Origin of the sequence: Alteribacter keqinensis (assembly GCF_003710255.1) — a bacterium.
GTDB lineage: Bacteria > Bacillota > Bacilli > Bacillales > Salisediminibacteriaceae > Alteribacter > Alteribacter keqinensis.
This window is the reverse complement of sequence record NZ_RHIB01000003.1, coordinates 1-57,671: the sequence shown is the minus strand read 5'-3', so window position 1 is coordinate 57,671 and position 57,671 is coordinate 1. Positions and strand designations below refer to the sequence as shown.

Genomic DNA, 57,671 nt, shown 5'->3' with positions numbered 1-57,671 from the left:
TGTGCTGTTTGTCAGGACACTGACCCCGTAGTCATCACCCGACAGCCCCGCGAAACTGAGCATCGGGTAAATGGCATCAGGACGTTCACTCCATCCTTCCTCTTCCCAGACATCCATGGCTTCATCATAGACATCCCGTTTAATGAGGCCAAACTGGTTGTCAGAGACAGAAAATGATGAGGCGATCTCTGTTGGAATAAGTGCTCTTAACCGATGATCACAGGCATGGTTATCGAGATGAACCTTCACGTCAATGACAGGTTTGTGATTGGCGAGTGTGAGTTCAAAATGCACATCCACAGTGCTTGTCCGCTTTCCTTCTTTGCGGTCAGCCAGATGGGCCGGCACCTCCAGCTTATACGAAATGTCAATATTGGCTTCATAATTGTTCTGTTTTACGGAAACCTCTGCTTCCACTTCGTTACTGTAAATCAGCGTTTCACCAGGCAGTGGGGAATAATCATATTCATCCCCGTCGTCTCCCCCGTTTTCAAGGAGAAGAACCTGATCAAACGATTTGTCCAGCTCCTTGCTGTGGACATGTAAGGTACCGTTCTGATTAACAGCTATCTCGTAAAAGTCCGTTTCCACCTTATCAGCTGCCGCTTCTGTCTGAGCAAATTCCCGGTCATCCTCCACGACGAAGTACGTTTTATATCCCATAGCCGGAATCCGGTCTTTTACCTGAACCGTATACTGAATAAACGGTTCGTAATTTCCATAATGCACAATCTGGCGGTCAATTAAGCCAGGGTCGATCACTTCACTGTCCACGACTTCAAAGTCCACTTCATTTTCGTCCTTATCTACGAGCTTAAATGACGTCAGCTTCGATGTGACGGTCGTTGTGACCACCTCTTCCCGTTCATAAGGAAGGAGATTAAATGCGGTAAGGCGGTCCGCTTCCTTCTCTGTGTTCATGGCATCGACGATCTTTCGTTTATAAAACCTGATCAGTTCATCCACCTTCTCCTCGGCAAGAAAGAAACGGTTAAAAATCTCCTGATGCACTTTGTCTGAGCAGCAGCACCCGATGCTGTCATGAGCGTGATTTTTCATCATTTCCTTCCAAATCAGCTCAATCAATCCATGAGGATATTCAAAACCAAGGCGGTACGCAATCGAAGCAAGGGGCTCCAGGATGTTCGTGATCTTATTTTCAATCCGTGTATTGGCAGCCTTAATGTCCATTCTTGTTGAAAAAATACTTCTGTGGACACGCATGTACTTGCCATCCAGAAACTCTCCCTGAAGCGTCGGGAGCTCCTGCTTTTCCAGCTGCTCAAAGACATTCTCATACTTGCTTAAGAAGAATTCCCGGTCAGGATACAGCTGATGAAGTTTATCAATAACCGTAAAGATATTCTTCTGAATCGGCATCTGGTCATGACCATTCGGCAGAATAATATTCTCCGTGGTCGCTCCTCTGTCCAAAACCGTAAAGTATTTGTCGATCCGCTCCGTCAGCTTTTCCTCGTCTTCCGGAAGATACTTTCCAATGGCGTATCCGAGGGGGAACAGCTGGACAAGGACGCGGGAGCCATCGTCAGACTCCCAGTAAAATTCTGTTTTGTCCGTGCCGTGCCGTTCAGACGTGCCCCGCCAGAAAATCGAGTACGTAATGTCAAACCCGTTAAGAATCTGGGGCATCTGCGAGGACTGGCCGAAGGAATCCGGAAGGTAGCCGATTTTCATATGGCTGCCAAAAGCCTCACAGTCTTTAATGCCGTATAGAAGATTCCGCACAACCGACTCCCCGCCGACAACCATCTCATCGGTCTGGGTATACCACGGTCCGATGATGAGCCTGCCATCCTGAACAAGCTTTTTCACCCGCTCTTTGTTTTCCGGCTTTACAGCGAAGTAGTCTTCGAGAATGGACGTCTGTCCATCCAGTACGTAATAGGGATAGTCCGGGTTGGTTTCCAGCATATCCATGATTTCTTCCATATTGTTCACAAGGAGAATACGAGATTCCTCCGTTGAAAAATACCATTCACGATCCCAATGCATATGTGGTACGATATGAACCTTTTTCATAATGACCTCCAGTAACATTCAAGAAAATAATTGTTCTTATACAGCATCAGGCAAATTGTTCTTTCCATCCTTTGCAAGCTTGGATTTCCGCGTCACGATAAGCAGCATCATAGAGATCGCTGCACCGAGAAGAGCGGCTCCGAGCCAGATGGAGGCGGCCAGAATCAGTGTCTGTCCTTCTACGAGTGCAAGGGAGAAGATGCCGGCACCAGGTACGGCCAGGCCGATATTAAAGTACGCCACGATCGCTCCTGTTACGGCTGAACCGGCCACAAGGGACGGAATCACCCGGAGCGGATCATTCATCATAAACGGAATGGCGCCTTCCTTAATCCCTGCAAGTCCCAGGAGCCAGGTCTGCTTGCCAACTTCCCGCTCCTGTTTCGTAAAGTAATGCTTGGCAAGAAGCGTAGCCCCAGTTACGGCAAAGGCTGACACCATTTTTACGGAAGCAAAGGCGGCGTAAGGGACAAAATTCCCCATGGCCATCGCTCCGATACAGAACGTGTAGGCCGCCTTGTTTACCGGTCCCCCTAAATCAAAGGACACCATGGCACCCAGCACGATCCCGAGAAGAATGGCATTCGTTCCCGACAGTCCTTCCAGCCAGTTTACGAGCCCTTCGTTTAAGAAGGCGAGCGGCTGTCCGATTACAAACAGCATCACAGAACCGACAACGAGCGTCCCGATTACCGGATACACCCAGAAGCTGACAAAGCCGGCAAACGTCCCTTTCGGCTTTACTTTATGCTTCAGGTATCTGAGGAAGTAACCGGCGAGAATACCGCCGAGCATCCCGCCCAGAAAACCGCTTCCGATCAGGTTTGCGGCTACCCCTGCAGCAAACCCCGGGCCCAGTGCCGGCTTATCTGCAATCGAGTAGGCCATGTAGGCAGCAAGGATCGGTACCATGAGTGTGCCGAGAAGGGTGCCTCCAAGTTCTCTTAAATACCAGAGCCACGATCCTTCCTGTTCGTACAGATGCTGAAGGTTAAACGCCTCGGACACCAGGACGGCAAAGGCCAGTGTCATCCCTCCGGCAACGATAATCGGTATGATGTAGGAGATTCCCGTTAAAACAGAATCTTTGATCTCTGTCTTGAAAGACTTTTTATCCTCTTCCTCTTCGGAACCATCCTCATCCACATACTCTTTCTTCGGTTTCGTACCGGCTTTATCAATGGCTTCCTGTACAATACCCCGGGCATTTTTCAGGGGCTGGGCCACTGTTGTTTTCAATTTTGGAAGGTGGCGGTAGCGTTCTCCGTCCTTTACAGCCACGTCGACGGCAAAAATGACGGCATCCGCTTCTCTCAGTTGCTTTTTCGTATGGCGGTCTTCCACACCATTGGCTCCCTGCTTTTCAACAAACACGTTCACACCGAGTTCCTTCCCGGCTTTCACAAGGGCTTCCGCTGCCATATACGTGTGGGCAATGCCTGCAGGACAGGCGGTGACAGCTAAAATCGTCTGACCTTTCGCGACTGGCGCCTTTTCAGCCGGTTCTTCCTCCCCTGTCCGGTCAAGGTTGTCAAACATCTCCCCGCTTGACCCCGACTTTTGAAGACGGGCTTTATACGTTTCATCCGAGAGTCTGGTCACGAATTCCGCCAGCAGGTTCAGGTGCGTGGATCCCCCTTCATTTTCCGGAATCGCCAGGAGAATGACCAATTCAACCTGATTGGAAGGATCGATACTCTCCCAGTCGGATAACGGCTTCTCAATGGTAGCAACAGCAAAGGCGGCTTCCTTTACAGCCGTTGACTTTCCGTGGGGAATGGCCAGCCCCCCTTCAAATCCCGTAGGAGAAAGCCCCTCCCTCTCCAGCACAGCATCGTAAAACTCATCTTTGGAATGAAGCTTCCCCGCCCGGTCGAGCTTGTCTATCAAAAACCGAATAGCTTCCTCTTTTGATTGAAATGGCTGATTTGTAAAAAGCAGTTCAGGTGAAGTCAGATTTTGTAACCTCATGCGCGTTTACCCCCTCGTTGGTTGTGCCATCAGCTTGTTGAAACGAGAGTATCACAAAAAAAATAAGAAGAGCGTGTCTTCTTATTAATCCACCGGAACGTATTAAGATAGCGCTTACACGTGTATTTATACACACTTATTTTTCATACATTTCCCAGAAGGCTTCGGATAAAATACGGAGCACCGCCATCATCGGGGTTTTGTCTGTCACATTAAAACCGTTGATCCTCATTTCAGGGGAATAGCAGTACAGGTTCACATCGGTCAGCGTCTTAAGGGAATTGTGGGTAAAATGGGTCAGGGAGACCAGTTTCACACCTTTTTCCTTCCCGATCTCAGCCATATCCAGAACATCCTTTGTTTCCCCTGACATACTGAGAAAAAACGCCATATCCTGCTTTGTAAGCTGCTCCATGGCAAAAAGTGTTTCATGCCGGTGGATGGAAAACTCCGTCTGCTTGCTGACGATCTTCAGGTTTTTTACCATCAGCTCGCAGTAGGGCGCAGTATCCCCCACCCCGAAGAACAGCACCTTCCTCGCATTGACCATCATCTTCGCCACCTGGGAAACCTTGTCGTGATCAATCAGGGACAGGGTTTTATCGAGGTTAAAGGAAAAGCTGTCCTTCGGCGCAACCGCTTCCTCCTCGATTTCCTCCATAAGGCTGTTCTTGAGCTGGGAATACCCCGTATAGCCAAGCTTTTTGCACAGCCTGGTAATCGTGTTCGGGACCGTGTACAACCGGGACGCCAGCGCCTGGATGGAACAGTCTGTCACCTCTTCCTTGTTCGCCAGGATGTACTCAATAATCTGGTCATCCGTATCGTTGAGCTTGTATTCATATTTATGGGCACGTTCATGAAACAGCATGACATCACCTTTTTCCTATGTATCCTTTAAGGTATTACTTTGCTTTATCATACCAAAAGTTTTCACAAACAAAAAAAGAGGAATGCAATCATCCCTCTCGCTCAGACCCGATCAGCCCGTCCTTATCTTGTCTCTCAAGAATAATCCTGTTTATCTCTTCGATTTCCCATAGAAGTATGCTTTTCTGCATGTCGGTCACCCGACTGTATTCCCTGCGCAGCTTCTTAACTTCTCTTCTGAATAGATCAATCTCTTCTAAAGACAGCATCTCTCCTGCATCCTCTTATAATCTTGATATCTATTATTATAGGTAAATCAGAGAGCGCTTAATCAGAGAATGACACTAACGGACTTCTCATACCATTTATCTCTGTGTGAGGATAACAATGATTGATACTTAAAGGACATGGGACTGTTCTTGTCCTTTCCCGGTAAGCAGTCACTCCCAATGACACAACAGAATCTCACACTACTTTCTCATCCAACTCATTCAATAGTTTCTCAAACGCCAGATCTCCCGGTAATCCCTCCGGTTGACGGTTTTCGTTCACATAGTTCTCGAAGTGTTCACTGAACAAAGTCTTAGGTCGGAGATATGTGTCCATCCTCTCATCTCCTAACCACTCTTTTGTTTTCTGGTCAATCACAAACACAAAAGCATCCATCCGGTATCCTTCATCCCATCTCTCTTTGATGAGTTTTCTCGTTAACCGATTGGTTTCCCTGAAGGTTTTCATCGTCTTCTCGTTCAGATACTGGATGATGGCTCTGTAGGGAACCCTCTCTGACGTAGTCTTTTGTATAGTCTTTGAAGTAATCTTTGGTATTGTAAGGGATCGTGGTTCCTTTGAACGAGGAGACGGTGTATGGGGAAGGGAATTTTCCCCTTCCGGCTTTTCCACGCTACTTTCCGGCTCAACATCCTGAAGAACCTGCTCCCCGCACTGCCAGAAAGCCTCTCTATAGTCTTTGAGATAGTAACCAAGAACCTCGAGATCTGCCTGGATTTTTACGAGACTGACCCGGTACTGCTTCGTATGGTCCCACCGGATCTTCTGATTGTTCCGCTCCTCGAGCCATCCGTGATGCACAAACTCCTTTAAGTACGCCCTCATGGCTTTCGGTGACACGTTAACCATGAACTCCTCCACGAGCTCTTCTGCTTTTTTAAAAATCCAGCCTGCCTCTCCCTCACACGCTTCACCCTCACTCCGGGCCCGCTCTTCGTTCATGTACGCCTTAAAATCACTCACCCGCTGCGACCAGTAAATCATCTGATCCAGGACCAGTGCCAGCTTAAAATCGCCCGTGAGCTTAAGCATCTCCTCTCGCAGTACCGTACAATTCCAATGCTTCATTCCCATCCTTTATCCCCTCCTACCTAATAAGTAACACCAGGAGGCGAAAAACGGGGGTCAGGGAACGAATTTTTTCGAACGGCATTGTCAGAGATTTTGATATACTTACGGGAAAAGACCAGGGAGGCGTTACCGTGGGGTATGGAGGAACGGTTGCATGCACGGATGTTGATTGCGTTTATCGTAAAAAGTATTTTCTTGGTCACGGAATGACGCCTGTTTATCCCCTTTCGTCCCTCATCATGGAACTGCACCCTACAGCACGCCCATCCGTAATGGAAGCCGTGAAAGACCGCCATGTATGTCACTATGAGCACAATCATTCCCTGTTTCACTGCACCAATTGTGATCATGTGTTTAAAAAAGTAACGGTCAAAATCGAGTTCTATGACGGTGGTTCATTTGAAACCCACAGACGCTGCAGCCGGTGCAAAAAAGACCGGACTAAAGAAATCGACGTGGGAGAACTCGAGAACCGAATCTGCCCCAAGTGTAAGGAAAGCCTCCTGAAAATGGATAGTTTCATTTTGTGGGATTAGAAGACCTCACAAAAAGCCGCCCAGGGCATTCCCGGCCGGCTTCTACTATGAAGCTTTCGAATCTTCCACTCTCTCTTTCCTTACATTGTGAATCCACGCCCGGTCCTGATCCATCATTTTTTTCGCCGCATAAATGGTCAAAAACTGAATTATGATGATCGGCAGTCCCATAAGGCCCGATACGACTTCAAGAGGGGCAAGGCCGCCGACTCTCATGAGAATAAGCGCAAGAACGGTAATAATTCCGGCTGTCGCAATCCGGAGAAACCTGGACGGCTCGTACTTACTCATATCCTTTGTGCTAGTATAAGCCGCAATGGTGTACGTTGTGGAATCAAGGGTTGTAGTCAAAAAGATCATGGCCACAATGGCGAATACAACGAGAGCCACTGTAGACCACGGCAGTGACGCGAGAATCTCCGGAATGAGGGCCATGTCATCCTGATTCTGCACAATATCAAACACCGGAACCGCGTCCGTCAGATGCCTGTGCACGCCAAGCCCGCCAAGAACCCCGGTCGCCACCCAGCTGAGCAGCGTCGGAGCGAGCAGGTAAGTTAAAATCATTTCCTTAATCGTTCTTCCTTGGGAGATCTTCGCTGCAAAAATACTGTGAAGCATCGCCCAGGTTGCGCTGTAGGCAAACCAGAACACGGTGTTACTCTGGACGTGGGACGCCCCTTCCAGCTCAAGTGACTCGGTATAAAAGGAGATGTTCACGTAGTTTGTAATCAGGCTGCTGACACTTTCGGTAAAATAATTAAGAATAAAGACACCCGGTCCTGCAATCATGATAAACAACGCGAACCCTCCGGCCAGATACATATTAAACGTACTGAGCCGCTTGATCCCTTTTTCGATTCCTACATACGCGCTTAAGGAAAATAATATCACCCAGACGATCGTAACAATCATCGTCAGTCCAAACGTGACCTCAATCGCAAACAGCTTGGACAGATTATAAGTAATAATCGGTGTACCAAGGCCAAGTGTGACCGCGGCGCCGGATAAAATACTCACAAGAAAAATGATGTCCAGAAACTTCCCGCCGGCGCCCTCTGTAAACCGGTCACCGAAAATACAGCGGCACGCTTCCGAAATTCTCATCAATGGCCGCTTGCGGACATGAAGGATATATCCCATGGCAGGCGCTGCCATCACAAAGATCGCGAACACCTGAAAGCTCCACATAAACATGCTGTAGGCATTCCCCATCAGAAGCGCTTCAGAAGACTGAGGTTCAAGTCCGAATGGCGGATCGTTCGCCACCGCCGTCCACTCCACCATCCCGGTTCGCATGATCGTCGACCCGACGCCCATGGCGATCAGGATCGATGCATATTCAAACAAGGTAAAGCGGGGCTTCTCGTTCGGGTCGCCCAACACAACCTTTCCGTATTTTGAAAAAGACAGATACAAACCTGCCCCCAGAAGCAATATCGCGTACCATATGTATCCCCAGCTGAATACCTCCACAATCGTGTCGAAGGTCTGATTCAATGCCGCCGTTGCCTGCTCCTCATAAATGGAAAACGGAATACTGATTCCGATAATGACAAGCAGTGACGGGACAAAAATCCGATAATCTATCAGCCGGCCCTTATCGGGACCTTCACTATCTCTTCTCAAAACAAAAAAACCTCCCAGTCTGCAAAATCGTCCCTCCTTCCTACTCGTTTCCATTTGCAGAAGGTGTAAAACGTCGGATTTCCACCTCGATGCAGCCCCTTCATAAGAAAGCCGGACACAAAGAATGAAACGGGCTTGCTCCAGAGGTGCAAACAAGCCAATCACTAGCAAAAAATACATGTGATTTGTAATGGATTTACCGTGCGATTTAATTTATGAATCATAGGGATTTGGATATTTATGTTAAAATAAAGAAAGGAAGATTCTTCATTATTAGAGTTGTACATATAAAAAGCCAAGGAAAAGGAGAAGTTCGATGATTACACTAAATCCAATTGGCGTTGCTTATAATGAAAGACACGAAACCGAAGACGATTACTGGGGGGAAGTTGTGACCAAGATCATTTTGGATCGCTCTCTTCCAGAAGAGGCTCTAAGTGAGATTGAGTCTTTTTCCCATTTAGAGATCATCTTTTATTTCCATTTGGTAGAAAAAAACAAAATAGTTACAGGTGCAAGACATCCAAGAAATGATAAAAAGCTCCCTAAAGTTGGTATCTTCAGTCAACGTGGAAAAAACAGACCTAATCAATTAGGCCTTACAACAGTAAAGATATTCAAACGAGAAGGAAGAGAATTAATTGTGGCAGGCCTTGACTGCATTAACGAAACACCAATCTTAGACATAAAACCAGTGATGAAAGAATTTCTTCCAAAAGAGTCCATTGTTCAACCTCAATGGACAAGTACCATTATGAAAAATTACTGGGGTTAAAACGTATTATTCTTTCCTATCACTATTAATTAACGGTAAAGCGGCAGTTGAATAAGAAACCAGAAAATGAAAGCATGGACCAATCTCCCTGCCAGAGTACCTCAAAATTAGCTGAAAGAAATGAAGTTATTATGCCAAAGGCAGGAAAAACTCTACAAGTATAAATTATGGATAAAAAAAGTCTGACAGGAGAAGTTCTCCTGTCAGACTTTTACCTCTTCTACTCGTTCCCGAGAGTGATCCCATAGGCTTCTGCAATCGCCTTGGGTACGTCTGTGTTATCGACCATGCCTGTGAGAAGCTCTGATCCCGCTCCATAGGCAAAGATCGGTACTTCAATGCCTGTGTGCCCTGTGGTTGACCATCCGACACCCGCATAGTCACTGACGATCTGGTTTATGGTGATACGCGGAGTACGTGCTTCCCTGACCCTCTCCACCTCGCTGTCCGTAAGCTTGATAGACGTATACGCCTCTACCACTTCCCGCACGTTGGAGCGATCAGCATTCAGCTGACCGGCCATGTAGGCACCAGTGGCTGTGACATCACGAAGAAGGCCGACATCAGTCCCCTTGCTGTTGTATCCCCCAAGTGTCATGCCTCCGGTGTCGTGATCCCCTGCCACGATGACGAGAGTATTTTCATCCTCCTTGGCAAAGTCAATTGCTGCGCTAACAGCATCTTCAAATGCTTCGGTGTCACTCATTGCCCAGGCAGCATCGTTATCATGGCCGGCCCAGTCAATCTGGCTTCCTTCCACCATCAGGAAAAATCCATCCTCTTCCTGGCTCAGGAGGTCAATGGCTGTACTCGTCATCTCGCCAAGGCTCGGCTCTTCCGTTTCCCCGCGGTGCAGCTCCGGTGCCATGGCATTGTCCGCAAAAAGACCAAGCACTCTGCCTTCCTCCAGCTCAAGAAGGCCGTGGCGGTCCTGTACAACCTGGTACCCTTCCAGCAGAGCTTCTTCAATCAGATTGCGCTCAGGCTGTCTGCCGCCCTCTGTTTCAGGAAGAAAGAAATCCATACCTCCTCCAAAAAGCACATCCACTGTTCCTTCTTCAATATACTGACGTGCAATTTCCTCCTGATTGTTTCTTGAGCTGACGTGGGAAGCGAATGCTGCAGGAGTGGCATGGGTAATCGTGGACGTGGCCACAAGACCTGTTGACTTTCCTTCTTTATGTGCCGCCTCCAGAATCGTTTCAAGCTCATTTCCATCCGGATCGAGACCCAGCATACCGTTGTTCGTTTTGATGCCCGTGGACATAGCCGTTCCCGCTGCAGCTGAATCGGTAATTGGATTGTCGTTGGAGTGCGTCATCATCATCCCTGTTAGGAAGCTGTCCCATACAGGCACATCGTCTTCCTTGTAATGACGGTAATTCACGTTGTATCCTGCAGAGAAACCATCCGGAATCATATAAATCACATTATCCACCTGCTCCTTGCCCGGCTTCGGACCTGCATGCGGCGGCGGCCCCGGCTGATCCGGCTTCCCACCATGCCCCGGCGGAGAAGCTTCTGCCCACACATTTCCCAAACCTAAACCACTGACAACAACTGCTGCACTCAAAACCCCAAGAACCGTCTTTTTAAACATTTTCCTGCCTCCCGATAACTATGTATTTTGCAGGGGAAGGGCTCGCCCTCCACCTGTCATCTGCAGTTTAACAGGGCAATATATTGGCTTCGTGACAGTAGCTTTGAGAGAATGTAAACGACATGCCCGTATGGTTCCCCGGTCCCCCTGTTCGACAAAAAGGTACATAAGCTGTTCCTGACTTCCTTACCTTCCACCCGGTACATTTTGCATAAAAAGGTAATAACTCTTCTTACAGGCCGGTTTTTTTATAGGATTGACCCATTTTTTCGTGAGTCTTAGGGGACGTATTGTAAAAGAATTGCAGTGGATGTTAAAGAACAGTCATTTCCTTTACATAAACAAAGGAATACAGGAAGGTGTTGACCCACAAAAAAAAGCCTCTCATAAGGCATATGAAACCTCACTCATAGATAGACGGATAGCAGCCAAGAACGACGAGGTACTCATGGATGTTCACTATTGTCCCCCCGATATAGTAAGGAAGGCCGCAATTGGCAAAAGAAACATATTCCCCACGCTCAAAGACAATAATGTCTGCTTTTTCATCCAATCTTCTCAGCCTGGCTGCTGCTGTAGCCCCACCCGCTACACCTCCAACAATAAGTATCTTTCTTGACATCCTGAATCTCCCCTTTCTCCACACCGAACATACCCTATTGGGTATGTTTTTGTTGTACGTGAATAAAAAAGGAAATGACCGAAAAAAGATGAACATTTTGTGTCCGGGATAAGGGAAGAATCGATCGTTTCTTGGGTAATATTCTTTTATTCGACAGCGGAAAGCGTGGGGACTCTCATGCTTCCTTCTAGTTTATTGAAGTAAGTCACCCTTAAAGAAAGCAATAGAACCGTCCCCTTGCTTCCCTTTTTTTATCTTTACATAAGAATATATCGTAATGTAAGATATAAAAAGAGAGGAGGTTTTCTTTTGTGACTCTAAAAAACACAGTTAGTAATATAAATCAAAATTGGACAGATATTTATCATTTCTTACATTACATTCATCAAGACAATATTTCGCACCAAGCTGTACGATTGTTGCAACACATAGAAAAGAAGCAAGAAACGACGATAGGTGATTTAGCTGCATTCTTAGGTGTGACTCATAATACTGCTTCAGAACACATCAAAAGACTAATAAAAAAGGGCTTTGTATCCAAACAAAGAAGCATTGAAGATGAAAGGAAAGTATTTGTGATTTTGACTGAAGAAGGTAGTGAAGTATTGTATAGACATACACGATTAGATAATGAAAAACTAAAAAATGTATTAGAAAATCTTGATGAATCTGAAATTGAAATGATAGAAAAGGCATTTGCTCTCCTTAGTGAGGAGGCAAGGAAATGTTTTTAATTGCAAAAATTCTGGTCTCAGCAGTCATTATTGGCCTGGTAACAGAATTGGCAAGAGTTTTTCCAAAGTACGGGGGGATCATTGCCGCTTTACCCTTAGTGAGTTTACTGAGTTTGTTATGGCTTTCTATTCAAGGAGAACAAACAACCAATCTGAGTAAATTTGCTTTGGGTGTCCTATGGGGGTTTCCTGCTACTGCTGTGCTATTAATCATCGTTGTCATTTCATTAAAAGCATCCTTATCATTATTTATATCGATAGGTTTGGGAGTGGGTGGTTGGATAATTTTCTTGACCGTGCAAGATTTCCTTGTAAAGAAGGTAACCCCTTACTTCTAATTTGACTAATACAAATGGAGCTTGAACGAAAGATTAAAAAAGGGAGGGAATTTGGTGAATAAATATAAAGTTGAAATTAGTAAGCACCAATTAGATTCTATAACTTTTGTAAAATCCTTGGAAGAATTGAGTGAAAAAGAATGGAGAACGGAGATTGAAGAGGGTAAATGGACGATTGCAGAAATAATTGGTCATTTTAAACCTTGGGATGAATTTATTATACACAAGCGCTTACCATATCTATTTTCAAAAGATGAACTTCCAAAAGGTCCGGACAGCAAAAAAATGAATTTAGATTCAGCAGCTATTAGTAGACGTGAAAATCAACTAACAACGATAGAGAACTTTATTTCTACTCGAAATGAACTTTATAAAAAAATCAATGAAATCCCTGATGAATATTGGGTGAAAAACTTTACCATCGGAGAAACAACTCTTTCTTTGTATGAATATCTTAAAGGATTAGCGCAACACGATTGTCACCATTTCAGGCAAATTAAAAATACCCACCTCTTCTTAAAGGAACGGGAGCGGTAGTTGAAGAATCTGACACTCATAAAGAGTACCCAAATGTACTTAAACTATTGGGTAAGCGTTAGTCCAACAAGCAAGTAGAAAGGGCAGGGAGACCAAACTCCATGCCCTTGTTTAATGTTTCGATTTTGCACCTTTGAAGTAAACTACAAAGAATGGGACCTGTTTTAAAAGAACTACGTATCCGGCAACGTTCCTGCAGTGCCAGGCACCGAATGCAGCTGGATCTTTTCACTCGTCAGAATCGCATTTATCCCTTTCCTTCCTTTTTCAATCACCTGCTCTTGCCACTCTTTTTTGCGAGGGTAAAAAAGTCTGGCGAAATCTCTTTGAATTTCTTCTCTGTCTTCTTTTTTAGCCGCACCTTTAAAATAAAGCTGATTTTCATTGATCATCGTCCGGGTGCAAAAGATGAGATCATCCAGCGATTCTCCGATCGTGCCAAACTCAAATAAACATACAAGGGCCTTTTTATCAGGGTATTCTACCTGCACAGCTTTCTGAAGAAAGAGGTTTGAATCACCGTCCACCTCAGGCGCTTTCATGACATGGTCATAGGAGAGTTCTTCCCGGAGTGTGTTTTCACTCCGGCTGTCCGCTTCCGTAAAGATTAATGACAACTCATCCTTGGGCCCGCCCCCGGAATGGATATCCATATGCACGGGATGGTCGTAGCCTTTGACCCAGTTTAAGTATCTGTTTTTCAACTTTTCCGCCGGTTCGTCGTAATCATTTCCCCCATAAAAAATGCCGGTCTCAAATCTATACTGGCCTGAAGGGGTGTCTTTTAACTTTGCCAGTTCTTCAGTGGTGTAGGATTCCTTTAAACGAAAGGACAATTTCTCCTTTTGTGTATGTAAGTCCCCGACCGGTTCAGAAGGAACAAATGCGTCCTTTTGCCGGGCGAACTCCTCATTCACAGTCCCAGTTACCTTATCCCAGTCTTTAATATAATTCCGGTTTAAGTCTACGTTGTTTTCTGTCACCCTCCTGAAATGCCTCATCCCCCAAGGGTTAACGGCGTGAACGAGCCGCATTCCTGTGGTTTCAGGGTTAATGACCGGCAAATACTCTTCAATAAAGAGCTGCAACACAGCGCTGCCCGTAAACCCTTCAACCCCGTGTTCCCCGGTTGTGATAATAAGTAAATCCCTTTTTTCCTCCAATGCATCAGCCGCGAGAATATCGGTCGTATTATCCTCTTCCTCACTCCCGATATGATAGGTCTCAAGCCTGGCATTCGGCCAGTATTTCTCAATTTCTTTCAACTGATCCCGAAACCCCGCCCGTGACTCTTCATACGTATTGCTGAAAAAACGGTCACTTGCCATAAAAAAACCTCCCTGGTTCAATCCATGTAAGGGAGCTATTTCACGTTCTTTGCCCCAGTAAACATTAAGGACACAGTTGAGGCAAGCATATGAAAAAGAGTAGAAATGTCTTGTTCAACGGCTGGTGTCCATACTCTGTTGAACAAAGACCCTTATTAACTTTATAAGGATAAACACCTCTCTTAAAACGTTGACTTGATTTTGACACTACCTCTCCCCTGTCCGGGGAGCGACGAAGGTATTTCTATTGTCACTTATGGAAAGATAAATAATCATTCTTTAATTATTATTTTCTCCGTTGCTTCCACTGCTGAATGCTTTCATAAAGTAAGCTGCTGGCAGGAGCAGACCAAGGGCTGCCTGTATCAAAGAGAATAATCTGGTACTCCCAACAGGGACAAAATCCCCGTAGCCTACTGAGAGGATCGTGACTCCGCTAAAGTACAGCATGTTCAAAAACGTATGCTCTGCCGCTTCTCCGGTCGGATCATTCACTCTTAAGACGACTTCATTGAAGGACAAAATATAATAAAGCACTGCGAAGCCGAAGGTCACGCCAAGCAGCACAAAAAATAATTTATAAAACATTGCAGGATCAAAGTAGCTTTTTTTATAAGATTTACTGGTAAAAAAATAATAGAGATTAGCCAAGATAAAAAGGATTGTCATTCCGATTAAAATTATGGATACCATGCAGCGGAACATCCTCCTCTCTGTTCTCTCTACCCTCTTTCCTTTACCTGGAGAAGGAAAACATGTTTCCCTCTGGTTCCGCTATAGAAAAAAGCGACTTTTATATGTAATTTCAACAAAGATGGAATTACAGTACCGGTGCAGGTTTACAGCGTGAAAGCGTTTTTATAACATGTTATGAATAAGCAGGGGCTGAGTCTATTTTACTCGCAATAAAAAAAGAGGATAAGATGTGAAAAAACATACTTTTAGTTTTTTAAGTTTACTTCTCGTTATGTTATTGTCCATACCGAATCTGTCAAACGCCGAAAGTGACACGGATTTTTTGCTGGAACAAGGGGCACCGCCGCTTGGTGCGAATGATCCGGCATGCGAGCTTACCGAAGACAAGCCGAAACCGGTTATCCTTGTACCGGGCACGTTTGAACGGAGTGCACAAAACTGGCTGAAGCTTTCCCCGGTGCTTGCAAATGAAGGGCACTGTGTATATGCATTGAACTACGGCTTCACACATGCAGGAGCGTCTACTGGACCAATCGAGGATTCTGCCGAGGAATTAAGTAGTTTTATAGATAATGTACTGGAGCTTACCGGCGCTGAACAGGTGGATATTGTCGGACACAGCCAGGGAGGGATGATGCCCCGATACTATATTAAAAATCTTGGAGGAGCGGAGTATGTGGACAACCTTATCGCTTTTGTTCCCTCCAATCATGGAACCGATGGTCTTGTAGGTTTTAAACGATTGACTTCAGATGTCTCTGATGTCGCATCGTCTACTGCCTGCCAGCAGCAATTAACCGGTTCAGAGTTTCTTGAAAACTTGAACAGGGTAATGAAACCCCTGGCAATGTCTCTTACACGGTGATAACGACAACAACCGATCAGGTCGTTGTCCCTTATGATTCTGCATTCCTGGAGGGTCCTGCCACCCAGGTATCCAACATTACAATACAAGACTACTATCCTTTAAGCCCGGTAGGTCATCAAGAGATCGTATATGACCCGTTGTCCTACAAGTTTGTGTTTGATGCCCTTGATCATGATGGACCGGCCGATCCGGATCGGGCGGTAAGCAACTTCTAATAAAGTAATAGTTTTCATTCCCGCCAAATAAACATAGAAGCTAAACATAGTGACGGTTCTTTTAATTAATCGAGAGAACCATACCAACACAAAACCCCCTCTTTAATCTCTGCAAAAGAGACCATTGAGGGGGTTTTACCTATTCTACAGCTTGGTACCGGAGCCCTTTCATTTTGCAGTCCAGACTGAATGAGGTTTAGGCACGAATACTTAAAGGAATTAGCGTAAATACCTTTTAAAAAACCTATGGTTGATTAGGAGTGTTAAGAGAATTTTCTCCCCCTTAATAAGTTCACGCTAGGTTTTTTATAACGCAATCAAAAATACGTATTATTTCTTATATTCAGGAGGCACACGATGAGGTATGCAGGTGTAGGATTAGTTATGCTGGCCGCTATATGCTGGGGCATTAGTGGTGGCATTGGCGATATTTTAATGAACAAGGGCTGGGATCCGATTGTGATCTCCTTTTACCGGGGGGCTGTTGCTTTTATTTTCTTTTTTGCTTGGTTTCTCTTTCGCTATAAACAAAATTGGACCTTCTCCACTCGTTTTTATATATGGTCTCTGTTGGCAGGTATTGGGGTTGCCGGGAATTTTTCGTTTTATTTTCTCAGTATCGAAGCCGCAAGTATTGCGGTTGCCGCTACTTTAATGTACACCGCACCTGTCTTCGTCCTTTTAATCTCTTTTTTATTCGGAATCGAGCGTTCAACTTTGTTTAAATGGGGCTGCATCGCCGGTGTCATTATGGGGATTATCCTCCTTACAGGGGCCTACAATCCCGAAGAGGTTTCAGTGAGTTTTCTAGGGGCGGCAATGGGCCTTGGTGCCGGTCTTTTCTATGCACTGTTTATATTCGGGTTTAAAAATGCCTCTGCGATCGGAAAACCGCAGACCATCTTAACCATCGCCTTTTTTTCATTTTGTGTCATCCTCTTTCTTATTGCAGATACTGAAGAAACAGTTCGTGTGGTGACATCAAGCGACATAGGATGGTTTCTTCTGTTAGGGATCGTGGGGGCTGGAATTTCATTTATCTTTTATGTAATCGGCATTCGGCGGACGACCCCGGCAAATGCTTCCATGGTCGCAATGGTAGAGCCGGTGACAGCCTCATTATTTGGCGTTCTGCTTCTCGGAGATCATTTGACCCTTATTCAAGTTCTTGGAATGGTCATCATCCTGCTTACAATCACCGTACTCAGTGTGAAGCAGGCCGACTCAGGAAGTACAGAAAACCGGGAATGAATCTCCTGATTTGCCCGGTCATCCTTATACTTTTGAAACCACCAAATCAACAAAACGGTGCCAACGATCGAAAGGCGATCATTGGCACCGTTTTTTACTTCATGAGAGACTGTTTCCTCCAAGCCTCTATTCCGATATCTCCATCGTCTCCTGGATTGCCGGGTTAATTTCAGTGTGAGGGTAGTTGATTCGTTCCTCGAACTCTACCCAATCGAGATTAGCCATCATAAGCAGGTAACGTTTCCCGCTGGCCGGATCGCTGATGATAATATGATCACGGCCTGCCGTTTCCACGCGCCCTTGGTAAACCATCGCATTCCATCTGCTGTTCCCTTGGTAAGTAAAATAGAAGGTACCAATCTTACCTTTATTGTAGCGAAGGATATTTTCAATAAATGATTCTTCCATCACACCGAATTGTAATTGCTGTCCTGTCCCTAATGGAACTACCGGGGTGAGAAAAGACGGTCCGGAAGGCGGGAAGCCACCTTGTTGTTGTGCGGTCTGCCCCTGCATTCTGGAAGCGGGATAATAACTTTGAGAACAATTCGTCGGATAATAATTTGCGTTTCCAAATGTCATGTGAAGCTCAGCTCCTATCTTTATTTAACCGTAAAACTCTGTGCAATAGCCCGGTACACCGACATAGTAGCAATGATTTCTATATGCAAACTCGAACTGTGTCATGGGTGATCTTGGCATTGTGGGAGTACAAGGGTCCCGGTAGGATTGCCCGGGACTTGGGTTAAAAAACCACAAGCTCATTCTGGCCTGGGGGTCCCGGTATCCTTGCAGCAGATCCCTCGCCCTCTGGAGATCACCTTCATCGGGACGCTGTGTATACAAAGACCCGTTTAAGACGGGCTCGAAATGAGGAATTCCGGTACCAGGGATTACCTGATAAATCGCATGCCTGATATTGCGTAGATTTTTAAAGTCAGGTTCACAGTCGGCCTCCACCCGATTGGCCACAACCGTCCCTACCATGCTCATTCCTGTAGATCCTTCCCCGCGCGCTTCCGACAGCATGATCCTCGCCAACGACTCTACGTCACGGTCTGTATGCTTTATTCGCCTGCCCATCTTCACACCACCTTCAACCTATACAACTAACGTATTGCCCGAAGATCCTTTTCGAAACTTGCCCATGAGCCCAAACTGGGTGGATTCATCAAAGAAAAAATTCTTTTCCTTGGCATTTTTCACCTGAAATTGAAGTATGGGGACGTTTCTGGCGCTTCCTATTATTTTGCCTCGTCGTTTCACTCTGCTTTATTTTTCAGATAATGGTGCCAGGGAAGGAAGAATGCTGAACTGGACGACAACACCAACTTGTGGCTGACTGTCCCACGGGCAATCCGCTTTAGTGCCCGGTTTGTAATAAGAAAATTAACGGTTGACAGACGATTCACTATACGAGTAGAATAATCGTTAAATTCATAAAATTCTTATCGAGAGCGGTGGAGGAACCTGGTCCTTTGATCCCGCGGCAACCTGTTTAAAAACAAGGTGCTCATTCCAGCAGACACTTTCTGTCTGAAAGATAAGAGTCGGGACGTTTAAATCAACCCTTCTATTTTTCTTACAGAAAAGTAGAAGGGTTTTTTATGTTTTAAAAGGGAGGGAAAATTAAATGGCAGATCAGCAGACACAGAATAACACGGAATTACGTTCCATCGACACACAAAGCAAGCGTACCAACCCGTATCAGAATGAGCACGCGATTCGGGATTTCACGTTTACGATTGATGAACCAGAGAAGCTTGGCGGATTAAATGAAGCATTAACACCTATGGAGTATATCATTGGCTCGCTAAACGGCTGTTTCATGATCGTTGTTGAAATGGTGGCGAAGGAAAAAGGGTTAACGATTGTAAAGCTCGATGCTTCTTCGAGCGGAGGCATCGATCGCAGAGGATTGTTTGGGACAGCTGATGTGAACCAGCACTTTCAAACGGTGACGCTTCAGCTAGACGTTACATTTGCAGAGGAAGATGTAGACGAAGAAGAATTTATTCAACGCGTTCAAAAACGCTGTCCCTCATACAACCTGTTTAAGGATGCAGGTGTAGAAATTGAAGTGATCTGGAACATCATCAAGGAGGAACAAACATGAGTTCATATGGATTCTGGGTCATTTCACTTGCCGTATTATACACCCTCGCCCTCATCATCGTCGGTAACGTGGCGAAACGGAAAGCCAACCGTGGTGAGCAGTATTTTGTGGGAGGCCGGACATTCAGATGGTGGACGGTTGCCTTTTGTATTACCGGACTCTTCTCCGGATCAACGTACATATCGATAGTCGAGCTTTCCTACCTGACAGGAATTTCAGCGATTTGGTACGGGGTCGCAGAAACAGTACAAGTCTTACTGATTGCCTTATTATTAATTAAATCATTCCGGGAAAAGTTAATCGTCACGATCACAGGATTAATCGGTGATCAATTCGGCAGACGTGCTAAAGCTTTATCAGGCACTATCACGGCGTTTGCCTTTCCGATGTGGTCCGTAGCTACAGCGATTGCTTTTGCTTCTGCCTTCCATGTGTTTACTGGCGTTTCGTTATCCTTATCCGTGGCTTTTACAGCTCTCTTACTATTTGTTTATTTACAGGCAGGCGGTATGTGGGCTGTAGCATTTACACAAACGATGAACACGTTTGTTTTTGCCATCATGTTTATCATTGGGACCGTGGCATTCTTTATCAACCCAGGCATTTCCGGCTTGCAGCAGCTTGCAGCCGATCAGCCGAACATGTTTGATTGGGGAGGCGCTGGCCTTCAAGTGATCCTTGTATGGTTTGCCACTTTCCTGGTAAACGTGATTTTAGCGCAAGCTGCATTTCAGATGGCCTTATCTTGTAAAACACCTGAAGAAGGACGCAAAGGCTTAATCGTTGCAGAAGTGATGAGTGTTCCTTTCATTCTATTAGGTATTCTATTTGGCTTGTCTGCAGCTGCGGTCGTTCCAGACGCCAGCCTGGGTCTCGTTGCTCTTCCACAATATTTAATGGAAGTACTGCCCGCTCCATTCGTCGGCCTGTTCTTCTTAGGTATCTGGGCTTGTGCTCTCGGATGGGGAGCGCCTTGTCAGTTCTCAGGGGCCACCAGTCTTGGTAAAGACGTCGGAAGCGCCATTTTCCCTGGCGCTTCTCCAGAACAGCTTGTTAAATATACAAAATGGTCGCTGCTGTTACTGACAGGACTCATGATCATCTTCGGCTTCCTGCGCACAGAACAAGCCGCCTGGTGGAATGTACTCGCCTGGACAATGAGAAACTCTGCCACCTTCGCACCAGTAGTCGCTGCTTTATTCTGGCCGCTTGTCACAAAACGAGCCGTCCTCGGCGCATTATTTGGCGGATTCTCAGCAGGCTTAATCTGGTACCACTTAAGCAATTGGCACCCATCTGATTTCTTCCTGAACATCCACCCGGTTTGGGTAGGGATGAGCGTCAACATTCTCATCATGGTGCTATTTACCGTTGCTTTCAACTATGGAAATTGGAAGATTACCAACAAGCGCTCTGTAAAAGGAGCAGTAGTGTTGACTACCCTTGCAGCGCTGCTTGTCGTTAACGGATTGTTCTATGAATCTCTCCACGCCGCTGGTGTGGTAGGAATGACAATCTTCCTTTCTATACTAGCCTTATTTATCGGAAGTATTATTTATATCAAACCGAAAGTGACCAAAGCATCTGCTGGGGAGCAGATGGTTTCTTGAAAGAGGAAGGAACTCCTTTAAATGTGAAATGGTTCAGATTTGGGAAAGAAAGTCTTAAAAAACGCAACTAAATAGAACGCAAAAAAGCTTAGGGATTATATTGCCCTAAGTTTTATTGCATTGCGAATCACGCCTATATGATCTGGCTATTACTCTCTCCTCTATGGACATTAAGAAAAAAACTCACTTCTCATTATTGGGTTGAGAATGAACTGGTTTCAACTCTTCTTGAATTCAGTATCAAATTAATACTTTGATATAATTAAGGTATAAAGCCAAATGAGGTGAATTAAATGAAAGCAACGGAAACTAATCTCTTACAATTTCTTAAAGGGCCAAAGCAATTTGTTATTCCTATTTATCAACGTACACCCCATTGGCTACAACCGTCCCTCCCATGCTCATCCCCAAAGGCCCTTCACCACGAGCTTCCGCCAGCACATGATCCTCGCTAACGACTCAAGAAGTGTGGGGACGGTTCTGGCGCTTCCTGTTAGGAAGGGGGAGTGGGGAAAATATTGTATAAATAATTTACATAAAAAAGTGTTGACCCCTTTTAGAATCAAAAGAAGTCAACACTTTAGAATTGTGAGGAGCGTTGGAACCGTCCACATCACATGATAAAGAGCGTAGCTTATAGCTACCCCCTTAACTTATTGTATCTATTACAAACCAACTTGATTGACAGCGTATGTTGCGTGTTCCGTGCTGAACCCTTCAAAGATCAATTGGTCAATTAGACTCTGTTTTGAAAAAGAAGTGTAATTCAAATAGTCTTCAGCCATCTGAACGGCTTGCTCTTGCCAATCAACCGTGATGCTTTCTACACCATGCGTCGCATCTTCTGTGCTAAAACCCTCAAACTTTAACTGATCGATCAATCCTAATTTAGAGAATGCCGTGTAATTCAGATAGTCTTGAGCCATCTGAACGGCTTGTTCTTGCCAATCAACCGCGATGTTTTCTACACCATATGTTGCATCTTCTGTGTTAAAACCCTCAAACTCTAGTTGATTGATCAATCCTGATTTAGAAAATGCTGTGTAATTCAAATAGTCTTGAGCCATCCAAGTCGCCTGCTCTTGGGAAACAGTTAAGCTGCCTTCTTCAGCTTCTTTAGCTTCTTGTTCTTCTTTAGCTTTACGTTCTGCCTCCTCTTTAGCTTTTTGTTCTTCTTTAGCCTTACGTTCCTCTTCTTCTTTCTTGGCTTCCTCTTCTTTCTTCGCCTGTGCCTTCGCTTCTTGCTCTTCTTTCTCTATCTGTGCTTTTTCTTCAGCCTCTTTAGCTTCTTGTTCTTCTTGTTCTTCTTGCTCTTTTTGTGCCTGCTCCTCAGCTTCCTTAGCTTCTTCCTGTTTAATCTTCTCTTCAGCTTCAATACCTTCTGCGGAAGCTTCAGCTGTAACCTCTTGAGTAACAGGGGTTTTTTCCCCTATCGATGAACCAATCAGTGCGAGGATGATAAGTGTGACCAGGCAAACACCTGATTTTGCAAAGTTCCTAAGTCTAGTACTCTTTCCTTTCACAAAGGCAAGGACAAAAAAGACTACCATACCTCCTAAAGCCATTAACGTTAACAACCCTAAAAACGTTTCCACTGTTCAATCACCCCTTATTTAGTTTTAATTAACTAAAACTATTATACCATGCCGAAAGTTATACTTTTCCATTCTTATTTAACATTCGATAGAAGGACTTTTTACTTCTATGATTCTATTCAAAGGACCTAAAGAAAATAGCCTATATTTTACCCTTAAACCTCCTAATTTCAGGAGCCATTACAGTGGTTGCAACGCTATTTTTGGCGAACAAAGCCTGAAAGCTAATTATTTGGAAAGTCAGGTCAGTACATCGCACGTAACCCCTTCAGATAAATCTTTATATACAAAAAACCTCATTAACCTGTATTTTAAACAGATCAATGAGGTCTTTTTATTCAACGGCTTCAGCCAGAGGGTGGTTTTAAGCGGATCTCGGACTATGACCGCAACGTCCTGTTGCAACGCCTAAGTCACCACATCCTGTGGAAGCTTACATCATGCCGCCCATGCCACCCATTCCGCCCATGTCAGGCATTGGGTTGCCGCCGTCTTCTTCTGGAAGGTCAGCGACTACAGCTTCTGTTGTTAGGAACATGGCTGCTACGGATGCTGCGTTTTGAAGCGCGGAACGTGTTACCTTAGTTGGGTCAACGATTCCTGCTTCAACCATGTTTACGTATTGGCCGTTGGCTGCGTTGAAGCCGATGCCCACTTCTTCGTTTTTCAGGCGCTCAACGATGATGGAGCCTTCAAGGCCTGCGTTGTGAGCGATCTGGCGTACCGGCTCTTCAAGTGCGCGAAGAACGATGTTTACACCAGTTGCTTCGTCGCCGTCAGTTTCAACAGCTTTAACAGCGTTGATGACGTTCACAAGGGCAGTACCACCACCGGAAACGATACCTTCTTCTACTGCTGCGCGAGTAGAGTTGAGGGCGTCTTCGATGCGGAGTTTACGCTCTTTAAGCTCAGTTTCAGTAGCTGCACCGACTTTAACGACTGCAACACCGCCGGCAAGCTTAGCAAGGCGCTCTTGAAGTTTTTCTTTGTCAAACTCGGACGTTGTTTCTTCGAGCTGACCTTTGATTTGGTTTACGCGGTTTGCGATTTCAGCTGCGTCACCAGCACCGTCAACGATTGTTGTGTTGTCTTTGGATACAACGACTTTCGCTGCGCGCCCAAGCTGCGTAATGTTCGCAGATTTAAGATCAAGACCGAGGTCTTCTGTGATAACTTCCCCGCCGGAAAGTGTTGCGATATCTTCAAGCATCGCTTTACGACGGTCACCGAATCCTGGTGCTTTAACAGCAACAGCATTGAATGTTCCGCGAAGTTTGTTTACAACAAGTGTTGCAAGAGCTTCCCCTTCAACATCTTCAGCGATGATAAGGATTGGCTTGCCCTGCTGAACAACCTGCTCAAGAACAGGAAGAACTTCCTGGATGTTTCCGATCTTTTTATCAGTAATAAGGATATACGGATCTTCAAGAACCGCTTCCATTTTGTCAGAGTCAGTCACCATGTAAGGAGACGCGTATCCGCGGTCGAACTGCATACCTTCAACCACTTCAAGCTCAGTCGTGAAGCCTTTTGATTCTTCCACTGTGATAACGCCGTCGTTTCCAACGCGCTCCATAGCTTCAGCGATCAATTGGCCGACTTCATCGTCAGCAGCAGAGATGGAAGCTACCTGGGCGATGGAGTCCTTGCCTTCGATTGGCTTGGAGATGGACTTAAGCTCTTCAACAGCAACCTTCGTCGCTTTTTCAATACCCTTACGGATAACCATTGGGTTAGCTCCGGATGTTACGTTCTTAAGACCTTCCGCGATCATCGCCTGGGCAAGAACAGTTGCCGTAGTCGTACCGTCACCTGCGATGTCGTTTGTTTTGCTTGCTACTTCGGATACAAGCTTCGCACCCATGTTTTCGAAGTTGTCTTCAAGCTCGATTTCCTTCGCGATTGTAACACCGTCGTTAGTAATTAATGGAGAACCGAATTTTTTCTCAAGAACAACGTTACGTCCTTTCGGTCCAAGCGTTACTTTTACCGCATCTGCAAGTGCATCAACCCCGCGCTTCATCGCGCGGCGAGCGTCTTCGCTGAATTTAATCTCTTTAGCCATGGTAAAAAACCTCCTGTAATTTTTGTTTTATATGTAGGCGCCAAATCCGCCTGTGGTGGTTATCGTTTCATGCGCCTACGAAGCTGCGTTTTTTATGAAACGCAAATCCTTAGCCGATGACAGCCAGAACGTCGCTTTCACGCAGGACTAAATATTCTTTACCTTCATACTTTACTTCAGTACCGGAATACTTAGAGAAGATGATGTTGTCGCCTTCTTTCACTTCAAGTGCCACGCGCTCACCGTTATCCGTTACGCGTCCGCTTCCTGCAGCTACAACCTTACCTTCTTGTGGCTTTTCCTTTGCAGAATCCGGAAGTACGATCCCGCTAGCCGTTTTTTCTTCTTGCTCTACCAATTCAATAACAAGACGATCTCCTAATGGTTTTAACAAGGAAAACACCCTCCTTAATGTATTTGCGACAGTTCAAGCCTTTTCGGCCGATCTGCGCTGATTTAATTTAGTCTGGTTATTAGCACTCGGTTTGAATGAGTGCTAACACAATTCCTATAATAATCGTCTCACAATTTTTTTGCAAGTGTTTTCGTTTATTTTTTTGGTAAAAATATCTGCGGAAACGTCACGTTTCCCCGGCACCTGCTTCATCCTCTGACAGCGCATACAAAATCAGGCCAAACCGTTCTTTTTCAGCTCGAAGCACGTACTATGTTACAATATGAAGCGATACATATACGCAAAGGAAGAGCGCGTCCGGCTCCTTCCCCTTGCCGAATTTCAAAATACACAGCTAAAACATAAAGGAGACATCACTTTGACAAAAAGATACTGGATTATTCTCGTTGCCTTCATTCTCGTGCAGTTATCACCACTCGTGACGATTCCGCTGCTCAGCGGCACCGGGATTGCCGACTCTCCTGAAGCTCTTCAGGGATACGCGATTCTCATCGGCTTCTCCATCGGTACGGTCATTATCGCTCTCTTAAGCTATTCGAGTCTGAAGCATGACGGGGACTTTGATCTCCGCAGCAAATCCGCCATCGGAACTACCATCACCTGGTCCGTCATCGGGATCGCGCTCGCGTTCGTGGCCCAGATGGTCGCCAACCTGATACAGATCAACCTGTTTGGCACCGAGCCGGGCTCCGAAAACACCGAGCACATCGTGAACATCGCCACCGCCGTGCCCCTGATGGCCATTGCCGTTGCGATCTTCGCTCCTATAATGGAAGAAATCGTCTTCCGTCAGGTCATATTCGGCTCCCTTTACCGCCGCTTCGGCTTCTGGATCGGTGCACTCGGAAGCGGACTCCTGTTCGCCGTCGTCCACGTCGACTTCGAGAACCTCCTCGTCTACCTGATTATGGGGATCGTGTTCTCGTACCTGTATGTCAAAACAAAACGTATCATCGTACCAATTATTGCACACGCTGGTATCAACGGCTTCGTCATGCTTGTACAGGTTGTCTACCGCGAGGAAATCGAGCGGATCATCGAACTTCAGGAGCAGCAGGCCCTTAACCTGCAGGCAGTCATCATGTTTATTGGAGGATTAATCTAATGCGCAAGTCACCCATGTTCTGGGCCGTACTGTATTTTTCCATTGCCACCATGTTCGTCTTCCTGGCAACACAGCAAAACGCCCGCACCGACGGATGGGATTTTCTCACCATCATTCTCATCGTCGTCGCCACCATCGACTACGTCATCGCCTTCCGCTTCTTCGGAATGGCCCGGCGGGTAAAGAAAAACGAAAAAAAATAAAAAAGAGCGCAGCTCCGGACTAGGAGCAGCGCTCTTTTTATGTTGATTCTTCCCAAGCCGGGATTAATACTTTCGAAAATGAAATTAATACTATCAAAAACACAATTAATTCTTCCTGCAACAACTTTTATTTTACCCCGGCAGCCTCAAGCTGCTTCAAATGATGCTGATCGTGCTTCACAAACATCTTCACAAAGCTCTCCGGCGAAAACTGCCGCTTCCCGGTCCCAATGGTAAAGCGCATATCCGGATTCAACACCTCAAACTCCGCAACAAGCGCTTTTCGCATCTCTACAAAAAGATCAATCACTTCTTCCGGTTTTTTACACGACTTCAAATACTCAAGCCCCTCCGCATTATGTGCATCGTGATCCGGAAACGCCGGCAGCCTCGCCCCGTCCGCCATGTGCGGCACCATCTGCTCTTTATTAAACTTATCCCAGTAATACATATGGCAAATCACTTCCCGCGGCGACCACTTCCCTACATCAAGAGGCTCCGTCAAAGCCTCCTCCGGCACCTCTTTTAACCCCGCAAACTCGTCTGCCGCTTTCTCAAACTGAACCAGTGTTTTGTTTTTCATCCTACATTCTCCTTCCTATGTAAAGTAAGTGAGAGGAAGCACCGAGCAGATACGGATCTGCAGCCAGACCGATAAGAATCTCCACCAGCTCTTCTTTCCCCAGCCAACTTCCCCAAGTGTCATCTTTCAAAAGTGCACCGGGATTTGACCCGATAAGTTCCAGCGTTTCAAAACCCTGCGCCTCCATAAACGGCTTGATGTCTTTCACCTCAGAATAGTAGGCACCTGTAAACCGGCCTTTGTCCTGGTGATCAAAGCACCCTGTTTCAGAAAAATTCTTTATGCCCTCAAGTGTATGGTTCGGTTTCAATTGCTCAGGATTCTCCAATGACGTGAGGACATGCTTCGATCTCGGCATAAACGCCACAAACACAATGCCGTCTTTTTTGGTTACCCTCTTTAACTCACTGATTGCCTTAGAACGATCCTCTTCTTCCTGCAAGTGGTACATCGGCCCCATCATTAGCGCAGCGTTAAATCTGCCCGGTTCAAAAACATTCAAGTCCCTTGCGTCAGCAACATGAAACCCGTTAAACGCTTCTGTTAAGCCCAGCTCCTCCGCTTTCTTTTCCGCAACCTCCACAAGCCTCGGGGTAAAATCTGTCAGTGTCATTTGAAACCCGGCCTCCGCAAGCGCCATCGCATACTTCCCAGGCCCGGCACCGTTATCCAGAACCATACCGGACTTAGGGAGGTACTTCCTTATGTAATGCATATTCACCTGAAACTCAATCGGCTCCCGTTCAAGGCGCCCCCACTCATCAAACTGCGTATAATAATCAATGACGTTGTCCACCAGACTTCACCTCCCCAAGGTATTCTGTTGTGAGGGGCGTTTCTCCTCCGCCGACTGACAATGAATATGCTCTGGCGTTACGCCTTGAGCTAACCACTCTGTGCAGATCTTTTCCTATAAAATGAAGGGCAACACCATCGTCCGTGGCGTACCCACCTTTTATTTGTTCCGAATCAACGAAGTGCCGGTAAGCAGGTTGCCGTTCAGCCTCCCCGTCGTAATGAGGGCAATTGCTTCCCTTTAAAAAGCCGAGGCACTTTAATGGTGCAAGCTTACTCCCGAACGAATCGGTTACGCCTTCTTCAAACCAGCATATCGAACCGGCACTGAGACCCACCAGAATAACACCTTTCTCCCATGCCTCATGTAATATCTGTTCCAAACCCCACTCTTTCCAGAGAGCAAGCAGGTTCTTCGTGTTTCCCCCACCCACATAAACAATATCTTTATCCAAAATAAAAGCCTTTAAATCTTCAGCAGGCGGTTTAAATAACGACAAATGTGAAGGCTCGCAATTAAGTTTCATGAAGCTTTTATAGAACCGCTCAATATAGCCCTCCGCGTCTCCACTTGCAGTAGGAACAAAGCAGACCTTTGGTTTATCTGATAAAGCCTGCTTTAAAATATAATTATCGAGGAGAGGGTTATTGGGCTCCATGGAAAATCCTCCCCCTCCCATAGCGATGATTTGCTTCATGTCTCGTCCCCCTGGATCAGTTTCGCAGCCTCCCGCGGAATCCACCCTTCTTCCCCGGTCCTCACATTCTTTACCCACAACCAGCCATTCAGCTCTTTCACCACTTCCACCTGTTCGCCGGCATCGATATTCAGCTCTTTCGCACAATAATCTTCCGTTATGACATGATCATTAATAATCTGCGCCGGCACCCATCCTTCAGATTCGCCGTTCACGGTTGTGCAGTAAATCCAGTTCTCCCAGCCCTCGGGACCTTCATAGATTCTGCCTGTCCGAACCTTTTCTCCCTTACTGAGGGTAATAGGATCCGGGTAGTTGCTCTTATGCGGTTTCATTATTATGTACTTCAACTACTGCACCTCCAGCGCAAGCCGCACCATATCCCGGCACTGGATCCCGTTTTCATAGATTTCCTCATCATAATGCTTCACAAAGAAATCCTGCTCCACACCGACAATCCGAAACCCGCACTTCTGGTAAAGAGCGAGCTGCCCGATACTAGAGTTCCCCGTTCCGACTTCAATCGTATGAAGACCAGCTTCCCTCGCCCGATCAATCGCATCCAGGATCAGCTTTTTCCCAATACCCTTGCCGTGCTCCGACTCCTTCACCGCAACGTTCATCAGTTCCACACGCCCCGCACCTGTTTTGACGAGCACATAAACCCCAATGACTTCACCTGACACCTCAGCGACCCGGCATTCCCCTTCTCGCAGGTACCTCTCTACTTTTTCTCGTGAAGGATCCGCCAGTAGAAGCAAGTCCATCGGGGGATGTTCGTTTTCCATCAGCTCTCGTATCTTCATGTCGATTCCCCTCGTTTAGTAAAGTTTCCGGTGCCAGTACTCAATTCGCTCTTCAATCTGTTTTCGAACTTGTAGCAACGTAATCCTGAAATAAACCGTTTTGAAAAAGTTCATCACATTCGTCTTTGTCCGGTAAAAATGCAGCGAATGCCCTTCCTCACGAAGATACTCTTCCAGCTTTTCAGAGGTTTTTCCAATCCACTGCTCTAACTGAGCAGCAGCGATCCCTTTATCCAAAAGAGCCTCAATCACGAACGTCAGCCGCTCATCTTCGTCATCGACATACGTGACTTTTTTAAATAAACAGTCCTGCACGGCCTGCAGAATGTCTTCGTGACACTCCATGCTGACAGAAGGATGCAGGGTCACAGATGTGAGCAAATCAGCCCCGTGAGCAATGCTGTGAGCCCACCCCTTTCCTTTCACAAAGCCCCTGACATCCTTTTCCCGCGCCAAATAGAGCAGCGTTTTCTCCAAGGTTTCTTTCACCACTTCCGCCGGCAATGCCCTCCGCTCGCGATCCTTCTGCATAATCGCCGCAATGACAAGAGCAGAGAACGAGCGCGTAAACACCGAATCGTCCCCGCACTTCCCAATATGGTAAAAGAGATGCGACTCCCCGACACAAGTGGTCAGCAAAAATTGAAGCTGCTCGTCCGTCAGGCAATCGTCTTTTGCCCACTTCGCAAACGTGCTGTAAATAAGCCCGTCTCTAAGCTTCGGATCAGGAGAGCCAATGTGCTGCAGCATAGGCTCAAGCAATCGGGAGATTCGTTCATCGCTTCTATGTATCTTGTATTCCCGCAAACTCTTTAATTCTTCCTTTAATGTCATCAGCTAACTCCATTCTTCGCAAAGTTGGAGGAATTTTCTGTAATTATTATATCATCCATAGATGCCATCCGGGTCACTTCCTCCTAAGAAAGCGTAATTTCCCCCTAAAACCAAATAATTAAGGCATTTTTTTCTCCCTGAATACTGATAATTTCCCCTTAAGATCGAATTCACCCCTAAGGGAGAAAAATTCTCCCCTAAGACGAATTAATTCACCCCTAAGCTCTGTTTATTCCCCCCTAACTCCAATTAATTCACCCCTAAGAGCTGAGCACAACAAAAAAACAGCCTCCCTCTCCAAAAGGGAAACCGCTCTCCAATAATCATCACCATTTTTCCCATCACCACATCCATCCCGCGTGACAGTTCTTCCAAAAACAACAATAATTCTTCCGAATACGTCTTTTATTCTGCCGATAATCCTCTTTTTTCTGCCGCAAATCTCTTTAATTCTGCCACTCACACAAAAAACGCCCCCCCTCTATAAAAAGGGAAACCGCTCTCCAATTACCATCACCTTTTTTATCATCATCGCATCCATCCCCCCGTGACAATTCTTCCAAAAACAACGATAATTCTTCCGAAAACGTCTTTTATTCTGCCGATAACCCTCTTTTTTCTGCCGCAAATCTCTTTAATTCTGCCACTCACACAAAAAAAGACCTCCTCTATAAAAAGGAAGCCGCTCAACAAATCATCACGCAGACTTCTCCCGCGCGTCATGCTTCTTCACTTCGCGCCCCAGCACCCAGCCCGCCGGTATCGAGACGAGCAGGAGCACGGAAATGACGATAAATCCTTCTGTGATGGCTTTAAGACTCGCTTCCTCCAGCGACATGCCGTTCGCGCCCATCACCTGGGCCCGCCGCACTTCGAAATACACACTCATAAACACGATTCCGAGTGCCGAGCTCATCTGCCTCAATACATTATTCATGGCTGATCCCCGCGAAATCATCTGCTCGGGAATCGCGTTCATTCCCGTCGTCGTGGACGGCATCATGCTGAAGCCCATGCCGATCCCCCGCAGCGCGTTCAGCGCAAACAATACCCAGAGGGCCGTCTCCATGGAGATGAACCCGAACATGATCGTCCCCGTAAATGAAAGGGCAAGCCCAGCCGTCACCACGCCCGACGGTCCCCGCTTGTCCAGAATCCGTCCGCCGATCGTCATGCAGAGCCCCATCAACAGCGCCGACGGCAAAAACACCAGTCCCGTCATAATCGCCCCGTAGCCATAAACGTTTTGTACGAGCAGCGGGATCAGGAAGATTCCTCCGAACAAACTGATGGAACTCACAATTCCGATCCAAATGCTGATCGTATACGGCTTAATTTTAAAGATCGACAAATCAAGCAGCGGCTGTTCTTTGCCGTTCTCAATTTTCACGAACAGCGCCAAGGCCGCAAAACCGATCACGATGAGTGAGATGTTGACCGGATTGGTCAGGTGGGCGAGCTCACTGATCCGCCCGAGGGCAAAGAGCACCGAGCCCACCCCGATCGTCACCGTCACAAAGCCGCTGCCGTCAAAGGTGATGTTTTTGTTCGGCTTGCTTTTCTTCAAATAAATCGACGAAAAAATCAGTCCGAGAACACCGGTAGGCACGTTACAGAGAAACAACCACTGCCAGGTGCCGAGCTCGATGATCACGCCCCCCAGCGTCGGTCCGATCGTAGGCGCCATCATGGCGGCGATGCCCCAGATGCCCATGGCCATGCCCCGCTCACGTTTCTCGAACACTTCAAAAAGAAACACGAGAGACAACGGCATAATAAATCCGCCGCCGATTCCCTGAAGTCCCCTGAACAAAATCAGCGACGACAGGTTCCAGCTCATTGACCCGAGGATCGAGCCGAGGACAAAGAGCAGAAGCCCGAAGAGATACAGATTCTTTTTCCCGAACTTGTCGCCGAGGTAGCCGGTGAGAGGCATGGTGATTCCCATCGTGACCATGAAGATGGTGATCACCCAGCCCGTTGCGACCGCATCGGCATCAAACACGTCCATCAGGTGGGGGACGCCGGGGTTTAACATGCTGTTGTTTAAAATAATCGTAAACGTTCCGAGCAATACCGCGAATAACACAATCCATTTATGTGGAATTTTAGCCACGTGAGAGTCACCTGCTTTTGTTTTGCTTCATTTCGCTACACGAAATACCTCTTTCTATCATACCATGAATCTGTTAATCCTGCTCGCGGCCCCGAAGCTCTTTGACCATCGTAACCGTATCCATCTGAAACCCGAGGCGCTTATAAAATGCGATGGCCCGCTCATTTGCGGCAAAGGCACCGAGGACAAGCTCCCCGTAGCCTTCCGCCCGGGCCCAGCTCTCCGCCTTCTTGATCAGGCGCTTTCCGACTCCGGTCCCTTCCCCGTCACGGGATACAGCAATGGCCGCGATATACCCCTGCTTTTTTTGGGTAAAAAAATCAGTATGTACGTCTACTTCAAGATAGCCGAGCAGACGCCCGTCGTCCTTCTCCGCCACAAAAAGGTGATCTTTATTTGTATCGATTGACTCGACCGAAAGTCGGAGCTGGGCTTCCGACATCTCCCGGGGGTCGCGCCAGCCCACGTGCTCAAACTCGCCGAAGCGGGCGGCGAGTTTGAGAATAAATGTTTTGTCTTTTTCTTCAAAAGTTCTGATGGTAATCATGTCTTTCTCCTCTCCCATTCTCAAAGATTAGCTGTGGATAAAAACTTGTTTCCGGAGCCGGAAACAGTGCCCCATGTGAAAAACCGTCATCTGCTTTGGCTTTCAAAGCAGACGACGGTTCTTTTTACAATGGATAGTGTTTGAGGAAGTAAATAAGTGACTGGAGCTCCACGGACAGGTCGATGTGGTGGACGCGGACATCGTCCGGTACGCTCAGCCGTGCCGGGGTAAAGTTCAGAATGCCTTTGATTCCGGCTTCTACGATATCGTCGGCAATACCCTGGGCGGCATGGGCGGGAACGGTGAGGATCGCCACTTCCACCTGAGAGTCGATTTTTTCCTTAAAGTCATTCAAATGATAGATGGGAACGTTTCCAATATTCTGGCCTACTTTACTTTCGTCAACGTCAAACGCCATTTCAATAATGGTGTTGTTTGATTTCGTAAAGTTGTAGTTTAGGAATGCGGTTCCGAGATTCCCCACCCCTACCAGTGTCACACGGGTGACTTCGTCCTGGTCGAGGGTCTTTCTGAAAAAGGTAAGCAGGTAGTTTACATTGTAGCCGTAGCCCTTTTTGCCGAGTGCGCCGAAATAGGAAAAATCCCGGCGGATCGTGGCGCTGTCCACTTTCACCGCTTCGCTCAGTTCGGATGAGGAAACCCGGTGCTTGCCTGATGCCTGCAGGCTTTCTAAAAATCGGTAGTACAACGGCAAACGTTTGGCCGTTGCCTGTGGTATTTTGGTTTGATCAAAGTTATCCATATGTTCGCCTCCAACCTCGCAACTTCTCTCCCTTTCCCTCAAAGGCAGGCCTGCCTTTTATACGAAATAGCTGCGGTATTATTTATATAGGGCTCGTGACCCGGGTAATGCCAGAGCCTGCCGAGCAAAAGAACGTTATTCTTCTCTCTTGAAGTCGCCGTTTTTACCGCCTGTTTTTTCAAGAAGGTATGTAGGCATAATGACCATGTCTTTTCCGAGGGCTTTGCACATGTCATAAACGGTGAGGGCGGTGGCGGACGCGGATGTTAACGCTTCCATTTCTACTCCTGTACTCCCCTTCGTTTTTACGTGCACCTCGATCAGAAGCTTGTACGCTTCTTCTGTGTCCCAGTCAAAACGAATGTCTACGCCTGAAAGCGACAGCGGATGGCACATCGGGATCCACTGGGATGTGTTTTTGGCAGCCATGACGCCTGCGACCTGGGCAACGGCAAGAACGTCCCCTTTTTTCATCGTGCCTTCCCGGATTCCCTCGTAAATCTCCTTGTTTACGATGACACCCGAGCGGGCGGCCGCCGTGCGGACCGTTTCCTTCTTTTCGGAGATGTCGACCATTTTCGCTCTGCCCTGTTCATTAAAGTGTGTAAATGACCCCATAAAAAGTCTCCTTTCAATCTCTCCCTGTCCATTGTACACCATCATTTCACAATCTGCACCCGAAGACCGCAAAAGATAGTCTCAAAGACCGGGGACCCGGGTCGGAACCGGGGGGTCTCTTTCAGGGGTCTGTCCCCCGAACAATTGTGTTAATCCGTGTAAAACCCGCTCCTTCACACTTTCCTGTGGTAATACTCCACCTCCCCTTCACATGTCAACAGGTTCAGCGCAATGTTCGGGGGACAGACCCCCGAACTTTTCCTGAACACAAAAATGCGGCAGCCGGGGAGGTCGCACCTCTCCGGCTGTGGCATTTCATTGATCATCTATTCCTCCAAAAGCTGCAGAAACTCTCTTGTTCTTTCTTCTTTTGGTGTGGTGAGCACCTCTTCAGGCGTGCCGCTTTCCACGATGTAGCCCCCGTCCATAAAGAGCACTTTGTCCGACACGCGACGGGCGAAGTTCATTTCGTGGGTCACGACCACCATCGTCTGCCCTTCCCGGGCCAGATCTTCCATGACCCTGAGCACTTCTCCCACCGTCTGGGGATCCAATGCTGACGTTGGTTCATCAAAGAGCATCACCTCCGGTTTCATCATGAGCGCACGGGCAATCGCTGCCCGCTGCTGCTGTCCTCCGGATAAGGCATCAGGATATTTGTCCTTGTGCTCAAACATCCCCACCTTTTTTAGAAGCTCCTCTCCTTCTCTCACAAGCTCATTCTTATCCCGGCCCTGTACAATCAGCGGCGCTTCGATAATGTTTTCAATCACGGTTTTATGAGGAAACAGGTGAAACCCTTGAAACACCATGCCTGAATAAGCCCGAAGCTCGTTTGTATCTTTGCGTGACAGCTTTTTCCCGCCAAAATCAACGGTCTTTTTCCCGATCGCAACCGTCCCTTCCTCCGGGACTTCAAGGAGATTCAGACAGCGTAACAACGTGGTCTTCCCCGATCCGGACGGGCCTACGAGACACACTACTTCCCCTTTTTCCACCGAAAAATCGATGGACTTGAGCACCGTCGTACCGTCAAACACCTTTTTCAGCTTTGCTACAGAAATCATCACGCATTCCCTCCTTTACCTTTTCGTTAAATAGCGGTTGTACCGCTTCTCCAGCCGTTCCTGGAAGTAGCCGATTACAATACAGACCGCCCAGTAGATAAGGGCTGCCGTAATGTACATCGTCATGGAATCAAACGTCTGTCCTGCCACCAGACGGGCGCTGTAAAGCAACTCATGCACAGTAATAACAGAGGCAAGAGATGTTCCTTTCACAATATCCAAAAAGATGTTCGTCGTTGGAGGCAGGGCAATCCGTGTTGCCTGTGGAATGACAACGCGGCGCATCGTCTGCCAGTAGGTCATTTGAAGAGAAGCCGCAGATTCCCACTGGCCCCTTGGTACACTCATGATGGCCGATCGGATTACCTCGGCGTTATATGCCGCAAAGTTCAGGCTGATCCCTACGATGGCAGCCACAATCGCACTGCTGAACTGCACCCCGAGCACTGGAATGCCGTAATAAAGAATAAATAGGAACACCAACAGCGGCGTGCCCCGCATAAAAGAGATATACATTCTCGCCGGCCAGCGGATAAACCAGCGTTTTGACATGCGGGCAACGGCTAAAAATAAGCCCAGCACAAGAGAAATCACCATACTCGACAAGGCAATGATCAGCGTAATCTGCAAACCCTTCAGAAGCAGTGGAAGCGAATTCCAAGCCAGTTCAGGGTCGTAAAGATATTCCCATTGAATCTGATTAAACCAGTCAATCATCAAATCCCTTCTTTCTTCACTAAAAAGATACAAGAGCGTTTAACCCTTGTATCTTGTTTTATCCTTTTATTATTCCCCGTCCAAACCGACGATCTCGTCTGTATCTGCAGGCTCCGATACGTCCGCTCCGAGGAACTCTTCAGACAGAGCCGCAATCGTTCCATCTTCATGCAATTCAGCGATCGCTTCGTCAATCGCTTCTTTTAAATCTGTGTTTCCTTTCCTCATCATCATGACACTTTCCGTCGCATGGTACTTCACCTGATCCGCCACTACAAGACGATCATCGCCAAACTCTTCAACCGTACGCTGAAGAACAAGGACGTCATTCAAGTACGCATCGCGGTTTCCGTTGATCACGTCACGAAGAATCGCTTCTGTTCCCCCGTCATAGGCAGAGCCGTCAGCTCCGATGTTCTCGGCAAACTGTGCATAGTTACTCGTAAGGGACCCAAGAGCGACCGGAACCCCTTCCAGGTCACGGGCAGTTTCAAAACGATCCGCATCCTCCGCTCGAACAATTACAGATCCATAGGAAAACTTGTAAGGATCCGTGAGTTCAAACGCTTCCTCACGATCTTCTGTAATCGCAAAGTCGTTGGCTGCCAAATGAATCTGGCCGTTACGAAGTGCCGGCTGAATGCCGTCAAAATCCATTGTCGTAAATTCTGCTTCAACGCCGAGGCGGTCCGCAATCTCACGGACAAGCTCTACATCGAAGCCTGTTAATTCATTGTCTTCATGATACGTGACAGGGGCATACGTCCCGGACGTTCCCACAACGAGCGTCCCCGTTTCCTGAATTTCTTCCCACGCGCTGTCTGCGGCTTCTGCGTCATCTCCCGATGTGTCTGTGTTTTCGTTTGTATCTTCATCAACAGTGCTGCAAGCAGCCAGCCCCAATAAAAAAGATAAGCTAAGTAGAGAAACCATTTTCTTCATAATAATCATCCACCCTTTTTCCCGATAATCCTTAGTTGTTAAATCGGGATTAAATTCACTTACAAAAATATATCACCATTACATGCAGACGTCAATATGAAAGTCCGCCTAATTTCCCCCACATTCCCAGGTTCTATTTTCGGGGTCTTTTCGGGGTCTGTCCCCCGAACAATTGTGTTAATCCGTGTAAAACCCGCTCCTTCACACTCTCCTGTGGTAGTACTCCACCTCCCCTTCACATGTCAACATGTTCAGCGCAATGTTCGGGGGACAGACCCCTGAACTTTGACCCCTGAACTTTCGCCTCCAACAGTTGTTCAACTTCTCCCCTTCCTGTAAACTTAAAACCAGACACAGAGCGCTTACAGTGAGGATGAATACACATGATTTTATTGCAGTGCGTACAACTTTCAAAATCATTCGGCGCAGAGCCGATTTTAGAAAATGTAAAACTCGAAGTACAAAGCAGACAGCGCGTGGCCCTCGTCGGAAGAAACGGCGCCGGCAAATCCACGCTGTTAAAAATCATCGCAGGCGAAATGACCTACGACACAGGAGATCTGATCATTCCAAAGGACGTGAACGTCGGCTACCTCGCCCAGAGCAGCGGCCTCGAGTCGGACCGCTCCATCTGGGACGAGATGCTCACCGTTTTTTCCCACCTGCAGAAAATGGAGAAACGCCTCCGGGACATGGAAGCATCCATGAGCGACCCCGCCGTCACCGGTCAGGCAACGCAATACGACAAGCTGCTCAAAGACTACGACCAGCTCCAGCAGGACTTCAAGGACAAAGGCGGCTATCAGTATGAGGCGGACATCAGAAGCATCCTGTCCGGCCTCCAGTTCGCCGACTTTGACTACGCCACACCCATCAGCTCACTGAGCGGCGGGCAAAAAACAAGACTCGCTCTCGGAAAGCTTCTCTTAACAAAACCGGAACTTCTCATTCTGGACGAGCCCACCAACCACCTGGACATCGATACGATGACGTGGCTTGAAAACTATCTAAGCGGCTATGACGGGGCGATTCTAATCGTTTCCCACGACCGCTATTTCCTCGACCGCATCGTCGATCACGTCTACGAGCTGTCGTTTCAGCAGACAACCAAATATGTCGGAAACTACAGCCACTACCTGGATGAAAAAGCGAAGCGTCTCGAGCTTGAATTGAAGCAGTTCGAAAAACAGCAGGGCGAAGTAAAGCGCCTTGAGGAGTTCGTCCAGAAAAACCTGGCACGGGCATCTACAAGCAAGCGTGCCCAGAGCCGGCGCAAACAGCTCGAACGGATGACGATGATGGACCGGCCAAAAGATGACGACAAATCAGCTCAGTTCTCCTTTCAAATCCAGCGCCAAAGCGGCAACGACGTTCTCATGACCGATAACCTCGCTGTCGGCTACGACGGGGAAGCCCTCACAAGAAACATCAGCCTGAAGCTGGACCGGGGTGAAAGCGTCGCCCTTCTAGGTCCGAACGGGATCGGCAAGTCGACCCTCCTAAAGACGATTCACCGGACGCTTGAGCCTCTCGAAGGGTCGATCCGGTTTGGAAGCAACGTGACAGTGGGCTACTACGATCAGGAGCAGACCCGGCTCACCACGAACAAAACCGTCCTTCAGGAGCTGTGGGACGAGTACCCGACCACACCGGAGAAAGACATCCGCACCGTGCTCGGGAACTTCCTTTTCAGCGGCGAAGACGTCCTCAAGCACGTGCGGGACTTGAGCGGCGGGGAAAAAGCCCGGCTCGTTCTCGCCAAGCTAATGATGCAGAAAGCCAACTTCCTGATTCTCGATGAGCCGACCAACCATCTGGATCTCGACAGCAAGGAAGTACTGGAGAACGCCCTGATCGACTATCCCGGCACCCTCCTTTTCGTTTCCCACGACCGGTACTTTGTGAACCGGATGGCAACACGGGTGGTGGAGCTCGCCCCTGACGGCCTCACCAACTACCTCGGGGACTACGATTACTATGCGGCGAAAAAAGCAGAGCAACTCGAATGGGACGCTCTAAAGGAAGAAAAAACGCAGGCCGCAAACGCAACAGCCGATGACTCCGACAAACAGACGAAGCAGGACTACGAGCGGGAGAAAGAAATGAAGAAGCTCGAGCGCCAGCGCCAGAGACGAATAGAAGCATCGGAAGCGAAAATTGAAGAAAACGAAGAGGAAATCGCGGCCATCGAAGAACAGATGGCCGATCCCAACATCTACCAGGATCACGAAAAATCCATGGATCTGAACGCAAAACTCGAACAGCTAAAGGCGGAAAATGACGCCCTCATGGAAGAATGGGAATCCCTGCAGGAATAGACAGAAGCGCCGGCTTAGACCGGCGCTTTTTCAGTTTTTTCGGCCCACGAAAGCCGTTTAAACAGGTTAGCTGCTTCTTTAAACAGGTTAGCCGGTCTTTTAAACAGGTTAACCCCTCATTTAAACAGATTAACCGTCCCTTTAAACAGATTACCCCCTCATTTAAACACTTTAGCCCTTTCCCTCCCCATTCCCCGCTTCAACCCGCCCCCAATAGGGTAAAGGAACCCCAGTACGGGCGGCCCGCTCCCCTCCCTGCATGAACACTTACATAACCCGGCCGTTCCACAACTGCCACCCTCTTCCATTGACTTTATTTTCAGTTTTCTTTACCATTGCAAACTAAGAAAGCGCATTCATTCATTTATCACAAGGAGGTATGTTCATGAGCACACTCACAAAAACGTGGAATCAGATGTGGAAATGGCACCACCAGGCCATCGAATTACTTACCTTTAACCCCGGAGGCCGCACAGGATCAGGAGGCACCGGCGGAGGCAGCACTGCCGAACAGCCTGATACGGGAACGGATCCGGAAAAAGAACCCCGGTCCTACGACCGCCGGCAGATGATCGGACTTGTCCTTGGGCCTCTTCTTTTTATCGCAACCCTTCTCTTTTTCAGCCCAGAAGGATTGTCCTGGGAAGCACGGGCCGTTCTTGCGTCCACGCTCTGGATCGCCACATGGTGGATCACCGAAGCCATCCCGATCCCGGCCACGTCCATCATGCCGATTATTCTCTTTCCCCTCACCGGCTCCCTTGAGAGCGGCACCGTTGTTTCCGCCTACGGGGACAACACAGTCTTTCTCTTTATGGGCGGTTTCGTACTCGCCCTGGCTCTTGAAAAATGGGGCGTCCACAAACGGATCGCCATCGCCATTATCAGCGTCATCGGAACAAGTACCCCGAAGATCGTTCTCGGGTTCATGGTCGCCACGGGCTTTTTATCCATGTGGATTTCAAACACCGCCACAGCGATGATGATGGTGCCGATCGGTACTGCAATCATCCTGCAGGTAAGCAAGTCCCTTAAGGAAAACAAAAAAGGAGACACCGAAGTCGAACGGGTAAACTTCAGCCGCGCCCTTCTTCTCGGTATCGCCTACTCTGCCTCAATCGGCGGACTCGGAACACTCATCGGAACACCGCCAAACACGATTTTTGCAGGGGTCGTCAACCAGCTCTACGGCATCGACATTTCCTTTGCCATCTGGATGCTGTTCGGCGTGCCGCTTTCCATCCTTTTGCTCGGCCTTGTCTGGTTTTACCTGGTGAAAATCCAATTTAAAATGAAAATCACCCAGATTCCCGGCGGACGTGAAGTGATCCAGAGCGAAAAACGTGCCCTTGGGAAAGTAAATCCCGAGGAAAAAATCGTATTCACTGTGTTCGTCGTCACCGCGTTTTTCTGGATCAGCCGTACGTTTATCTTTGACGGTGTCGAAGCCGTTGAAATTAACGATACAACGATTGCAATTGCCGCAGCTGTATCCCTGTTTCTCATCCCGTCGATCCGTATACCGGGCCGCATCATGGACTGGGATACGGCGAAAAAGCTTCCATGGGGTATTCTTCTCCTCTTCGGGGGCGGACTTGCCATCGCCGCAGGATTTACGGAAACGGGCCTTGCGGAATACATCGGTAACCAGCTTACGGTGCTCGCAGCCGTTAACTTCTTTGTGATTCTGCTCGCCGTAACGGCGCTCGTTATTTTCCTGACGGAGATTACGTCAAATACGGCTACAGCGACGATGATGTTTCCGATCATGGCCTCACTTGCTTTTGCCATCGACGTGCATCCGTACGCGCTTATGGTCGCTGCTGCACTTGCCGCGTCCTGTGCGTTCATGCTCCCTGTAGCCACACCGCCAAACGCCGTCGTCTTTGCCAGCACCGACCTCCGCATCGGAGACATGGCCAAAGCCGGGTTCTGGATCAACCTCTTTTCCATCTTTATTATCGCTGCGTTTGTTTATTTCTACCTTCCACTCGCGTGGGGTATCGATCTCCAGACGTATCCGTTTTAACGCAAACAGGTGGCCGGACCAATGTCCGCCACCTGTTTTCTTTAAGTGTCAAAATAAATTGTTACTGTGTAATGCTTCTCCTTTGGGAAGGATCATCTCATTTTGCAAAAGAATTACTACCCCATAAAGCGGCAATCAACCCCTGTTCACTTCCTCCGCCACCCGGACGCCCGACTCGACGGCGCCTTCAATCCATGCATGGAGACGAGACGTGTGCTCCCCGGCAAAATGAATCCGCCCTTCCCGCTGACGGATTACTCCTGGCAAATCATCATGCTGGTAAGGCTTAAACATGGAAAAACACCCGGCGGAAAAAGGATTGCTCCCCCAGCTTACAGACACTCCGGCTGTAGCAAGATTCCTTACTTTTTCCCCGTGAATATGGGCCACATACGATAACGCCCGTTCCACGCGCTCCTCTTCTTCCATGGCGTCCCACAGATTTGCGTTTTCTCCCCACGCATAACAGGCTTTTAAAACCCCCGGTCCCGACTCGTTCATGTTATGGCTCGGATAATACATAAACTGAAGAGGCAGGTCCGTAACGAGGCTTCCGCCGTATAAAGCATCGTCCTCCCAGAATTTCCGCTTAAACTCAATCCCTACCTTTGTCGCCTGCACATAGACAAGCTCCCGGATCGCCCGCTGTTTGTCAAAAGAAAGGGAATCATGGGGCCAGATCTCCACAAGCCGCAGCACAGAAAAGGGAAGTGTGCATACAACCACGTCACCAGAATAAACGTGCTGCTTCTTATTGTCATCTTCTGCCGTCACCTGGACTCCCGTCTCGTCCTGAACGATGCGTCTGACGGTACGGCTCACATGCAATTGATCTCTGATAAGAGGCAGAAACGCTCCAGGAAGCCGGTCATTTCCCCCTTCAATCTGGAAAAAGTCAACGTCCTCCCCAAAAATCGTACTTGTAATATTCAATAAAATATCAGTAAAGGAAAGATGGTGAAAGCCGCCGAGCCCGAGCATCGTATTGACTTTGTAGGAAGCGGTGTCTGATAAGGCCGTCCCCTCAGGATTATCCCGCAAAAAGCCATCCTTTGAGTAGCGGGCAAAACGGGCAAGGAGCTGCCGCCGCTCCGCCGTTGTCCCTTGAACATACCGCTCGGCAAATTCCGATACTCCCCGCCTCAGGAGGTTTACTGCCGTCAATCCCCGCTCTTTTTCATCCACAGGAAAGCCGAGCAGGTCCGGATCGTCTTCGTACATATACTTGCGCACAAGCTTTCCGTTCATATAAATTAGGTCATTGTCCGTTGCATTCACAAACGGAATTACCGGAAGCTGAAACTTGTTCACATACGCCATCGTCAGCTGGTGATGACTCGGAATCCTCATGGCCCCTCCCTCAAAGTGACCGTCGTTCTGGAACGGCTCCCGCAGCGTATGAACCCTTCCGCCCACCCGGGAGTTCGCTTCAAGAAGTGTGACCGAGTGACCCGCCTGCTTTAAAAGAGATGCTGACACAAGCCCTGCCATGCCGGCTCCGAGAACAATGACCCGCTTTCTTTTCGCCGGCCGCGGCAGCCCCTTCTTTATCATTTCCACGTGTTCCCCGGCCGGTTCGGCATGGACTTTTGTTAAAACAGATAACCCTCTCACTGGCTTCATCCCTTTTTACTTTCATAGTAATAAAGGAAATTCCAATATATGTTAGTTCAAATCAGCCAGTTTGTTTCTCCTTTCCATCATCCAAAAGCCATGCATAGCTTGCGCACAGGGTCACGAACATGCTCGTAGCCGCTGCCACAATGCCCGAATCATTCAGAAAAAGCAGCGCCAGTGACGCGATGATACATCCTTGTACAATCACGTTTCGTTCATGGGACCACACCGCTTTTTTTCCCCGCCACATATAAATCCCGATCAGCAGGTACGTGGTCACAAACAGCTGGGTCCAGTGGGAAATCCGGAAGATCTTCCAGTTCATCTCAAGCTTGCGGTGCACGATCCGCCCGATTGCCTCCACATCCCCCTGAAACAGGAGCGAAAATGCCGAGTGAATGTGGCTGGCCGGCTGATTCAGCTGCACGACGTAGAGGAACCCGAGTAACGCCACCCCTCCTGCGGGTAAAAAAACAGCGAGGCGCTTCCAGCTCACAAAGGCGAAAAACAGCTTGTACACAATAAACCCGATCATCACACCTGCCGCAAGGGATGCCCCCGCGTTTGCCCCGAGAGACGATGTAGCGAGAAAAAGAAGCATTCCTGTGAGCACAGCAATAAGGGCGGTATGACGAACCACCGGTCTTTTTTTCCCGCCTGTAAAAAACGGTGTCAGCATGAGCCAGCCGCTCACGATGTACACACCGGCAAATTCATTCCCGATCCCGTAATACCTGGCTCCGATAATTGGATCGTAGCCGAGGAACGACTGCTTAATCAGCGATGCACCGTTCAGTATATCCAACGTGGCCGCAAGAAAAAACAGCCCGCAGATCACACTCACTGAGTGCCGCGTCATTTTATCCACAACAACGGCCCCGGCAGCGGTTGCGATCACCATCAGTAGCACGTACCCGGCTGTGGATACATGAGGTACAAGGGGTCCGGTGAGTAAAAACCACAGGGGTGAACTTACCGCGCTTGTGAGCACAATCCTTGCTGCCCGCCGCCACACAACGGAGAAGGGCTTTATCCACAGCACCAGGCTCACACCGACAAGTACCGTCACCAAAGCCGTGATGTACCCGGAAAGAACGGGACCCCGTTTTGCAAAAACAGAGGTCATTGCTTCGTGACGCTCAAGAAAGTCCGCCGGCTTCCCGGTAATCGACTGTTCAAACGAGAGCGGATAGCCTGTCCACTCCGTTCCCGCTTCCAGACCAAGAGCTGTAAGCCACGTTGGCACAAGATCCACGCTCCCCATAAGCTGCTCACGCCTTGTTGTGTCCGATTTCCACGTCCACACAGCAGAACGATCCGTTTTCCACACCCACAGAGGCGCGAGCTGATCCTGCTTTTCCAGCGCCCGGTCATTTACCCCGGGCGACAACAGCCACACTTCCTTTTTCGTATCGCCCACCACAGTGTGGATAAATGCCTCCAGCTCCAGCATCGTTTTTTCATAACGCGCAGTAAAATGACGGTCTGTCATCGCCGTCCGTTCTTTAAAAAGACGGTGCACATCCCCCCACTCCACAACGGTGAAGCTTTTTTTGCCACTGTTTTTCTTAATCTCTTCCATCAGCTCATCCCGGTTGTGCCTCATGCCGGACGGACTCTCGGTATCGGCTTGAATGCCCCCGGGGCTGTACGTCCCCGCTCCACCTTCTTCATCAATGAGAAGAAGTGATCCGTAGCGCTGTTTCTCTGTCCGTGTGTCACTATGACCGGCCACGTGCCGCTTTACACCGGCGTCAGCGAGCATCGTCCCGAACCTGCCCACTTGGCCCTGCCTCAGGCCCGCCTCATTCTTTTTCACGAGCTGGGAAAAAAACGGATGATACAGGGGCCGTTCCCGGCTTTCCCCTGTCCACTGAAGCACAAGTTCCTCCACCGGAGTTTGATCCACAAGCTCTGCAGGGAGAAATCCATTCCATCCTGCGATTCCCGCAGCACGCTCCCCGGCTCCCATCGTCACCGCATGGTTTAAATAAGAATAATTCCCTTCCCCTTTCACGTTAACAGCACCAAGACCGCCCGTTTCCCACAGGCGGGTCTTTTCCCCATGGTCAATCAGCCACCGGACTTCGTCAAAGGAAAGCCCAGGAACGAGAACAACAAGGAGTTCATCTTCGTCACCGGGGTTACCACCGGCCTCTGCGATTGCGATTGTGGGTAAAATAAGAAGAAAAACGAATAAAATAATGGCAAACCTGCTCTTTTTCACAGACTTCTCTCCTGAAAACAGATAATTTTCTGAACTATCCACACTATCCACACACTTTTCCACAGACTAAGTCCAGTTATTCCGCTACTTGGATAGGTTATTCACAAAACTGCCCGTTTATCCCCAGAAAAGTTGTGAACAGAAACACTGTTATCATTAGTGGTTTGAGAGGACTTTTCCACACTATCCACAGGTTGTACACAGATTGTTATTAACACGAACATTCATTCGTTTTATCCACACCCCCCTGTGGGAATTGTGCATAACCCCAAAAAGTCAATAGGAAATTGTCCTTTTGTACCCCGGTTCACAGAGGGTCAGGCGCTCTGTGAATAAAATCACACAGTGCCTGACCCCACGTGAATTCTTGAACACAGTGCCTTGGACCAAAACAAACGAAAACACAAAAATCCCCGCTCCTGGGAGCGGAGGTATGATTTTACCAGAGTGGACTTCTGTGGTTTTCTTCCAGTGACCAGCCTTCGTACAAGCCGATATCATCAAAGGCACCGAGGAACGCATCATATTCTTCACTGTCTTCACCGTAAAGATCGGTGGCCGATTGAAGAATGGCTTCCCGGAACTCAGCAAACGTCGCATCAAAGTGCAGGTAGTCATACGCTCTGTACCAAGTATCAGCTACAACTTCACGACCCATACCGTACTCTTCCGAAACAAGGTAGGCAGAGTGCTGAAGAATGGTACAGTTAATGTGGACACCGCCATTATCCATGTTCCCCGGAAGGAAATAGTACTCCTCCATGTGAGCAGGATATCGGCCTTCTCCGTCAACACTGTAAGCCCAGTAAGCTTGGTTTACCGGGAATTTCCCCGGATCTTCACTGCTTCGAAGAGCCGTACGCCCATCAGCAAGCCACGCTTCACCCATAATGTCTTCCCCCACATCCCAGCTCCGGTCGTCAATAATGCTGCCAAAGGTATCAGAATATGCTTCGTTAATGGCCCCTGTCTCAAAGCGGTAACGAAGACCACCGTTATAGTGGGTGATGCCGTGAACCATTTCGTGAGCTGTTACATCAAGGGCTGCAAGAGGAATAAACTGCTGTCCGTCACCATCCCCATAGGTCATCATGGCAAGACCGTTGCTCCAAAACGCGTTGTTGTACTCTCTCCAATAGTGAACACGCGATTCAATGGCCATTCCCTGGTCGTCCAGCGAGTTACGACCGTGATTTTCAAGGAAGTAATCATATACTATACGGGAGTTGCTGTGAGCATCAACTGCAGGCCCCTGTCCAACCACTTCCCAGGAACTGCTGTCCCCTGAGTACTCCACGTCTTTCCACGACGCACTGTCGTTTTCATACAGCCACATTTGATTAGAGGTATTTTGCATATTGTATGTGAAAATACCGTCCATATCACTGGTGGAGTGGTCTGCCAGATAAAACGTTCTTCCCCCGTCTTCATCCAGTCCGTGGGAAATATCCATCAATTTTTGTACCCCGGTCGTACCAAGGCCTTTTCCTCTCGCTCCTCTGAGCTCATTTCTCTTTTCCTGTGCTTTTTCGTTCTTTGCCTTCACTTGAGCGGCAGTCGCCTGTGGCTGTTCCGTAATTTCCTCCAGATCGAGAATGTCACTGAAGTTACCAAGCCCAGTCATGGCATCAAAACGGTCAATCACTTCACCTGTGTGAGCATCCACATATACATACCAATTCCCAGGCGTCGCACTGTGAAATTCAAGGTTAATGCGGTACGCAAGATGATAGTCGGCTTCAAACGGATAAATAATCAACTCCGAAGTTTGAAAATCGACGTACTCCGGTGCACTCACATCCTTTTTAGCCGTCTCCAGTGCCGTATTCCGGTTTACTGCGGGCGTGGTATTAATCTCGAGCTCTTCCAGCTCCGGATCAAAGTTTCCGTTGACTGCGGTAATGCTGTTGTCTTCGTTAAAGTGAACATTGAGTTCATTCCGGTCAACCGGTATCCCTTTCTTCGTCTGCTGAAGACGAACGTGGGTCATACCCAGTTCATCTTCTGTAACCCTCACTTCTGTCAAACTTTCCTCGGCATTTTTAACGTGAAACAACTCTTCATGTTCACTAAGAAACGCCTTGGCGCTCTTAGCGTTTCCTTTTGAAAAATTTTCGGAAAGAATACCCGATACAAACGTAGGCGGCCCTTTTTGACCCTTCCCTTGGACGACCTTCACGTCTCCTTTGCCGAGAGATTCGAATTTCTTCAATGAATCACCTTCTGCAAACCCGGAACCTCCGGCCCCAAGAAAGCCGCTTCCAAAGATCAACGCAGACAATGTTAAAGCAGCAAACTTCTTCACATAAACCCCTTCTTTCCCCTAAGTATAATTTTCCACAACACTCTCGGTTATCGAAATACTCGGTACCCGAATGACTTAAGGTTATAGAAGAAGCTTTGCTCTTACAACAGAATGTACGCTATTTTCGTTTTACATAAACCGCGTGGTTAACGCATTCGCGCCTGATTCGACACCATTTTGTCAGACTAACGGCTCTAAGTCCAATGTCCTTTACTTCGCTAATGAAGTAAGGCAATTCAACAGTTCCAGACTTTTCCTGCTCTGTCGAAAAAAGAATAACGGTTCGTGTCGAAATAACGACCTTTGTCGAACGAATAAGACATTTTTATCTCTTTTTGCTGCTCCAACTTGATTTAACAGCGTTTCTGAAAAATTTACTCTACCTGCTTTTGGATGAACAAACGGTAAATGCGTCACTTCCTGTCGTATCCACAACGTATTGCGCAGGTATATGGGAGCATGCTCGCGTCTGTTGTTTCGGGGCGTGAATTTTCTCCTTTTTATCATGAATCCATCACTTTTATCATGAATTCCTGACCACTTATCATGTATATCCGCGATTTATCATGAATCCGCCCCTTCTCACCGACCTCCTCCCTGCAAAAACAAAAAAACCAGCAAGACGCTCCCACGCCCTCCTGGTCCTACTAACCAATATCCTCTTCAACGGTGCCAGGCACTGTGCTCAGCACCTCACGCAGTGTCTGACCCCATGTGAAATCCTAAACAAAGTAACTGGCACCGCCTGCAACAACACACGCTACCTCTCCAGCTCCAGCCCCGGCTGTCCGTTCAGCCGGTCATCGGCAAACTGGCCTTTTTCATACATCACAGCTCCCGCGGCCGCGATCATCGCCGCGTTATCGGTACAAAGAGACAGAGGCGGAATCGTCAGCGTAATGCCACGTTCCTCACAAACCTCCGTAATCCGCGCACGCAGTCCTTTGTTCGCCGCCACACCGCCGGCCAGAACGAGACGGTCCACGCCCCGCTTTTCAACTGCACGCATCGTCTTCGTCACGAGCACATCGATCACGCTCGCCTGAAAACTCGCCGCAATCGTCTTCACCGGCACATCTTCTCCACGCTGCTTTGCATTATGAAGCGTGTTGATCACCGCACTTTTCAACCCGCTGAAGCTGAAATCAAAAGAATCTGCTTCAAGCCATGCACGCGGCAGGTCAATCGTCGCCTCACCTTCATGAGCGAGACGGTCAATGTGCGGTCCTCCCGGATACGGAAGCCCCACTGTACGCGCGACTTTATCATATGCCTCGCCGACCGCATCATCCCGGGTCTCCCCGAGAATCTCATACTTCCCGTGCTCGTCCATATACACAAGCTCCGTATGCCCGCCGGACACCACCAGCGACAGCAGCGGAAACGTAAGCTCCTCCACAAGATGATTCGCATAAATGTGACCGGCGATATGATGAACGCCAATCAGCGGCTTGCTCTTCGCAAAAGCCAGCGCTTTCGCCGCGTTAACCCCCACCAGCAGGGCACCTACAAGTCCCGGACCCTCAGTCACCGCAACCGCGTCCACATCGTCCATCGTCACCTCAGCCTCACGAAGGGCCTCTTCAATAATATACGTCACCTGTTCCACATGGTGGCGCGACGCAATCTCCGGCACCACACCGCCGAACCGCTTGTGACTTTCAATCTGCGACGACACGACATTACTCAAAATTTCCCTGCCCCCGCGCACGACAGACGCACTCGTCTCATCACAGCTCGTCTCAATTCCCAATATTATCAATTCTTCACTGCTCTTCATTTATCATCACCCACATAATCTGTGCATCTTCCTGGTTATCTGTATAGTAATTTTTCCGGATGCCGCCACGCTGAAACCCGAACTTCTCGTACATATTCTGCGCTGCCTCATTGCTCACGCGCACCTCAAGGGTCAGCTTCTCCGCACCGAACGTCCGGGCGAGCTCCAGACCGCCTGTCAAAAGCGCTTCTCCGATCCCTTTTCGCCTGTATATGGGATCCACAGCAATGTTTGTAATGTGCGCCTCATCAATAATGACCCACACCCCGCAGTAGCCGATCACACGCTCCCCCGCCTCAGCTACCAGATAGTACGCAAACTGGTTGGCTTTCAGCTCGTTCACAAAGGCCGTCCGGCTCCACGGCGTCGGAAAACACGCCTCCTCCACCGCCAGCACTCCGTCGATATCATCCATTTCCATCAACCTTATCTGAACCTGAATCTCCTCACTCATCCCGGCCACCTAGTCGCTTTTCTTTCTGTTTTTGCGCCTCAAGCCACTTCGACTCCGCTTCGGCCAGACGCAGATAATTCGGCGCAAACACATGAACCGCCTCATCCGCCTCTTTTTCCAACGCCTGAAACGCAATCGCCGACGGCCGCGGCAAATGGTCCGCCGGATTCACCGCCACTTTTTCACCAAGCAGCGCCTCGTGCTTCCCGTAGTCAGGACTCAGAAACAGTACAGCTTCCTCTTGGTCCCGAAGGCGTGAAACCCACTCTTCGTGTAAAACAAGACGATCGTCTTCCACCCTCTCGACCTCGCCCCCGCGACTCCGGTAGAGCCCCGTGAACACCTGCCCTCTTCGCGCATCAAAAAACGGGCTGATCAATCCGTCAAAGTAGCGTCCATTAGCCGCCAGCGCTTCTAAACTGGAAACACCGACAACGGGAATTCCCAGGGCCCAGGCCATCGTTTTCGCCGTCGTAACCCCGATCCGGACTCCCGTATATGATCCCGGCCCCTGGGCCACTGCAATCCGGTCAAGCTCCTCCGGCTTCATATCCGCTTCTTCCATCACCATGCGAATCGCCGGCATGAGACGGATCGAATGATTCTTTTTCACATGGGTCACCATTTCCCCGGCCACCTGTCCATCCCGGAGAACGGCCACCCCCATCACATAAGTAGACGTATCAATTGCCAACACGTTCATCTCTTAAAAACTCCTTGCAAAGTGTAATATACCGCTCGCCCACGGGCTCCAGACGGATCTGCCGCGTCGTTTCCCCAACATGGAACAAATTCAGAGCCAGCCGCTCCTCGGGAAGCTCGTCACCGATCATGCTTGCCCACTCCACAACACACACGCCGCCCCCGTCAAAGTATTCTTCAAGGCCCATGTCTTCGCCGCCCTCTTCCAGCCGGTACACGTCCATATGATAGAGAGGCAGCGCTCTGCCCTGGTATTCTTTTATTATCGTAAACGTCGGACTGTTCACCGTCCGCTTTACCCCAAGCCCTTTTGCAAGACCTTTCGTAAAGCTCGTCTTCCCGGCACCAAGGTCGCCTTCCAGCGTAATTACATCCCCGGCCTGAAGCTGTTCTGCCAGTGCTTCAGCAAGCTCCGCCGTCCGTTCGGGAGAATCTGACGTTAATTCATAGTATTCACTCATCATCAATCACCTTTAACAAAATGGTTATAGCCGCCCTTTTTCAAAACAGTCCGTTCCCCGTTCTTCAAAAGAAAGACTTCTCGTTTTCCTTCAACAACACGGCCAATCCGGATAAGCCGCTGTCCGTTCTTTTCAAACGACTCCGTTAAACGCTCCCACGTTTGTTGCCCGGTACAGCCGATCAGCTGAAAGTCTTCGCCGCCAAACAGCGTCCACTTCTCCACATACTCGTCTGTCTCTCCGTGGAGGTCGTGAGGCACCCGGCTCCAGTCAATCTCCACGGTCACGCCGCTCGCTTCGGCAATTTCGTTCGCCTCGCTCGCCAGCCCGTCGCTGATATCATTGAGGGCAATCCGCCCCCCGGCCTGAGCAAGAAGCCTTCCCGCACTTACCTGCGGCTCGGGCATCTGATGCGCCTTCAGGTAGTGCTCAGGGCAGTCATCCCCTTCAAGGAGATAATGAAGCCCCGCCGCCGAGCTGCCAACAGGGCCGGTCACAAACACCACGTCACCGGGTTTTGCATTGGAACGGAGCAGCCGCACGCCTTTTTCCACACGTCCTATCACCGTCACCGACACCACTAGCTTATCGTTCGTGGCGTTCGTATCTCCGCCGATCAGATCAACACCGTACTCATCCGCCAGCACCGTCATCCCTTTGTACATCTCCTGAAGCTCAGCTTCACTCCAGCTTCCGGACTTCGGCACACTTACAGACACAAGATAATACACGGGACGCCCGCCCATGGCCGCAATGTCACTGACGTTTACCGCAAGAGCCTTATAGCCGATGTGAAACGGCGTCATCGTTTTCTTCGTAAAATGCATGTCCTCTACAAGGGTATCCACCGCAGCAATTTCATGAAAGCCTTCTTCAGCGTCGTACAACGCCGCATCGTCGCCAATACCTGCCACCACCGTCGGCTGATGATGACGGTCCGGCTGGATCGAGCGTATAAACGAAAATTCGTCCTTCATCCGAACACCTCTTCTATTCTCTCTACTACTAGAATCCCCTTAAATACGCTTCATAAACTGTTCTTATTATAGCAAAGGTCAAAGGTTTAAGGAATCCGCCTGCCCTATTCAGGAATCAGAATCTGTTTTCAGGATTTACGCTGCGGATAAAGGAATCCATGCTGCTTTAAGAAATTGACGGGTTACTTTAAGGAAATCCGCTTCAGATTCAGTAATTCCCTCCCCAACCAACTCTTTCCCCCCTCAAAACACCAAAAAGACGCTTCGTCCGACAAAAAACGAAGCGCCCTCTCTTTTTAAACAAACGTTTATTTGACCTGCAATCCCTGTCGCATCACATCACTTTTTTGCCGCTTCCAGCGCCCGGTCAAACACACCGTTAATGTCTTCCGCGTCCTCAATCCCAACACTGATGCGGACCATCGTCTCCGTTACACCGAGACGGTCCCGGGTTTCTTTCGGAACCGGACGGTGGGAAGTCCCTACCGGATACGTCACAGACGTTTCCACGCCCGCCAGTGTCGGCACGACTTTGACCCAGTCCAGATTCTTAAAGAACGAGTGAAGATCGTAGTTTTCCCCAAGGTCAATCGTCACGATCGCCCCGTTCCCGCGCTCGGACACAAACTCAGGATAGTAGACGCGGCCAAGATCGCCTTTTCCCCGAAGGTGCTCCGCAAGCTTCTTCCCGTTTGCACTCTGGCGCTCCATACGAAGACTCAGCGTCTTCAGGCCCCGGCAGCCGAGCCAGCCGTCAAACGGACCGAGATTCGCACCAAGGTTAACAATCTTACTCTTCGCTTTCGCCACAAGGGCCTCGCCGCCCACTAAAACACCGGCGGATACGTCACTGTGGCCGCCAATGTACTTGGTGGCACTGTGGGCCACAAGATCCGCTCCAAGCTCATACGGCCTCACAAGATACGGCGACGGGAACGTGTTGTCCACCATCGTCTTCAGCCCTAGCCGCTTCCCGAGAGCGACCACGCCTTTAATATCCTCCACACGTAAGAGCGGGTTCGTCACCGACTCTGTATATAAAAGAACGGTGTTCTCTTTTACCGCCGCTTCCACCTGATCCAGGTTTTCAAAACTTGCAAACGAGACTTCGATTCCAAAGTCTTTCAGCTCATTGGCAAAAAGCTGATATGTACCCCCGTACAAGTCTTCTGTGGCTACGACGTGATCTCCCGCTTTCGCAACAGCGAGAACCCCGCCCATAATCGCGGAAATTCCAGATGCCGAAGCCACACCCGCCGGCGCTCCTTCAAGATCGGCAACACCTTTCCCAAGGTCATCAGTATTCGGGTTCCCCACACGGGTATACATGTAGCCCTTTTTCCCCTGAAAGAAATCCTCCATATCCTCAAGATCCGTAAATGAAAAGGCCGACGTCTGGTAAATCGGCTTCGTCTTGCTTACCTCTCTCGTATCCAGCTTCTCCTGAAAATGTACGTTTTTTGTATGAAATTTCATCATGGTCGCCCCTTTCAAATCTTCATGCTTTTTATCAGTGTAACGGAACTTGCCGCCTCTCACAACGAAAGGCGCTTTACTATTTATTAATATGAAAACGAAATTATTGCTCAAATATCTTTATACAATCTCCTATGGTGCACATAGAATAGTATTATTTATGAAAGGAGGATAACAGTAATGGGCATTATACCAATAATGGGATGCTGTCCCTTTTTTTCTAATCAATCAACAGAAAATATTACACTTCCCTTGAACCCCCAGTTTCAATTTGTACCTATATTAAGTGTCGATGTTACAACAACTGAAGATGATGAAAGGGTCAGGATCGATTCAATGATTAACAGTCGTATTAGCACGTTTAATGCGGGTAGTGTGTATACATCCCGTCTTACCTTTAGGATTATCCGTACAGGCGGCGTCGAGATCGTTGAAACAGACTGGCATATGATAGACATTGCGAAACCCGTAGGTTCAGGTTCTGTATTCAGACAGAATCAAAATCTGACATGGACCGATACTCCGCCGGGCCCGGACACCTATACGTATACACTGCAAGTGCGCCGGGGGACTGGTGTATTTGAAGGAAACATAGAATCGGTGATTGTTGGAGTCAGATCCATCGACGCAATCGTGTTTCCGCCGTCTGAATAATTTATACCAAGAAACACCGTAGTCCGGTGTTTTCTACATAAACAGGTGAGGACAAATCCGCCGTAATTAATTCACAAAAAATGCGTTGTTTCCAGGCAGCCCCTAAAACTCATACACAACCAAGTGAGTGATTTAAACAGCTCCCTCCTTACTTTTTTTACTATTACAGAGGCAATGGACAACACAAATAGCCAACTCAATCTCCTAACTTACGAACGAAGCATTCCAATAAAGATATTTTTCGAATAATTTCCATCTAAGAAACTCTTATCTTCCTTAATAGTAAAACGAGCATATTTTATAAGTTCTTACCTTTCAAAAAAGGCTGCCCGGTGCACGGCACACCTGGACAGCCTTCTTTCCCAACTCTATTGCGTAAACAAAAAATACCCAAACGCATACATAAAATGAGGCAGACCGATCAGCATGCCATACACGCCGATCCGCTGCATACTCCGCTGGCTCTCACGGTCTTCAGGAGCAGCGTTATGCATCACATCACGCCTTGTGGCAATGAGGGTCGCAAACAAAAGCCCAGCCAGAACAAGGAGTCCCACACCGATGTACCCTGAAATCTCATACCCCTGCCTCGCCTCTCCCATAACAAAAGCCACGAGCTGAACCAAAACCGCACTCACGATTCCGCTCAAAAATACCTTTTTCTTCATTAATTTACACCTCAATCAGCTGCCGGGATTTACCTGCCTTCAATCCACCGGGCAATTTCCTCCGCCACGATATCCTGCTGCTCCTGAGGCGTCAACGGACTTTCAAGATCCCCCCGCTGCGCACCATACCAGCCGAAGTTCGCATGATTACCATCCGGGATTTCCACATACGTCGTCTCCTCTGGCAGACGGTCATCCCGTTCCATGATTTCCTCAGGCGTGGATACCCCGTCCAGACCGCCGTATACAGACAGCACCGGTACACCCGATTCCGTCAGATCATTCCCCGGATATGAAGCAAGAAAGATCATACCTTCCACCGTCTCCGGATGATTCGCCGTATAATAAGCCCCCATGGCACCCCCGAGAGAGTGACCGGCCACATACCAGTTATCCACCTGTGGATATTTCTCCATCACAGCCCCGGCCCTGTTCATATTGAGCACCGGCAGATCCAGAGGCATCCTCGGCACATAGACAAAATACCCTTCCTCTGACAACCGGTATGCCAAATAACTGTACGCCTTATGATCGACCCTTCCGCCCGGGTAAACAATCACACCTGTCGTTTCATCCCCCGAACCAAACGACAGACCCGTGCGCTCATCCGGATTCCCCTCATCTTCTATGTACGACCGGACCTCATACTCCGCCTCATAGCCATTACTCGCCCAGATAAGGACAATCGTGATCCCGGCAAAAATAAGGAAAATAAACCCTAACGCCAAATAAAATAAAACCTTTTTTACTGACTTCTTTTTACTGTTCATCCTTCTCAATCATCTCCGGTTCACCGCCAGGAAGCGAAATAAACGAAAAATCCCCGTTACCAAACAGTTCCCATCCTTCCTGACTGCCACTGTCATGAAACAAATCCATTACATAATTCCCACTGAACACAATTCTCAAAAGGTAACAATCATCAAGCCACTCCACACACCGGATCGTCTTATCCCTCAGAGCCTTATCAAGAATCCCCCGGTTAAATTCCTTTTGCTCCTGATGAAGAAAATCCGTCTGACCAAGAACAATCTTCCCACCGCTCATCAACCGCCACGGACACTCAACAGACAAACCTCCCGTAGACAGACTGATCAATAATGGATGAGGAATATTCTTCTTAATTTCCGTCACTTTCATACCCTCAAAAAAAGCAAGCTTCCGGCTGGCAACATTCGTCAACGGACATCCCCCTTTGAAACTGGTGATCTATTATAAGCTCTCAGAATCTTCATTATTAAAAATACTGACTTTATTATATAACTTATCAAGTGATAAGTATAGATCCTCCCAAAGGAAGTCCACCTATTTATTCAGTCCGTTCAATAAAACGTCAATAATAAAGTGAGCCCTCTTCTCAGCCACAGCCTCACTGTCCTGCCCATCTGATTCCCCGCCTGAAGGAATCGCCTGACTGATCATATTCACCAGCAGGCACACATACTTCTCAGCCGAAGCATCAAACTGCCCCGGATCCCTGATAACACCATTACGAATCCCCTTCTCAAAAACCGCAGTGATCGGCAGCCGGTAAGCCTCATGCCACCACTCATTAATCTTCTCCCGAAACGCCGCACTCATCTCCGTACGGATATCCCGAACCATCTGCCCCATATTCTCAGGCGAATTCACAAGAATATAATACGTCATCTGAAACAAACACTCTGCCACATCATCATAAAGCACGGCAATCCGGTTCAAAGACGCCTTCGTCCTGTTCAGATCCGTCCGGAGCACCTCAAGATAAATCGCCTCTTTACTGGAAAAATGATGATACAAAGCCGGCTGGGTAAGCCCGCACGCATCCGCAATCCTCCGAGTCGAAACCGAACGATACCCATGCTCCATAAACAACGCGTGAGCCGTGCTCACAATACGATTCTGAGTCTGACTATGATCTCCTCTGCCCATAACAAAACTCCCAATTCTCACTAAAATCTGCTGCTGAAAACAATCGTATGCCCAAACACCACAACTGTCAACCACCAGACCCAACCCTTCCGGCTAAACAACACAATCCTCATTTCCCCCACATATCCACGATATGAATAGAGAGCCACTTACCTCCCTCGAAAAGTGGTATAGTTGAAAACAAACATCATATCTGTTTTCCACACAAACTAAAGAAAAAACCAGATTAAGTCACAGAAAGGCGGTAACAATGACCCAATCCTTCTTTACATATGTACTCCTCGGTCTTGCCCTCACCCTGCCTGTCGGGCCCGTCACCATTCAGATGCTTCGTCAGGGACTCCATGGCGGCTTCTGGCATGCCTGGCTTGTCGGCATCGGCGGCATGACCGTTGACTTTATTCTCGTATTTCTATTTTACTTCGGCCTCTCAGCCTACTTACTGGACATACCTTATATCCAGACCGTCATGTGGTTCGCAGGCTTTCTTTTTCTCCTTTATCTCGGCATCCAGAGCATCAGGGAATCTACAGAACTGCATGCAGGGGAGACCCATGTGCACGTAAAAAAACCATCGCTTTTTAAAGCATTCGGTTCCGGCTTCATTATTGCGTTAACGCCGGGCTACGTCATGTTCTGGCTCGGCATCCTGGGCACGCTGCTCGCCTCATCTCTTTCCGATGTTCAAGGATCCCGATCCTTTTTACTGGTGGCAGGAGGCATCGTCACAGGCATTCTTATTCACGACATTCTCTTCTCCTGGATCGTCAGCTACAGCCGCCGCCTCCTAAAACCAAAAGCCATGCGCTGGATCTCCATTGGTGCCGGCGTTATCCTCACGGGATTCGGATTCTACTTCGGCTACGAATTCATACGCGAACTCACAGGATACTTTTAAATAAAACAGAGTGATTGATAGTGCAGCCAAACCATTCTCTTTAACAGCACAAAAAAAGCACCCGCTTTAAAAACGGGTGCTTTTTCTTATTGCCCAGCGGCGTCCTACTCTCACAGGGGGAGAGCCCCCAACTACCATCGGCGCTGAAGAGCTTAACTTCCGTGTTCGGCATGGGAACGGGTGTGACCTCTTCGCTATCGTCACTGGACAAATCATGAAATTGAGAA

General features: G+C 48.3%; 58 protein-coding genes, 1 rRNA gene, 1 pseudogene and 1 riboswitch (1 of these 61 running past the window's edge). Of the genes and pseudogenes, 16 read left to right on the top strand and 44 right to left on the bottom strand.

The genetic code is table 11. The features are described 5' to 3' along the window. The 5 genes from mngB to EBO34_RS15525 all read right to left on the bottom strand — a co-directional run. Window positions 1-2,040, bottom strand: partial view of a mannosylglycerate hydrolase gene (gene mngB, locus EBO34_RS15545; RefSeq protein ID WP_122900265.1) — the 5' portion only. Its footprint begins 561 nt before the window's first position; the window shows 2,040 of its 2,601 coding nt (coding positions 1-2,040); it begins with the start codon at window positions 2,038-2,040; the stop codon falls past the left edge of the window. 36 nt (window positions 2,041-2,076) lie between these two features. Then, window positions 2,077-4,011: a PTS 2-O-a-mannosyl-D-glycerate transporter subunit IIABC gene (mngA, locus tag EBO34_RS15540; RefSeq protein WP_122900263.1), complete on the bottom strand. Its 1,935-nt coding sequence runs from the start codon at window positions 4,009-4,011 to the stop codon at window positions 2,077-2,079. Between the two features lie 136 nt (window positions 4,012-4,147). Continuing rightward, entirely contained in the window at window positions 4,148-4,882 is a 735-nt protein-coding gene (locus tag EBO34_RS15535) for a MurR/RpiR family transcriptional regulator (RefSeq protein WP_122900261.1), read from the bottom strand. Window positions 4,883-4,970: 88 nt separating this feature from the next. Then, window positions 4,971-5,150: a hypothetical protein gene (locus tag EBO34_RS15530; protein ID WP_122900259.1), complete on the bottom strand. Its 180-nt coding sequence runs from the start codon at window positions 5,148-5,150 to the stop codon at window positions 4,971-4,973. A gap of 196 nt (window positions 5,151-5,346) precedes the next feature. Continuing rightward, window positions 5,347-6,246: a conserved phage C-terminal domain-containing protein gene (locus tag EBO34_RS15525; RefSeq protein ID WP_122900257.1), complete on the bottom strand. Its 900-nt coding sequence runs from the start codon at window positions 6,244-6,246 to the stop codon at window positions 5,347-5,349. Window positions 6,247-6,374: 128 nt separating this feature from the next. On the opposite strand from EBO34_RS15525, the gene EBO34_RS15520 reads away from it, so the two are divergent. Further along, window positions 6,375-6,779, top strand: coding sequence for a hypothetical protein (locus tag EBO34_RS15520; protein ID WP_122900255.1), 405 nt, complete (start codon window positions 6,375-6,377; stop codon window positions 6,777-6,779). A 45-nt stretch (window positions 6,780-6,824) separates the two neighbouring features. On the opposite strand, the gene EBO34_RS15515 is transcribed toward EBO34_RS15520, so the two are convergent. Continuing rightward, the gene (locus tag EBO34_RS15515; protein ID WP_249414126.1) at window positions 6,825-8,408 is read right to left on the bottom strand and encodes a BCCT family transporter; all 1,584 of its coding nucleotides are present in this window, start codon (window positions 8,406-8,408) and stop codon (window positions 6,825-6,827) included. Between the two features lie 316 nt (window positions 8,409-8,724). Between EBO34_RS15515 and EBO34_RS15510 the strand changes: the two genes are divergently transcribed. Then, complete coding sequence (locus tag EBO34_RS15510; protein ID WP_122900253.1) at window positions 8,725-9,183, top strand: SAM-dependent methyltransferase; 459 nt, start codon at window positions 8,725-8,727, stop codon at window positions 9,181-9,183. A gap of 220 nt (window positions 9,184-9,403) precedes the next feature. Here EBO34_RS15510 and EBO34_RS15505 read toward each other — a convergent pair whose 3' ends face one another. Both EBO34_RS15505 and EBO34_RS15500 read right to left on the bottom strand, forming a co-directional pair. Next, window positions 9,404-10,783, bottom strand: coding sequence for an alkaline phosphatase (locus EBO34_RS15505; RefSeq protein WP_122900251.1), 1,380 nt, complete (start codon window positions 10,781-10,783; stop codon window positions 9,404-9,406). 436 nt (window positions 10,784-11,219) lie between these two features. Then, window positions 11,220-11,405 (bottom strand): annotated as a pseudogene (locus tag EBO34_RS15500) (CoA-disulfide reductase); the annotation flags it as partial. A gap of 311 nt (window positions 11,406-11,716) precedes the next feature. Between EBO34_RS15500 and EBO34_RS15495 the strand changes: the two are divergent. From EBO34_RS15495 to EBO34_RS15485, 3 genes are read left to right on the top strand one after another with little or no spacing between them, the layout of a single operon-like run. Further along, window positions 11,717-12,139: a MarR family winged helix-turn-helix transcriptional regulator gene (locus tag EBO34_RS15495; RefSeq protein WP_122900247.1), complete on the top strand. Its 423-nt coding sequence runs from the start codon at window positions 11,717-11,719 to the stop codon at window positions 12,137-12,139. Continuing rightward, window positions 12,130-12,477 (top strand): DUF3147 family protein, encoded by a 348-nt coding sequence (locus EBO34_RS15490; RefSeq protein WP_122900245.1) that lies wholly within the window; start codon window positions 12,130-12,132, stop codon window positions 12,475-12,477. Before EBO34_RS15495 ends, EBO34_RS15490 begins: the two co-directional genes overlap by 10 nt. A gap of 54 nt (window positions 12,478-12,531) precedes the next feature. Next, window positions 12,532-13,014 (top strand): DinB family protein, encoded by a 483-nt coding sequence (locus EBO34_RS15485; RefSeq protein WP_183163905.1) that lies wholly within the window; start codon window positions 12,532-12,534, stop codon window positions 13,012-13,014. Window positions 13,015-13,187: 173 nt separating this feature from the next. Here EBO34_RS15485 and EBO34_RS15480 read toward each other — a convergent pair whose 3' ends face one another. Together EBO34_RS15480 and EBO34_RS15475 are read right to left on the bottom strand one after the other, a co-directional pair. Continuing rightward, window positions 13,188-14,342 (bottom strand): M14 family metallopeptidase, encoded by a 1,155-nt coding sequence (locus EBO34_RS15480; protein WP_122900241.1) that lies wholly within the window; start codon window positions 14,340-14,342, stop codon window positions 13,188-13,190. Window positions 14,343-14,621: 279 nt separating this feature from the next. Further along, window positions 14,622-15,035 carry an ion channel gene (locus tag EBO34_RS15475; RefSeq protein WP_122900239.1) on the bottom strand — a complete coding sequence of 138 codons (414 nt, stop codon included), beginning with the start codon at window positions 15,033-15,035 and terminating at the stop codon, window positions 14,622-14,624. Between the two features lie 232 nt (window positions 15,036-15,267). Here EBO34_RS15475 and EBO34_RS15470 point away from each other — a divergent pair, with 232 nt between their 5' ends. The 3 genes from EBO34_RS15470 to EBO34_RS15460 all read left to right on the top strand — a co-directional run bounded on the left by EBO34_RS15470 (window position 15,268) and on the right by EBO34_RS15460 (window position 17,372). Then, window positions 15,268-15,903 carry an esterase/lipase family protein gene (locus EBO34_RS15470; protein WP_122900237.1) on the top strand — a complete coding sequence of 212 codons (636 nt, stop codon included), beginning with the start codon at window positions 15,268-15,270 and terminating at the stop codon, window positions 15,901-15,903. After that, window positions 15,900-16,121, top strand: coding sequence for a hypothetical protein (locus tag EBO34_RS15465; protein ID WP_122900235.1), 222 nt, complete (start codon window positions 15,900-15,902; stop codon window positions 16,119-16,121). Before EBO34_RS15470 ends, EBO34_RS15465 begins: the two co-directional genes overlap by 4 nt. A 357-nt stretch (window positions 16,122-16,478) precedes the next feature. Then, window positions 16,479-17,372 (top strand): DMT family transporter, encoded by an 894-nt coding sequence (locus EBO34_RS15460; RefSeq protein WP_122900233.1) that lies wholly within the window; start codon window positions 16,479-16,481, stop codon window positions 17,370-17,372. 126 nt (window positions 17,373-17,498) lie between these two features. Here the strand turns inward: EBO34_RS15460 and gerQ are convergent, their stop codons facing one another. Together gerQ and EBO34_RS15450 are read right to left on the bottom strand one after the other, a co-directional pair. Continuing rightward, window positions 17,499-17,954, bottom strand: a complete 456-nt coding sequence (gene gerQ, locus EBO34_RS15455) for a spore coat protein GerQ (RefSeq protein WP_122900231.1) — start codon at window positions 17,952-17,954, stop codon at window positions 17,499-17,501. 24 nt (window positions 17,955-17,978) lie between these two features. Beyond that, window positions 17,979-18,455 carry a cell wall hydrolase gene (locus tag EBO34_RS15450; RefSeq protein ID WP_122900229.1) on the bottom strand — a complete coding sequence of 159 codons (477 nt, stop codon included), beginning with the start codon at window positions 18,453-18,455 and terminating at the stop codon, window positions 17,979-17,981. A 362-nt stretch (window positions 18,456-18,817) separates the two neighbouring features. Continuing rightward, window positions 18,818-18,922: riboswitch (SAM riboswitch) on the top strand. A gap of 83 nt (window positions 18,923-19,005) precedes the next feature. On the opposite strand from EBO34_RS15450, the gene EBO34_RS15445 reads away from it, so the two are divergent. Further along, window positions 19,006-19,488, top strand: coding sequence for an OsmC family protein (locus EBO34_RS15445; protein ID WP_122900227.1), 483 nt, complete (start codon window positions 19,006-19,008; stop codon window positions 19,486-19,488). Beyond that, entirely contained in the window at window positions 19,485-21,098 is a 1,614-nt protein-coding gene (locus EBO34_RS15440) for a sodium:solute symporter family protein (protein WP_122900224.1), read from the top strand. Before EBO34_RS15445 ends, EBO34_RS15440 begins: the two co-directional genes overlap by 4 nt. 665 nt (window positions 21,099-21,763) lie before the next feature. Here the strand turns inward: EBO34_RS15440 and EBO34_RS15435 are convergent. The 3 genes from EBO34_RS15435 to groES all read right to left on the bottom strand — a co-directional run bounded on the left by EBO34_RS15435 (window position 21,764) and on the right by groES (window position 25,152). After that, entirely contained in the window at window positions 21,764-22,693 is a 930-nt protein-coding gene (locus EBO34_RS15435; RefSeq protein ID WP_221175158.1) for an Ltp family lipoprotein, read from the bottom strand. 433 nt (window positions 22,694-23,126) lie between these two features. Next, window positions 23,127-24,758 carry a chaperonin GroEL gene (groL, locus tag EBO34_RS15430; protein WP_122900222.1) on the bottom strand — a complete coding sequence of 544 codons (1,632 nt, stop codon included), beginning with the start codon at window positions 24,756-24,758 and terminating at the stop codon, window positions 23,127-23,129. Window positions 24,759-24,867: 109 nt separating this feature from the next. Continuing rightward, on the bottom strand, window positions 24,868-25,152 hold the full coding sequence (groES, locus tag EBO34_RS15425) for a co-chaperone GroES (RefSeq protein WP_122900220.1): 285 nt from the start codon (window positions 25,150-25,152) through the stop codon (window positions 24,868-24,870). Between the two features lie 283 nt (window positions 25,153-25,435). On the opposite strand from groES, the gene EBO34_RS15420 reads away from it, so the two are divergent. After that, entirely contained in the window at window positions 25,436-26,278 is an 843-nt protein-coding gene (locus EBO34_RS15420; protein WP_249414125.1) for a CPBP family intramembrane glutamic endopeptidase, read from the top strand. Next, window positions 26,278-26,481, top strand: coding sequence for a YdiK family protein (locus EBO34_RS15415; protein ID WP_122900216.1), 204 nt, complete (start codon window positions 26,278-26,280; stop codon window positions 26,479-26,481). The genes EBO34_RS15420 and EBO34_RS15415 overlap by 1 nt, the downstream gene beginning before the upstream one ends. Before the next feature lie 127 nt (window positions 26,482-26,608). Here the strand turns inward: EBO34_RS15415 and EBO34_RS15410 are convergent, their stop codons facing one another. The 15 genes from EBO34_RS15410 to EBO34_RS15345 all read right to left on the bottom strand — a co-directional run bounded on the left by EBO34_RS15410 (window position 26,609) and on the right by EBO34_RS15345 (window position 36,967). Beyond that, window positions 26,609-27,064 carry a DinB family protein gene (locus EBO34_RS15410; protein ID WP_122900214.1) on the bottom strand — a complete coding sequence of 152 codons (456 nt, stop codon included), beginning with the start codon at window positions 27,062-27,064 and terminating at the stop codon, window positions 26,609-26,611. Window position 27,065: 1 nt separating this feature from the next. After that, window positions 27,066-27,860, bottom strand: coding sequence for a class I SAM-dependent methyltransferase (locus EBO34_RS15405; RefSeq protein WP_122900212.1), 795 nt, complete (start codon window positions 27,858-27,860; stop codon window positions 27,066-27,068). Next, the gene (locus tag EBO34_RS15400; RefSeq protein ID WP_122900210.1) at window positions 27,844-28,557 is read right to left on the bottom strand and encodes a Type 1 glutamine amidotransferase-like domain-containing protein; all 714 of its coding nucleotides are present in this window, start codon (window positions 28,555-28,557) and stop codon (window positions 27,844-27,846) included. Before EBO34_RS15400 ends, EBO34_RS15405 begins: the two co-directional genes overlap by 17 nt. Then, window positions 28,554-28,907 (bottom strand): SH3 domain-containing protein, encoded by a 354-nt coding sequence (locus EBO34_RS15395; RefSeq protein WP_122900208.1) that lies wholly within the window; start codon window positions 28,905-28,907, stop codon window positions 28,554-28,556. The genes EBO34_RS15400 and EBO34_RS15395 overlap by 4 nt, the downstream gene beginning before the upstream one ends. After that, window positions 28,908-29,363: a GNAT family N-acetyltransferase gene (locus EBO34_RS15390; protein ID WP_122900206.1), complete on the bottom strand. Its 456-nt coding sequence runs from the start codon at window positions 29,361-29,363 to the stop codon at window positions 28,908-28,910. Between the two features lie 15 nt (window positions 29,364-29,378). Beyond that, window positions 29,379-30,197, bottom strand: coding sequence for a DUF2785 domain-containing protein (locus tag EBO34_RS15385; RefSeq protein WP_122900204.1), 819 nt, complete (start codon window positions 30,195-30,197; stop codon window positions 29,379-29,381). A gap of 229 nt (window positions 30,198-30,426) precedes the next feature. After that, a complete protein-coding gene (locus EBO34_RS15380; protein ID WP_122900202.1) occupies window positions 30,427-30,660 on the bottom strand; it encodes a hypothetical protein in 234 nt (77 codons plus the stop codon). 65 nt (window positions 30,661-30,725) lie between these two features. Further along, window positions 30,726-30,848, bottom strand: a complete 123-nt coding sequence (locus EBO34_RS21110) for a hypothetical protein (protein ID WP_283234596.1) — start codon at window positions 30,846-30,848, stop codon at window positions 30,726-30,728. 46 nt (window positions 30,849-30,894) lie between these two features. After that, window positions 30,895-32,313 carry an MDR family MFS transporter gene (locus EBO34_RS15375; RefSeq protein ID WP_122900200.1) on the bottom strand — a complete coding sequence of 473 codons (1,419 nt, stop codon included), beginning with the start codon at window positions 32,311-32,313 and terminating at the stop codon, window positions 30,895-30,897. Window positions 32,314-32,386: 73 nt separating this feature from the next. Continuing rightward, complete coding sequence (locus EBO34_RS15370; protein WP_249414124.1) at window positions 32,387-32,860, bottom strand: GNAT family N-acetyltransferase; 474 nt, start codon at window positions 32,858-32,860, stop codon at window positions 32,387-32,389. 124 nt (window positions 32,861-32,984) lie between these two features. Then, window positions 32,985-33,623 carry a redox-sensing transcriptional repressor Rex gene (locus EBO34_RS15365; protein WP_122900198.1) on the bottom strand — a complete coding sequence of 213 codons (639 nt, stop codon included), beginning with the start codon at window positions 33,621-33,623 and terminating at the stop codon, window positions 32,985-32,987. A gap of 135 nt (window positions 33,624-33,758) precedes the next feature. Beyond that, a complete protein-coding gene (gene moaC, locus EBO34_RS15360; RefSeq protein WP_122900196.1) occupies window positions 33,759-34,241 on the bottom strand; it encodes a cyclic pyranopterin monophosphate synthase MoaC in 483 nt (160 codons plus the stop codon). A gap of 326 nt (window positions 34,242-34,567) precedes the next feature. Continuing rightward, complete coding sequence (locus EBO34_RS15355; protein WP_122900194.1) at window positions 34,568-35,308, bottom strand: amino acid ABC transporter ATP-binding protein; 741 nt, start codon at window positions 35,306-35,308, stop codon at window positions 34,568-34,570. A gap of 15 nt (window positions 35,309-35,323) precedes the next feature. After that, window positions 35,324-36,025, bottom strand: a complete 702-nt coding sequence (locus tag EBO34_RS15350; protein ID WP_122900192.1) for an amino acid ABC transporter permease — start codon at window positions 36,023-36,025, stop codon at window positions 35,324-35,326. A gap of 69 nt (window positions 36,026-36,094) precedes the next feature. Then, a complete protein-coding gene (locus tag EBO34_RS15345; RefSeq protein WP_122900190.1) occupies window positions 36,095-36,967 on the bottom strand; it encodes a transporter substrate-binding domain-containing protein in 873 nt (290 codons plus the stop codon). Window positions 36,968-37,350: 383 nt separating this feature from the next. Between EBO34_RS15345 and EBO34_RS15340 the strand changes: the two genes are divergently transcribed. Next, complete coding sequence (locus EBO34_RS15340) at window positions 37,351-39,285, top strand: ABC-F family ATP-binding cassette domain-containing protein (protein WP_122900188.1); 1,935 nt, start codon at window positions 37,351-37,353, stop codon at window positions 39,283-39,285. Window positions 39,286-39,670: 385 nt separating this feature from the next. Next, window positions 39,671-41,314, top strand: a complete 1,644-nt coding sequence (locus tag EBO34_RS15335; protein WP_122900186.1) for an SLC13 family permease — start codon at window positions 39,671-39,673, stop codon at window positions 41,312-41,314. A 135-nt stretch (window positions 41,315-41,449) separates the two neighbouring features. Here the strand turns inward: EBO34_RS15335 and EBO34_RS15330 are convergent, their stop codons facing one another. The 9 genes from EBO34_RS15330 to EBO34_RS15290 all read right to left on the bottom strand — a co-directional run bounded on the left by EBO34_RS15330 (window position 41,450) and on the right by EBO34_RS15290 (window position 53,313). Continuing rightward, window positions 41,450-42,928, bottom strand: coding sequence for a flavin monoamine oxidase family protein (locus tag EBO34_RS15330; RefSeq protein WP_249414123.1), 1,479 nt, complete (start codon window positions 42,926-42,928; stop codon window positions 41,450-41,452). A gap of 61 nt (window positions 42,929-42,989) precedes the next feature. Further along, on the bottom strand, window positions 42,990-45,158 hold the full coding sequence (locus EBO34_RS15325; RefSeq protein WP_122900181.1) for a hypothetical protein: 2,169 nt from the start codon (window positions 45,156-45,158) through the stop codon (window positions 42,990-42,992). Between the two features lie 439 nt (window positions 45,159-45,597). Next, the gene (locus tag EBO34_RS15320; protein WP_122900180.1) at window positions 45,598-47,463 is read right to left on the bottom strand and encodes a M4 family metallopeptidase; all 1,866 of its coding nucleotides are present in this window, start codon (window positions 47,461-47,463) and stop codon (window positions 45,598-45,600) included. 760 nt (window positions 47,464-48,223) lie between these two features. After that, window positions 48,224-49,243: a tRNA (adenosine(37)-N6)-threonylcarbamoyltransferase complex transferase subunit TsaD gene (gene tsaD / locus EBO34_RS15315; RefSeq protein WP_122900178.1), complete on the bottom strand. Its 1,020-nt coding sequence runs from the start codon at window positions 49,241-49,243 to the stop codon at window positions 48,224-48,226. After that, entirely contained in the window at window positions 49,230-49,697 is a 468-nt protein-coding gene (gene rimI / locus EBO34_RS15310; protein ID WP_122900175.1) for a ribosomal protein S18-alanine N-acetyltransferase, read from the bottom strand. Before rimI ends, tsaD begins: the two co-directional genes overlap by 14 nt. Then, on the bottom strand, window positions 49,690-50,400 hold the full coding sequence (gene tsaB / locus EBO34_RS15305) for a tRNA (adenosine(37)-N6)-threonylcarbamoyltransferase complex dimerization subunit type 1 TsaB (protein ID WP_122900173.1): 711 nt from the start codon (window positions 50,398-50,400) through the stop codon (window positions 49,690-49,692). The genes rimI and tsaB overlap by 8 nt, the downstream gene beginning before the upstream one ends. Then, on the bottom strand, window positions 50,381-50,860 hold the full coding sequence (tsaE, locus tag EBO34_RS15300; RefSeq protein ID WP_122900171.1) for a tRNA (adenosine(37)-N6)-threonylcarbamoyltransferase complex ATPase subunit type 1 TsaE: 480 nt from the start codon (window positions 50,858-50,860) through the stop codon (window positions 50,381-50,383). The genes tsaB and tsaE overlap by 20 nt, the downstream gene beginning before the upstream one ends. Window positions 50,861-50,862: 2 nt before the next feature. Beyond that, complete coding sequence (gene thiL, locus EBO34_RS15295) at window positions 50,863-51,837, bottom strand: thiamine-phosphate kinase (RefSeq protein WP_122900169.1); 975 nt, start codon at window positions 51,835-51,837, stop codon at window positions 50,863-50,865. A gap of 339 nt (window positions 51,838-52,176) precedes the next feature. Next, window positions 52,177-53,313 (bottom strand): trans-sulfuration enzyme family protein, encoded by a 1,137-nt coding sequence (locus EBO34_RS15290; RefSeq protein WP_122900167.1) that lies wholly within the window; start codon window positions 53,311-53,313, stop codon window positions 52,177-52,179. Window positions 53,314-53,493: 180 nt separating this feature from the next. On the opposite strand from EBO34_RS15290, the gene EBO34_RS15285 reads away from it, so the two are divergent. Next, on the top strand, window positions 53,494-53,967 hold the full coding sequence (locus tag EBO34_RS15285; RefSeq protein WP_122900165.1) for a hypothetical protein: 474 nt from the start codon (window positions 53,494-53,496) through the stop codon (window positions 53,965-53,967). Window positions 53,968-54,335: 368 nt separating this feature from the next. Here the strand turns inward: EBO34_RS15285 and EBO34_RS15280 are convergent, their stop codons facing one another. The 4 genes from EBO34_RS15280 to EBO34_RS21105 form a co-directional block, all read right to left on the bottom strand. Further along, entirely contained in the window at window positions 54,336-54,635 is a 300-nt protein-coding gene (locus EBO34_RS15280) for a DUF5316 family protein (RefSeq protein WP_122900163.1), read from the bottom strand. Between the two features lie 29 nt (window positions 54,636-54,664). Then, window positions 54,665-55,405 (bottom strand): alpha/beta fold hydrolase, encoded by a 741-nt coding sequence (locus tag EBO34_RS15275; protein WP_122900162.1) that lies wholly within the window; start codon window positions 55,403-55,405, stop codon window positions 54,665-54,667. Beyond that, window positions 55,395-55,817, bottom strand: a complete 423-nt coding sequence (locus EBO34_RS15270) for a hypothetical protein (protein WP_122900159.1) — start codon at window positions 55,815-55,817, stop codon at window positions 55,395-55,397. Before EBO34_RS15270 ends, EBO34_RS15275 begins: the two co-directional genes overlap by 11 nt. A 123-nt stretch (window positions 55,818-55,940) precedes the next feature. Continuing rightward, a complete protein-coding gene (locus tag EBO34_RS21105) occupies window positions 55,941-56,546 on the bottom strand; it encodes a TetR/AcrR family transcriptional regulator (RefSeq protein ID WP_122900157.1) in 606 nt (201 codons plus the stop codon). Between the two features lie 250 nt (window positions 56,547-56,796). Between EBO34_RS21105 and EBO34_RS15260 the strand changes: the two genes are divergently transcribed. Further along, window positions 56,797-57,444, top strand: a complete 648-nt coding sequence (locus EBO34_RS15260) for a LysE family translocator (RefSeq protein ID WP_122900155.1) — start codon at window positions 56,797-56,799, stop codon at window positions 57,442-57,444. 91 nt (window positions 57,445-57,535) lie between these two features. On the opposite strand, the gene rrf is transcribed toward EBO34_RS15260, so the two are convergent. Continuing rightward, a 5S ribosomal RNA gene (gene rrf, locus EBO34_RS15255) occupies window positions 57,536-57,652 on the bottom strand. Window positions 57,653-57,671: the final 19 nt, after the last annotated feature.

Coding starts and splice junctions, on each gene's coding strand:
- tsaD (WP_122900178.1), bottom strand. CDS start 49,243: ATGAAGAGCAGTGAAGAATTGATAATATTGGGAATTGAGACGAGCTGT.
- EBO34_RS15390 (WP_122900206.1), bottom strand. CDS start 29,363: ATGAAGATACGAGAGCTGATGGAAAACGAACATCCCCCGATGGACTTG.
- rimI (WP_122900175.1), bottom strand. CDS start 49,697: ATGAGTGAGGAGATTCAGGTTCAGATAAGGTTGATGGAAATGGATGAT.
- EBO34_RS15480 (WP_122900241.1), bottom strand. CDS start 14,342: ATGGCAAGTGACCGTTTTTTCAGCAATACGTATGAAGAGTCACGGGCG.
- EBO34_RS15535 (WP_122900261.1), bottom strand. CDS start 4,882: ATGCTGTTTCATGAACGTGCCCATAAATATGAATACAAGCTCAACGAT.
- tsaE (WP_122900171.1), bottom strand. CDS start 50,860: ATGAGTGAATACTATGAATTAACGTCAGATTCTCCCGAACGGACGGCG.
- EBO34_RS15400 (WP_122900210.1), bottom strand. CDS start 28,557: ATGAAGCAAATCATCGCTATGGGAGGGGGAGGATTTTCCATGGAGCCC.
- EBO34_RS15345 (WP_122900190.1), bottom strand. CDS start 36,967: ATGAAGAAAATGGTTTCTCTACTTAGCTTATCTTTTTTATTGGGGCTG.
- EBO34_RS15280 (WP_122900163.1), bottom strand. CDS start 54,635: ATGAAGAAAAAGGTATTTTTGAGCGGAATCGTGAGTGCGGTTTTGGTT.
- EBO34_RS15335 (WP_122900186.1), top strand. CDS start 39,671: ATGAGCACACTCACAAAAACGTGGAATCAGATGTGGAAATGGCACCAC.
- EBO34_RS15460 (WP_122900233.1), top strand. CDS start 16,479: ATGAGGTATGCAGGTGTAGGATTAGTTATGCTGGCCGCTATATGCTGG.
- EBO34_RS15340 (WP_122900188.1), top strand. CDS start 37,351: ATGATTTTATTGCAGTGCGTACAACTTTCAAAATCATTCGGCGCAGAG.
- EBO34_RS21105 (WP_122900157.1), bottom strand. CDS start 56,546: ATGGGCAGAGGAGATCATAGTCAGACTCAGAATCGTATTGTGAGCACG.
- mngA (WP_122900263.1), bottom strand. CDS start 4,011: ATGAGGTTACAAAATCTGACTTCACCTGAACTGCTTTTTACAAATCAG.
- EBO34_RS15420 (WP_249414125.1), top strand. CDS start 25,436: ATGAAGCGATACATATACGCAAAGGAAGAGCGCGTCCGGCTCCTTCCC.
- EBO34_RS15370 (WP_249414124.1), bottom strand. CDS start 32,860: ATGATTACCATCAGAACTTTTGAAGAAAAAGACAAAACATTTATTCTC.
- groL (WP_122900222.1), bottom strand. CDS start 24,758: ATGGCTAAAGAGATTAAATTCAGCGAAGACGCTCGCCGCGCGATGAAG.
- EBO34_RS15445 (WP_122900227.1), top strand. CDS start 19,006: ATGGCAGATCAGCAGACACAGAATAACACGGAATTACGTTCCATCGAC.
- EBO34_RS15450 (WP_122900229.1), bottom strand. CDS start 18,455: ATGGGCAGGCGAATAAAGCATACAGACCGTGACGTAGAGTCGTTGGCG.
- EBO34_RS15385 (WP_122900204.1), bottom strand. CDS start 30,197: ATGACATTAAAGGAAGAATTAAAGAGTTTGCGGGAATACAAGATACAT.
- EBO34_RS15525 (WP_122900257.1), bottom strand. CDS start 6,246: ATGGGAATGAAGCATTGGAATTGTACGGTACTGCGAGAGGAGATGCTT.
- EBO34_RS15260 (WP_122900155.1), top strand. CDS start 56,797: ATGACCCAATCCTTCTTTACATATGTACTCCTCGGTCTTGCCCTCACC.
- gerQ (WP_122900231.1), bottom strand. CDS start 17,954: ATGACATTTGGAAACGCAAATTATTATCCGACGAATTGTTCTCAAAGT.
- EBO34_RS15365 (WP_122900198.1), bottom strand. CDS start 33,623: ATGGATAACTTTGATCAAACCAAAATACCACAGGCAACGGCCAAACGT.
- EBO34_RS15275 (WP_122900162.1), bottom strand. CDS start 55,405: ATGAACAGTAAAAAGAAGTCAGTAAAAAAGGTTTTATTTTATTTGGCG.
- EBO34_RS15350 (WP_122900192.1), bottom strand. CDS start 36,025: ATGATTGACTGGTTTAATCAGATTCAATGGGAATATCTTTACGACCCT.
- EBO34_RS15285 (WP_122900165.1), top strand. CDS start 53,494: ATGGGCATTATACCAATAATGGGATGCTGTCCCTTTTTTTCTAATCAA.
- EBO34_RS15505 (WP_122900251.1), bottom strand. CDS start 10,783: ATGTTTAAAAAGACGGTTCTTGGGGTTTTGAGTGCAGCAGTTGTTGTC.
- EBO34_RS15530 (WP_122900259.1), bottom strand. CDS start 5,150: ATGCTGTCTTTAGAAGAGATTGATCTATTCAGAAGAGAAGTTAAGAAG.
- EBO34_RS15290 (WP_122900167.1), bottom strand. CDS start 53,313: ATGAAATTTCATACAAAAAACGTACATTTTCAGGAGAAGCTGGATACG.
- moaC (WP_122900196.1), bottom strand. CDS start 34,241: ATGGGGTCATTTACACACTTTAATGAACAGGGCAGAGCGAAAATGGTC.
- EBO34_RS15510 (WP_122900253.1), top strand. CDS start 8,725: ATGATTACACTAAATCCAATTGGCGTTGCTTATAATGAAAGACACGAA.
- EBO34_RS15355 (WP_122900194.1), bottom strand. CDS start 35,308: ATGATTTCTGTAGCAAAGCTGAAAAAGGTGTTTGACGGTACGACGGTG.
- thiL (WP_122900169.1), bottom strand. CDS start 51,837: ATGAAGGACGAATTTTCGTTTATACGCTCGATCCAGCCGGACCGTCAT.
- EBO34_RS15415 (WP_122900216.1), top strand. CDS start 26,278: ATGCGCAAGTCACCCATGTTCTGGGCCGTACTGTATTTTTCCATTGCC.
- EBO34_RS15490 (WP_122900245.1), top strand. CDS start 12,130: ATGTTTTTAATTGCAAAAATTCTGGTCTCAGCAGTCATTATTGGCCTG.
- tsaB (WP_122900173.1), bottom strand. CDS start 50,400: ATGAACGTGTTGGCAATTGATACGTCTACTTATGTGATGGGGGTGGCC.
- EBO34_RS15410 (WP_122900214.1), bottom strand. CDS start 27,064: ATGAAAAACAAAACACTGGTTCAGTTTGAGAAAGCGGCAGACGAGTTT.
- EBO34_RS15475 (WP_122900239.1), bottom strand. CDS start 15,035: ATGGTATCCATAATTTTAATCGGAATGACAATCCTTTTTATCTTGGCT.
- EBO34_RS15440 (WP_122900224.1), top strand. CDS start 19,485: ATGAGTTCATATGGATTCTGGGTCATTTCACTTGCCGTATTATACACC.